Raw genomic sequence first — 47,883 nt, 5'->3', positions numbered from 1 at the left:
AAAGACGCTCGAAATGCGCCGCTTGCATCACCGCCAGCACGCCGCATAATCAAACCAACCAGATGAGCCAAACTCTCTCTTAGCTTGAGCCGCATTTGGTGCCAAAAAACCCGACGATGGACACTCTTGGTAAAAAGCATAGGCATCGGCGCCCCCGAATATCGTGGTTCTAGTCTCTCCAAGGACAGCGCATGGGGGCGCGTCTCATCATTATGAGCTGGTAAGACTGCTCAAGACAATCAAGCGCCTGCCATCAATCCGATGGTTTGCCATGGGCTTTGACCCTAATTCGGTACACGGGCAGCTTTCCGCATCAAGAATTCGGCAAACTCGAAATCCAGTTCGGAATTGACATCGACCTCTTCACCCTCTGGTGTGAGGAACCCAAAAATCCGGCTGCCTGAGATCGAGTTTTGTTGCAAAACAGTCTCTACGCTGGTGATTTCAAGGCTCGCATTCTGGTAGAATACTGGCGGTAGTTTTGCGGTCTGGTTGCTGTGCCAAGGAACACCGTCATCGGTCGCAAAGGGTGCGATCGGTGTAATTATGCCATCAGGTTGCCGTGTCCACATCTTTCCAGGATGGACATCAGCCTTTGAAATCGACCTCAGGGAGTCGTATCGGGGCCATAGATCTTGGAAAGTTTGCATCGCCAAAGCGATGGTGGCCGCCGACCGGAAAGGAGATGTTGCGCGCACGATGGCGACGAACTCAGCCCCATTGTGAAACCCATTTTCCAGAAACCACTGCAGCCACAAAATATCGGGGCTTTGGGCCTGGGCCGTCTCAGCTGGACGCAGAGCCTTACACGAGGCTCCTGCCTGACGACCAATTTCGGCATATTCCTCGCTGTCTGTGACAAGACAAACGTCTGAAAAAGCTCCGGAGTGTTGCGCCGCATTGATGCTGTGCAAAAGCAAAGGCACCCCCCCAAGAGGGCGGATATTTTTGTCTTTGACCCTGACCGACCCAGCCCGGCAAGGGATCACGGCAACACAGGTCATACTGCGATTTCTTCACCCGGTTTGGTGCTTGGCAACCCCTGACCAGCGACAAGACCAAACAGCTCTTCAACCCGGACACGGTCGTTGATGAAAGGGCTGGAAGCTTCGATAATCACACAGTCCGTGACCGCTTCTTCCTGATGGACCACACCGGGTGAGAAATGAAACACGTCGCCTGCTTGGACGAGACGCTCTTCGATTTGATGATCATTGGAGATAGTACGCACGATCATTTCGCCCGACAGAACGATGCCGCATTCGTCCTTTTTCCGGTGATACTGAAGCCCCCCCTTTTGACCGGCGTTCAATTCAAGCTTTTTGAAGGTCAAAACTCCGGGGATCGTACACAACATGGTTTCTACCCCCCAAGCGCGCAGGCCCATGTCTTCTGGTTTTGGGAATGTGGCTTCGAGATCGGCGATCATATCCTCAGTGATCATCATCTAGGTCTCCTGTATGATGGCATGAACCAAAGCGCTCAGCCGTTCTGCGTATGGGGTGTCGGTAAATGAAACGATGTGCTGCAAAGCAGGATCGTCCAAACGCGGGCATGTCGTGAGAGCTTTTGTGATGTCCTGGCGGAGGGCTGTTAAATCACGACACACTGTGACGCCTTCGATACGTTCAGTCCCGTCGAAGTGTTCGTAGAGCGCCTCGACAAGATGAGGGCTGAGTTGACTGCCTTCTTCTTCATGGGCTAAGGCGAGGACCGGTTTCTTGCAAAGCAAAGCTTCGATCATCATGCTTGTGTAGCCACTGACCACGAGAGCAGCCCCCGCCAGGACCTTGGGGTACTGATCAAGTTCGGGAAATTGCCGCGTGCTGGTCCGGCCCGTCCATTCACGCTCGCCCAGACTATCATCGAACTGGACATGAGCCAATTTGGTCACATCCGGCGCGGCTTTCATCCGTCGAAACGGATGCGGGCGATAAATGATCTTTTCCACATTGGCCGGGAAAACGCCCTCAGCGAAGAGCTGATCGAGGCATTCAAGTACACTGATCTCGTCAGAGCCGATCGCAGTTCCAAGGAAAAGCACGTAGCTTTGCTCAATTTCGGGCATATCACGATACACCTCGAACCGAGGTGTTCCAAGGGCATGTACGTTCTTTGCGATGCCTTGGATGCGATGGACATGCTCAACCGATTGTGAGCCCCAGCATCCCAAATGAGTTGGGCGCGCCCAGAAAATACTCTTGCTTGAGGCATTGTCCCAGTTGTCGACCAACAGCAAAGACGGGATCGCCATTTCATTAGCCGCGTTGATAGCGTCCAAAATTTCGGGATCGTAGGCCGAACTTGGGCAAATGATCAGGTCCGGCTTCTCTTCGGCCAGATGTGCGCCAACGGGATTGTCACGTCGCAACGTTTTTTTGCGCGCAGAGACCCACGTCTTGAACCGGGAAATGAAACGCAGCCGAGCCGTGCGCCACCGCTTTCTTCGAGATCGTTTGGGTTGCTTATACCGCTGGCTGCGGATCGCATCTGATACGAGTTGTCCGGCTTTTCCATCCTGGGACAAGAAGAGGTTCACGCCCAGGTTACGTAGCACGCGATACTTGAACGACGTTGACAGATCGGCATGGTGGAACATTAGAATGTCGAGCAGATCTTTATGCTGTTGCAGCCGGATTGGATCAAAATTCAACACTCTGACATTATGTCCAGATGAGCAAACAGCCTGCTCTAGCTCCGCGCGCCGCATTTCGAAAAGTTCTGGGCTGACAATAAAGGTGACATCAAAATTGTCAGTCAAAGGCGTAAGAACACCGGTTGTCACGTAGTTCCGATAGAACATGTCGCTGCACAAGAAGACCGCAATTTTCTGTCTACGGCGCATAGGAGTAGACCTTGTTTCGGATCGTGCTGCCCTTCGCAGCCCGTCGCTTGGTCGAATGGGTCGACAGCGAGTTGACAGCGTCATCTGGGACGTATCCGAGGGGCAAAAAGGTCTCGTCGACCTGGCACTCCTGATCGGCGTTGTCGAATTCGATGAGTAAGCTTTCGATCTGGCCTGAGACGAGCGCCTTTTGCGCCCCTTTTATGACGTCGCTCTCGCGCCCATCGATATCGATCTTTAAAATCATCGGAGTGCGTGCAGGGTACAACGCCAAGAAATCATCCAAAGAGATCACAGGGATTGTATTAAGCTCTGAGTCTGACGAAATAGGATCAGAGATCTGCGCCCCAGAGTTACCAATACGGCTGTCCGGCACAGATAAATGAACTTCACCACTTTGTGCGCCCACCCCGAAAGGCAGCGCCCAGGCCATTTCGGAATTCAGGCTGAGATTGGTTACGAGAGCTCGAAAATTCTTGGGCTCAGGCTCAAAAGCAATGGTGCGTCCCCGGGGGGATTTGGCCGCAAAGTAGCAAGCATAAATCCCTATATTCGCCCCGACATCCAAGAATGTGTATTCGCGATCAGTATATCTGTTGAGCCAGTAGATTGTCTCTGGTTCTTTGGTCAGCAGGCTGTTCACACGGTAGGTTTCCAGATCACCACTGGTCTGAAACTTGACCCCATCATTTGTGAGGATCTGCATGGTCTGCCTACCCATTCCGTAGAACGTTGTCTGGGATCACCTCAAAAGCTCTAACACTTTCTCTCAGCACCGCGCCAATCACGCGGGCGCTGTCACGCACAGGAATTCCGACACCTGGCGCATCAATGCGACCACTTAGATCGTTCAACGTCAGCCTGTGGCCGGCAGGCAGATCCGATTTGGCTACAAGCACTTTGCCCAACTTCTGAAAGACGGGCTCTTTGCCAAGCTCGTCATGGGTGCCACTGGTCATCGATCGCACCCGCCGTATATCGCGACAAAAGTTCTCAAACCCTCGCGGCTCTAAAGCGAAAGAATGATCGGTACCCTTTTGAGACCGATCAAACGTGACATGTTTTTCGAACACACGCGCGCCGAGTTGATAGCTGACAGGTCCCGAAAGCGTCCCATTAAAATGATCCGACAGGCCGATGGCCACATCCGGAAACCGCGAAATCAGCTCAGGGATGCGCTGCAAATTAAGCTCGTTGAAGGCCGTGGGATACTTTGACACGCAATGCAGCACAGCAATGTTGGAGGTAATGGAATGCACGAAGTCGATCGTTTCAATGGATTGCTCAAGGCTCCCGCCTCCGCAGCTAAGAACCACGGGTTTGCCTGCCGTAGCAATCCGATAGAGAAATGGCAAATTTCCCAAATCAAATGACGCGACTTTTAAAATTTCGACATCAAGATCAATGAGAAAATCCAAGCTCGGCTCATCAAAAGGTGTCACCATGAACAACGCACCAACGGCCTTGGCATGATCTCGGATTTCTTTGAACTGGTCGTCAGAAAATTCCAGAGCCTCGCGGTGCGCGCCATAGGTATCGGCGAAAGAGTTTTCACTGTCGTAAGGGGCGTCGAACCGCTCTTGTGAAAATAGATAGCGGTTGTCGCGCTTCTGGAATTTCACAACGTCCGCACCTAAGTCGGCAAATCGGCTGATATAATTTTTGGCTTGTTCAAGGTCGCCTTGGTGATTTTGGCCAATCTCGGCGATGATCATCGTCTCATGATCTTGGAGCCATTCTTGAATTCGGACGATCATGCGGTCACAAGCTTTTCTCGCTTTGAACGGCCCCCTTGGGCCGCACGGTCAAAAATTATGATCGTTGTCGCCTACTCAAGATAAGAGTGCAAGCATGTGCGCGCGACCAGAGACGTTTGCTGGATACACCTGTTTGAACAGCTCACGTCACACCACAGGAAAGGTCATCGATGCCCGAGCGCACCAGACACCTTTCCGCACCGCTCTATTGCGCCAGCGCTTAGATCGCAACGCGCCTCACCTGATTTCAGGATTAGGCTGCTTACTGGGTCATGCTGACGAAATGGGTTCACCCTGTGTCGCAGGCATGCGTCAAGCTGGTATCTGCGATGGAGACCGGCTTGGCACGAGATTTGATGACGGACGACGAATGGGCGTTCTTTGAACACGTCATCCTTCCTGCACGTGCCCGGAACGGGCGCAAACCCTCCAATCATCGCAGTGTTCTGGACCGGATATTCTGGATTGCGCGCACCGGATCGCCTTGGTGGGACCTGCCCGAAGAGTTCGGCAAATGGTCAAGCGTTTACAGGCCGTTCCGGCGCTAGACGCTGGCGGGGCTGTGGGAGGACATTCTCGAAGCCCTGAACCATGGCGGAGCTGTTCCGGACGTCCTGCAAATCATCGACAGTCCCGTCATCCGCGCCCACCACCAGGCAGCGGGCGCTAAAGGGGGACGCCGCGACAGGGTTTGGACCGCTCGAGAGGTGGGTTCACGACCAAGGCCCACCTCCGGGTCTGTGCGTCGCCAGACTACCTTGATGCCCATGGAACGCCCAAGGCACACGATGATCTACTATCGGGACGGGCGCAGATCATGCTCAAACTGCGCGTATTCATCGACTTCGCCGTCGCGCAACTTCGTGCAGTCAAAGCATGACGCCTCAGCAAGATCACACCTTCGCTGCCTCACAGTGTGAGCTTCGACCTCTTCACCCGCTTTCCTTGGGATCTGCACGAATAGCGGCTTGGCCGTCTGGACCGCCGAGAACAGACGCAACAAGCCGACAAATGGGCAGGGCGCGACAGACAGAAAATAGGAAAGTTTTTGTCGCTAGGGGCAGAAATATGCGTCGTCTCACAGACAGCATAAGCAACGAGACAGCAAAACGATTGTCCTATCCACCACTTGTTAACTGAAAATTTACGAGTTCAAGTAAATATTTAGCTAAATTTGACCTTTTGATCGGCGAGGGATCCACGGGGTTAGACAGGTATGGCCGGTTGAGACCGCTGGCCCACCCGTTGGAAGGGAAGTGCGGTGGGATCAGAAAAAGATTACGTTCAATTGGGGCCATCCGTGCTGATCCATGACGCCTTGGATACCGTTTGCATGGACATGATGTCCATCGTGATCGAGGTCTGTCAGGCCAAGTCGGTGGCGATCTGTCTGAATGGTATGATGCCGGGAAGCCATACGCTGGCCCAAAGCTCAACAGGCGAAGGGGGCGATCCCGAACAGGACCTGCGGGCATTCCTTGAAAAACGAACCAGCGCCAATGGCGGGCGTCAGATCAGTGGAATTGCCCATTGCGATGATCCTGCGGGGCGGGAATTTGTGTTCCTTATGCTGCCGCTTGAGGCAGCATCGCAACGCTTGGGCACCATCGCCATGGCGATACCCACCAACCGCTGGGCCAGAGAATCCTGTTTCGAGATGTGTAAACAGATCGCCTCTCTCGTTGCGATGAACCTGGCCAATAGCAGCTCGAAATACCAGTTGGAGCTAGACCTGGCCGAGATGAACCGCCGGGCCCAAAGGCTGTCCCGCAAGGCCGAACTTGACGCGCTCACCCAGGTCGAGAACAAGGCGGCATTCGAACGGAAAGTCCGTCAGCGGATGGCGGACCGGAAACGCCCGGCGGCGTTGCTGGCGCTGGATCTGGACTACTTCAAACAGGTCAATGACATCTATGGCCATCAATTCGGTGACGTCTATCTGCTGACCCTCGCTGAAACCCTGCGAACAAACCTGCCAGAGAAGGCCATCATCGGGCGGACCGGCGGGGATGAATTTTGCGTTCTGCTCGATATGCCGGAGACCGGGCGCAATTACCTCAACACGATCCTGTTGGGTCTGCGCACGGCCATTCAGCGCAACGTGGCCGTCCTGGGCAAACCGGATCTGGGGCGGGTCAGCATCGGGGTCAGCCTCTTTCCCCAGCAGGCGACACGGTATGATCAACTTTTGGAACAGGCCGATATCGCGCTCTATTCGTCAAAAGGGGTCGAGCGAAACACCACGACAATCTTCAGCAGCGAACTCAGCAATCTGGTCTATTCGCGGGACAGTCGCTCTGTCGCGCCTGCAGCGTTGGATTTCCAGAAGATCACGCCGCATTTCCAGCCGATCATCGATTTCTCAAACGGGACCTGCGACGGGATCGAGGTTTTGGCCAGGTGGGAAGACCCTGATCACGGGGTGATGGGGCCGGAGCAGTTCTATTGGATGTTCCGCGATCATCGCTTGGCCTCCAAACTGACGCTTCACATCGTGGAACGCGCCTTTCAGCAATTGGCGGAAGCCCAAAAGACCGGGTGGAACGGCGCGCCCGACCTGTGGATCAATGTCACGAGCCATGACCTTCTGGCCCCGGAATTTGTGTTCGACCTGCAGACCATCCTGACGGAGTTTGGCGTCAGTTGGGACTCCATCGTGGTCGAGGTCAGCGAGGGCAGCATGCTGGGTGAGCGCAGTGGACAATTGTCGCGGTCGCTGGAGGAAATGCGCCGTCGGGGCGCCCGTGTGGCCCTGGATGATTTCGGAACCGGCTATGCGGGATTGACCCATATTCGCGATTGGCCCGTCGATATTATCAAGATCGACCGCACGTTTGTTGAACAGATCGCAGACGACGAAAGCGCGCAAGTGGTCGTACAGGCCGTTATCATGATCGCCAAAACCATGAGCCAGCGCGTGGTCGCCGAAGGGATCGAAACCCATGCACAACTGTCGACGGTGCTGGAGCTTGGTTGCAATTTCGGTCAGGGTTTTCTGTTGTCGCCTGCCCTCTCCGCAGAAGACCTGAGCGTTTGTCCACAGATGTTTGACCTGGATAACCTGCCAGGTCTGATCGGCGATGACATCTAACCTGGCCGATCCTGCCGCGGTGGCGATAATCGGATTGCATTCCGAAGCGCTGGAAGATGCACGGGCTTGCGCAGGACCAGAGCGGAGAGAGCGCCGGGTAGGCTGGCCTGCACATCCGGCGATCCGGTCACGATAATCACCCGCATGTCCGGATGCCCCCGGGCCACGCGGTTTGACAGTTCGGTAAAGCCCACATCCCCCGGAAGGGTCGGGGTGGTGATCATGACGTCCGGCTCAGCCTCGTGCGTCAGAGTGTAAAGCGCTTCATCCCCATTCTGCGCGGTGGCGACATTGGCGCCGGATTGCCGCAGCACCTCTGTCATCATCGTGCGTAGATGCCCGTCGGTTTCGACCAGAAGGATGCGGTATCCGATCAGACAATCCTGCATCGCGGCCTCTGTCCCCGCGGGGACAGTTTCGGGATGATCAGCTTGGGGCAGGCTGAGCGTCCCCTGCAATCCGCCATCGCTGTGGTGGTGAAACTGAAGCTGACCGCCGGCGCGGCGGGCAAATGCCTCTGCAGCGACAAGACCAAGGCCGGTTCCAGACATGGCGCGCTGCCGGTTGAAATAGGTATCGCGCAGATCCGGAGAGATATGCCCATTCTCTATCCTGGCGACGATCTCCAACATGCCTGAACGAATATGAAGTCCCAACGTGATGGCACCCGCGGCACCGGGACCATCGAGGATGGTTTTGCGCATGTGACTGAGAACCTGCAGGATCGCGGCCTCAAGTTCCCCCCTTTCACAGCGCGCCAGATAGCTGCCGTCGGGCAAGTCGAGCGCAAGTGTGACGGTCTTTGGCAGAATACGCCCGAGCAAGGTGGCGGTTGACGTCAGGATGGCGGGCACGTCCACCACGGCCTGCACACGCTGCCCGGTGACAGCCGGGTCGAGCAGCCCATCCATCAACGCGCTGCCGCGGTCGCAGGCATCAAGAATGTCCTGCACCTTGCCGCGCGCCGCCTCTGGTAGGTCAAAACCGGCAAGACCTTGAGCCGCCAGCTGCGCAATACCGAACACGTTGCCCAGATCATGGGTGACATGAAACAGATTGGCCGCTTGGTCCGGTGCATCGGCGATCTGTGCCAGGCTCTCTCCCAGCATCCAGTCATCGGTGCGATCCCGAACCGACACAATCCAAAGGCGACCAGGTTCAACTGGTATCACGCGAAATTCGAAGGCGTGCTCCGCCCCGGCTTGATCCAGCCACCCTGCTTGTAGTGATGTGGTATTATTTAACCCCATCAACAATGTGAGTGGCGACGTATCTCCGCATAATATCCGCTTGTCGGCCAGGCTGTGAAAATGCGCGCCACGCAACCATGCATCCGCCTCGACCGTATTGCCCGCAAGCCGTTGCGCGACACGATTGTGAAGGCAGACACGGTGCTCATGGTCAAGAATAAACAGCGCACAGGCATCGATCAGGTCGATAATCAAGCGCAGCTGGTCGATATCCAAGCCCGCCTGCACTGTCTTTTCCAACGGTGTCATGGCGATAACATATCCCGTTCAGGATCAGAGCAACCTGCCAGCGCGCATATGCGTTGTGAAACCAGAGTCGCAGCTCCTAATTCAAAAGGGATTTAATCACTTTATCAATTTCCGACAGAGGCGCGATCTTTTCAATCTTTGCGCTGGCTTCGAGCATACCTTCAACAAAAAGCGGTGAAGTCGCGATTTCACGGCGCCCGGTTATGACGATCACGGGCATCTTGGAGTTTCTGGATCGGACCTCATGCAGGAAAGACAGCGCGCCCCCCCCGGTCATGATCATATCGCAGATCGCAATATCGAAGGGATCTCTGTCAATGATCTCAAGCGCCTCATGCCCTGAAGACGCCGTGGCGACAGTATGGTTGAGTGAGCGTAAGCCTTTGGCCAACTCATCCAAATAGATAAGATCATCATCCATAACAAGAATACGGGCCATGAGAAGTGTGTACCTGAGATAGAATGCAAGGTAGCGTGTCCTATAATGCTTAATGGTGATGATGTAGAAAGGCCAGTAGGTCGATGTCGAATGAACCCGAAGACACAAGACCTGATGATGTGGCCCTGGTGGCGATTGGAGCATCCGCCGGCGGATTAGAACCGTTGGAGAAGTTTTTTGAAGCCGTGGCCGATACGTCGGGTGTGGCCTATGTCGTCGTTCAGCATCTTTCACCCGATTACCGATCGATGATGAATGAACTGCTGGCGCGTAAATCCAACCTGCCGATTCTTCATATCGAGGATGGCATGCGGGTCTGTGCCAATACGGTCTATCTGAACCGGCCGAACATGTATGTCGAACTGGATGGCGCGGTATTCCGCACCTCATCCTATCGGGAAGGTCAGGGTCTGCCGCATCTGCCCATCGACCGCTTTTTCACATCGCTGTCGTCGCGGGACTGGAACAGGACGGTCGCAATTGTCCTGTCAGGGTCCGGTTCCGACGGGGCCCATGGCGCCCAGATCCTGCACGAGGCCGGGGCCGCCGTCCTTGTGCAATCGATGCAGGAAGCGTCATTTACGTCGATGCCGCGGGCAGTGCTGCTGTCAGGTTCCGTGGACCGTGTTCTGGATGCAGCGGACATGCCTGCGGCGATCCAGGATATCTTTACCTATGGCAAGAAAAGCACCAGCCCCGCACCGCAAGCCTATGGCCAGGGGATCCAGAGCATTTTGGGAAAGCTGGAAGCCCGTCACAAGGTCGATTTCAGCAGCTACAAACCGACCAATGTGAACCGCCGCATCGTCCGGCGTCTTCATCTGCGCGGCTTTGCCTCCCTTGAGGAATATAACGAAATTCTGGCCCAAAGCGACGAGGCCTTGAACGAGCTATTCCAAGATATGCTGATCGGTGTGACAGAGTTTTATCGTGACACGGAGGCGATCAAGACCCTGCGCACAAAGGTGCTGGATGTGCTGGCCGCCCAGGAACCGACCGGTGCTCCGCTCAAGATATGGGTGCCCGCCTGTGCCAGCGGGGAGGAGGTTTACACGATCGCAATCGAACTGAGCGAGGCGCTCCGCATCGCGGAAAGTGACCGTCGGTTCCGGATCATCGGGACGGACATCCACGCGAATTCGATCGAAATAGCCTCCCGCGGTGTCTACTCCGAAGAAAAGATCAAGAACGTACCGGAGCATCTGCGCGAACGGTATCTGGTGGCGACAAATGGCCAGTACATGATCAACCCGATATTGCGGCAGAAAATCATCTTTTCGGTACATAACCTGATCAACGATCCGCCGTTCATGAACCTTGATCTGGTATCGTGCCGCAATCTGATGATCTATCTGAAGGAGGAACCCCAGGCGAGCGTCATTTCGATGTTCATCTTCGGACTTCAGCAGCAGGGTTACCTATTTCTGGGCGCGTCCGAAAGCATCGGGAAGTTCACATCGGTCTTTGACGTTATCAGCTCGCGCTGGCGGATCTTTCAGAAAGTGGAAAATGCGCCGGGCCTGCCACGATCCTTTTTGACAAACAATCAAAGCAGTCCCCGGCCACTTGATGTGATCAGCAACCTGTCAGCCGGTCAGGTGGTCCCGCGCAAACCCTTTTATGCAGAGGTGAACGAGGTCCGCTCCCGCGATACCCTGATCCGAAGCTATGACACGTTGCTCAAACGGTATGCGCCATCCTCGATCTTGATTACCGTGGACGGCAAGGTGCTGAATTGGTTTGGCACAGCAGACGCCTTTATCGACACCATGAACAACCTGGCTGACTGGACGGTACAAGAAATCGTGCACCCCGATCTGCATTTTGCGATCAATGTCGGGATAGAAAAGTTGCGCCAGGGGCATTTCACCACCCATAGCCGCCGGATCCGCGTCACCCTGCCGGATACCGGACCTCAAGATTGCCTGGTGGAGATCGAGGCGCTGGATGATGGCCCGGGCAATTGGCTTATCCTGGCCAAGGTGGAGGTTGAGGGTACGGATGCCGATGTTGATATCATCGACGCACCGACCCCGATCATCAGCACCGATGAAGACGGATCCATGTTGACGGGACGGATCCACCACCTGGAACGCGACCTGCGCCTGACCGAGGAAACCCTGCAGCATGTCACCGAGCGGCTTGAAGCCAGCGGGGAGGAGTTGCAGGCCTCCAATGAGGAATTACAAGCCTCCAACGAGGAATTACAGGCCTCGAATGAGGAGCTTCAAAGCTCGAACGAGGAACTGCATGCGGTCAACGAAGAACTGGTTTCCGTCAGCGCAGAACACGAGCGCAAGATCGAGCTGCTGTCGGAGCTGAATGGCAATACCGAGATTGTGTTGAAGATGCTGAATACCGGCGTCATCGTCCTGGACGAAAACGACTGCATCCGCCGGTTCAGCCAGTTGATCGAACGGGATTTCCTGCTGCAGGACCATGACGTGGAACGGTCGATCAAGACGGTTGGTCCACGCCTGGATTTCGTGGATCTGCAAGACCTGACAGATGCCCTGCGGGCCGATCCTGCGCAACAGTCACGCTCCGGGATACATTCCGGTCGGACCCTGCATGTGGAGGGGCGGCGGATCGCCCTGGGGCCCAAAGGGGCGGAGATACAGGGGACTATCCTGCTGTTTCGTTGGGATTAGCCCGCCCGCGCCCCTCATCCAGCAACTGGCGCAGGGTCGCATCCAGAACATCGGGCGGGCACGGTTTTTGCAGGAACACGGCGTCGATACCGTCGCGTTCCTCGCTGGAATAACCCGCATAGCCCGAAAGCAGGATGGTCGACATACCCGGTCTGAGCGCCTGGGTGCGGCGGGTCAATTCAAACCCACCCAACCCGCCCGGCATCACGACGTCGGAAATCAGCGCGTCAAATTCCAGCCCGTCCTCGATCAGTTGCCAGGCGGCCAGACCGGTACTGACCGGCACAACCTGATAACCCATATCCTCCAACTGCTCCGCCATCATGCCCAGAAGGATGACCTCATCCTCAGCCAGCAGAATGGTTTCTCCCAGCCCGCTTGGTTCGTCCCGCGGGGGATCTGCAGCCGGTGGTTCGGGCTGCTCCCCGTCATCCACCGGCAGGATCAGAGAGACCGTGGCCCCCTCTCCCGGTTCGGATGCGATGCGCATCTTGCCCCTGGCCTGCAGCACGAAACCATAGACAATCGATAGACCCAGACCGGTCCCCGAATTGCTGCTTTTGGTGGAGAAAAACGGATCCGTCGCCCGGCGCCGCACTTCCTGATCCATGCCGGGGCCGTTATCCATGACTGTGATCCGGGCGTATCTGTTGGGCCGCAACGCGGGTTCTGCCCCGGCGGGTGCGCGCAAGGATGACAATTCCTCAGGGTCCACGACCTCCTCGGCCGTCAGATTGATCCTGTCCCCTTTGCCGGACCGCATGATCGCATCGCGACTGTTCAGAACCAGGTTCAAAAGGGCATTTTCCAGCATCGGTTGGTCGCAGAAAACGGCCAGACCGGCAACATCGACCTGGGCGTCGATCTTGATCTGTTCCTCAATGGTCGGGTTGACGAGTTTCAGGAACTCCGCAAACACGGTCTCCATCGACCGGTGGGTCGGCAGATCGGATTTATGTTTGGCAAAAGCCAGCAGACGGCCGGTCAGACTTCGCCCACGCTCGATCGTCTTGAGCGTCTCCTCCAGCAGGCCGTTGGCGCGGTCGCTTTGCACCTCCTTCTGGACCAGCGATAGCGCATAAAGGATCGTCGCGAGCAGGTTGTTGAAGTCATGCGCAATGCCACCGGTCAATTGTCCCAGGGCATCCAGACGTCCCTGTCGTTCGATCTGCTGGCGGTTCTTTTCCTGCTCAGAGACATCATCCAGTACGACGACAGTATGCACATCCGTATCCGCCTCGTGCACCAGCGCGCTTGAGATCCGCACATAGCGCGCCTCTGACGTATCCCTGCCCCGGGTCATAAGATGCACTTCGCCGCCCAGATGCGCACCCGCCAACGCCCGGTTGATAGGATCCGCGGAGGCATCAAGCGGTTTCAAATCAGCGCTATCCAGAAATTTGATGATGTCCGGCCAATCAAATGGCGTTTCCTGAACCACGGCCCCCAAGATATGCCGCGCGGGGGGATTGAGCGTCACCACCTTGCGATGGACATCCAGGCCAATGATTCCGCTATGGGCGGCATTGAATATCGCGGTCAGGCGCGCATTCAGCTTGCCGGTCGTCTGTTCGCGTTGCTCGGTTTCCTGAACGAACGACGTCAGATCCGTATGGGCGCCCAGCATCCGAATGGCCTGACCCGCATCATCCCGGACCGCCAACCCGCGACACCGCACCCAGACCATGTGTCCCATCGCGTGGCGGTATCGCACGATCTGATCATAGGGATGCCCAGGATCAGCCAGGTGTTTGTGAAAGTTCTCAAGCGCCTTTTGCTTGTCATCGGGGTGAATGATGTCTTGCCAACTGTCGGGGGAATGGGCTTTCGTCGCGGGGTCATAACCGAACAATTGCCAGAATTCGGGGCTGATCCATTCGTTTTCCGGTTGCTTCAGGTCCCAGTACCACATTCCGTCGAGGCAGGATTTCTGAAGGAAATCCCAAATCTCGCTATCTGTTTGGAGCTTGTGTTGGATTTCCTCAAGCAGATAGTGCGTCATTCCAGTGCCCCACGCATCCTGATCATGGCAAAACCCTAAAGTTATCGGAAAGCGATGACTAGAACGAACACGAAACGGGATAGGAAATCAGCGCGACATTCAAAAACAAAGGCCCACCAATAAAATCGGGGATCATTGCTTTCCAAACGCGCGGGGTATGGCACGGGGGTCTGCGGGGTGTGGCGCGGTGTCTTCGGCTGCGGGCGTCACGCCGTCGTCGCGAGCCCCAGATCGATGGCGCCCAATGTCTCTGTCACCTTGGCGGCGATATGGCGGGCGGTCAGACCGGCCTCTTCATACATGGCCGCAGGGCTTGCCTGGTCGATGAACCTGTCCGGTAGGGTCATCGTGCGAATACGCAGACCGCGGTCCAGCGCGCCCGCATCCGCCAGCATATGCAGGACCTGCGCCCCAAAACCGCCCGTTGCCCCGGTTTCAACCGTCACAAGCGCGCCGTGGTGACGGGCCAGTCGCCGGATCAGGTCGTGGTCCAGCGGTTTGGCAAAGCGGGCATCGGCGACCGTGGTTGAGATCCCGCGCGCCTCCAGCATCTCTGCCGCGGCCAAGGTCTCCGACAGGTGGCCACCAAACGATAACAGCGCCGCCGTTTCCCCCTCTCGCAAGATGCGTCCCTTGCCGATCTGCAGCGCCGTCCCCCGCTCTGGCAGATCGACGCCTGCGCCTTCACCGCGGGGATATCGGAAGGCGATCGGCCCCGCGTCGTAATCCGCCGCCGTGGCGACCATGTGCATCAACTCAGCCTCGTCCCCGACGGCCATGACCACAAAACCCGGCAGGTTCGACAGATAGCCGATGTCAAACGCGCCCGCATGGGTCGCGCCATCGGCACCGACCAACCCGGCCCGGTCAATGGCGAACCGCACCGGTAGCCGTTGCAAGGCCACATCATGGACAATCTGGTCATAACCGCGCTGCAGGAAGGTCGAATAGATCGCGCAAAACGGCTTGAGCCCGCCAGCCGCCAGACCGGCGGCAAAGGTCACGCCATGTTGCTCAGCGATCCCCACGTCAAAGACCCGCTCCGGGAACCGATCTTGCAGGATGTTTATGCCGGTGCCCGATGGCATGGCCGCCGTGATGCCTACGATACGCGGATCGTCGGCGGCCTCTTGGGTCAGCGCCTTACCAAAGACCGAGGTATAGGAGGGCGCGTTGCCTTTGGATTTCTTCTGGGTGCCAGAGACGACATCGAACTTTGAAACGCCGTGATATTTGTCCACCGACGTCTCCGCCGGTTGATATCCCTTGCCCTTGACCGTCAGCGCATGGATCAACACTGGCCCGGTGGCGCGGGCCTTGGCGGCGCGCAACACGGCCAGCAACTGACCCATATCATGGCCATCGACAGGGCCGACATAGCTGAACCCCAGCTCTTCGAACAGCGTTCCGCCAGTGCCAGCCGCGCCGGTGACCAATTGGCGGGCGCGCCGGGCGCCATCGCGCAAGGGTCCGGGCAAGGCCGCCTCGAACCCTTCGGCCATCTGCACCAAGGGCGTGTTGGCATAAAGACCCGACAGATAGGCGGACATCGCGCCAACCGGCGGGGCGATGCTCATCTCGTTATCGTTCAGGATCACGAACATGCGGCGCCCTTCATGGCCCGCATTGTTCAGCGCCTCATAGGCCATGCCAGCGCTGATCGCACCGTCGCCGATCACGGCAATCGCATCACCGGTGGGCTGGCCCATGTCGCGCGCCACCGTAAAGCCCAGGGCCGCACTGATCGAGGTGGAGCTGTGGGCCGCGCCGAACGGATCATAATCGGACTCGGATCGTTTGGTGAACCCGCTCAGACCCCCGCCCTGACGCAATGTGCGGATGCGCGACCGGCGGCCTGTCAGAAGCTTGTGCGGATAACACTGATGGCCCACATCCCAGACCAGCTTGTCACGGGGCGTGTCAAAGATGGCGTGCAACGCCACGCTCAATTCGACCACACCCAGGGACGAGCCGAGATGCCCCCCGGTTTCGGACACGGCAGAGATCACTTCGGCACGAACCTCATCGGCCAGTCGCGCCAGATCGCGGTCGGAAAAGGCCTTCAGGTCAGCCGGACCGGCGACACGGTCCAGGTGCGGGGTCTTTGGTCGGGACATTTCAGCGCTCCTCCAAGTTGAACGGACAAGTTGAACGGAAAACGCCGTGCGGGATTGCGGTCCCGCACGGCGCCAGTTTCCTGTAGCCAACAGGAAAGGGAACCGGGGTGGACACCCCGACATCCGACCCCCGGGACAGGGATCGAATGGGCAGAGAGGCGGGCGCGGGCCACCAGGGCCGCGCCCGCCCCGATCAGACGTGCCTGTTTGCCGGCACTTCAGATTCGATCAGGAAAGACAGCGGCGTCGGATCCGGCGCCTCCTTGCTTTCCGGCGGCAAAAGCCAGGAAAAGGCGATCATGCCGTAAATCAGGAACAGGACCGCGGCAAAGACAGCTGCCGCATATCCCGCGCCCTGCAGCATCAGGAACATGCCTTGATAGGCGAGACGCTCCCGATCAGTGGGCTCATATTCAGCCCCGAAGATTGGCTTTTCTTCACTCATGTCTCAGTGCTCCTTTTCGTTCACTGGTCCATCGGGGCATAGCCATGGACCTGCGCCCAGGCATACCAGTCATCGACCACGGTGCCGGTCAGCAGGATGCCGATCCCGCCGGTCAGCGTTGTCAGCACCGCAAACCACCAGGCCCAGCGGTGAATGCCCTCCATCGTGGCGTTAAAGCCCATGGTCCAGCGCCAGAACAATGCGGCGCGTTCCGAGGCCGTGCCGCGATCCACGATTTGCTCCAGTTCCCGGTCACCGCCGAAACGGGCCACCGCCAGGATCGTTGCGCCATGCATGGCAAATAGCAGAGTCGAGCCATACAAGAACACGATCGAAAGCGCGTGGAATGGATTATAGAACAGGTTGCCGTAGGTCAGGCTGAAGTTATTGGTCCAGTCCAGGTGGCTGAAGATGCCGTAGGGCACGGCCTCGGACCAGCTGCCCATCATCAGGGGCCGGATCAGACCCAGCACCAGGAACAACCAGATGGCCGACGCAAAGGCGTAGCAGATATGCTTGCCCATCCCCAACTGGTGGGCCAGCATCCAGGAGCGCATCCACCATGTGATCACGCTGACGAGCAGGAAGAACGATGCAATCAACCAGCCCAACCCCTCGCCCAAGGGCGGAATGCCCAGGCCATATTCGGGCGCAGGCGGCTCAAGCGAGAAATAGAACAGATCCCGCATGAACACGGCCGGGTTGTAACCCGCCTGGTCCCAAAAGCTGATCCCGCAGATAAAGAACCAGATCAGACCGCATGCGATTGAGGCCACACCGTAACCGCCCAGGTAGAAAGGCCCTAGCTGCGCGTTGCCGACCCATCCCAGCAAACCGGAAAAGCCGGGTTTGCCGATGCGTTCCTTCAGGTCGACATCGCCTGCCATCCCGTATTCAGGTGCGCCGCGCACCTGAACCTGGGTAAAGATGTTCTGATACTCAGCCATTTACGCCTCCCGGAATGTCTGCCCAGAACGGCAGGAATACGTACCAGTCCCACCAGGCGATCCATTGATCGAACCAGATGGTGCCCGAAATCAGGATACAGATCGCGCTCCAGAACCCGGCATTCAGCGCCAGCAGCAGACCCACCCGGTGGATCCCCAGCGTGCCGACCGAATAGCCGATGAAGTCGCGGAAATAGGTATCCTCATGATCCGGCGTCTTCATCTCGGTGCCCTTTTCAGGGTTCGCCGCCGACAGGATCAGGCCACCATGCAGCGCCAGCGCCAGCGTCGTCGTGAAGAAGAACGTGATGGCGATCATATGCGCGGGATTGTAGTGGAAGTTGCCGTATAGGTAGCCCACATTGCTGACCCAATCGAGGTGCGTCCAGATCCCATAGGGGAAGCCATGCCCCCAGGCGCCCATAAAGATCGGGCGGATCACGACCAGCGTCGTATAGGCAAAGATCGCGACACCAAAGGCGAAGGGGACGTGATAGCCCATGCCCAGCTTGTTGCAGATCTCAACCTCGCGCAGAGCCCAACTGATGAACGCGCCATGGGCACACATCGTGATGATCTGCCACAGCCCGCCTTCCATCAGCGGCGCGGGCCCCAGCCCGTATTCAAGCGCCGGTGGATCTATTGAGATCAACCAGGGGTTCCATACCCCTTCTGCGGCGGTGCCCCAAAAGATCAGGATCGTGCCGAGCGCGGCAAAGAAAAAAGTCGTGACGCCGAAAAAGCCCACGTAAAACGGCCCGACCCAGAAATCGAACAGATCGCCGCCGATGAGCGTGCCCCCTGGCACGCGATATTTTCGTTCGAAGCTGAGCAGTGCCATCTTCTTACTCCGTTGCTGGCGGCGCGGCGCACTGGCCTTGGCCGTCGTTCAAATCGCGATAGCTGCGGGCAAAAGGGCATCCTGCCCGCAGCGTTTTCTATGGTGGTACCGGTTACTCAGCAGCCGCAGCAGCACGCTGCTCCGCCTTGATTTCGAACCAGTTATATCCATCTGCACCCGTGCTCAGCAGGACGAGATGAATCATCGCTGCCAGCAGGAACAGGAACACGCCCTGCGCCACGAAAACGCGGCGTGGGTCGAAGATCAGCCAGATTTTGTAGAATTGTGCCATTCTTCAGTGCCCCCTTAGAACCACGGACGCCAGATGAACGTCGCCAAATGAGCAACAACGGCGACGGCCGAGAACAGCCAAAGCCCGCTCATATAGACGGAGTGCAACTCTTGCGCCTGCTCGTCGGTAAGACCTGTGAAGGACAGGTCGGTATTATCAGCCATTAACTTTCCTCCGGAACGCTACGCTGACGCCGCATGCCCCGCGGCCGGGGTGTTTGGGGCGATACCCCAAACAATCCATCCCGCCGCGATAGCGGGGTGAATGTCGCATCGCGCACCATTCAGGCGGCGAAAATCATCGGTGTGATGACCCGGGCCTGGCTCCAGGCCCGGGCGATGGGGCCCTTGGCGGGCAAGCGAAACTGGCGCAACGCTGTCAGCGCCCAGGTCAGGATCGCCAGCGGCAAGGTGGCCAGGAATATGATGGTGAAATAGGCGTAGAACTCCCGCTTCAGCGGTGCTGCCCGGTTCCGCTCACGCGGCATCATCAGATCGGTGGTCTGGTCCGTCATGTCAGTTCTCCCTGTTTTTCACGTGTTTTCGGCAGGGGCCCAAGCCCGCGCACCGTGTTGATCTGAACGCGCTCTGCTCCCGCAGCCAGCGCGGCTTTCTCGGCCGCATCCCTCAGGGATTTGGCCGCCGAAATTCGGGTCAAAATCGGATGGGTCGCGACGATCTCGTCCAGCAGCGTCTGCGCATCGTCGTCCCACGGGAAGTCCCGGCGCAGTGTGGCAGGCGTGGCCTCTGCCGCATCCATCTCGGTGCCCAGGGGCAGGATATGGAACAGCGCATCGAACAACCCGTTGCACACTTCCTGCAATAGATAGGTGGCGCCTGCGTAACCCATGAACGGCGTGCCAGTGGCCCGCCGGATGGCAGCACCTGGGAAACTGGCGGGAATGAAAGCAGGGCTCGGCCCGTGCCCGGCCTTCAACTCCGCCAGGTACATCTTTTCATTGATGGATCCCAAAACGACCAAAGGCCGCTTCGTCCCCATCATCTCGCGCACCGCGTCATTGTCGGTCTTCTTGCCCGCCAGCCGCGACACGGCAAACGCGCAGGGAAAGCCCAGATCATCTTCCAGAAACGCCCGAATGCCCCGTGTGTAGGTCTCGTTTGCCACAACAGCGAACTCGGCGGTGGCAAAGAAATCCTGCGTGACCGACCGCCACAAATCCCAAACCGGCTTCAGGGTCGAATGTTTCTCCCGTTCGATAAACGGCTCGGGGTCCAGCCCCAGCATCTCGCCCAGCTTGCGCAAGAACAGCGTCGTGCTTTCTACACCGATGGGCGCCTGCAGGTAAGGCTTGCCCAAAACCTCCGCAAGGCCACGGCCAAATTCGCGATACATGACGACATTGGCATCGGCATTCACCAGGTTCCGCATCTCGGCCAGATGCGCGCCCATGGGCATCACCATGTTGACCTCGGCGCCGATCCCTTCGACCAACCGCCGGATCTCCGCCAGGTCCGACGCCATGTTGAACGTGCCGTACATCGGACCCAGGATATTGATGCGAGGCTTCGCGTCCTCCTCTCGCTTGGCCTCGCGCGGCATTCGACCCTTGGTCATGCCGTATTCGGTAAAGATCCAGGTCATCGCCCGGTCCGCGCATTCCCACTGGTCCTCATCAATGGTGCGCGGCAGGAACCGCTGAATATTCGTCCCCTGAGGCGTGACCCCACCGCCGATCATCTCGGCAATCGAACCGGTCACAACGACAGCAGGCAAAGCCGGATCAAGTGTCCCCCAGGCGCGCTTCATCGCGCCCTCGGTCCCGTCCCGGCCCAGCTCTTCCTCCCCCAAACCGGTCGTCACAATCGGCAATTCATGGGGCGGCAAGGCATCGGTGTAATGCAGCACGCTGGTCACCGGCAGGTTTTCGCACCCCACCGGCCCGTCGATCACAACCTGCAAGCCTTTGACGGCGCAAAAGGCGTAAACGGCCCCCCAATAGCCACCGGCGCGGTCATGGTCCTGCACTAACATGGCCCCGCCCCTTTCTTATTGTCGAAAATACTCCGGGGGAGGCCACAGGCCGGGGGCAGCGCCCCCAAAACGCAATATCGCCAAGGCATGCCCATCAAATCATATCCTGCGCTTTGGCGGCGCGGGCCTGCTTGTCCAGCTTCTTCTGGTGCGCCGCGCGGAAATCGGGCCTTAGGTTCGGCTCCCCTTCCCAAACGCCCGCCGTATCACCGGCACCAACGCCATCGAAAAAGGCCTTCATCTTGCCCATGCGGTCCTTGTTGCCCATGGCGGCATTCATGACCTGGGCCAGGCTTCCGGCTCCAGCGGGTCCCATCAGGGGCCGCGCAGACACAAGGTTGGTATAATACAGGCCCGGCACGCCCAGTTCCTTGGCCTTCTGGACAACAGGCGTCGTGCCAATGGCCAGATCGGGGCGAATGGCCTCCATGGCTGCCGTGTCATCCTCCAGCGACGCGCGGTACTTGACCGTGACGCCCCGCGCCTCCAGCCAGTCGCGGTCGCAATCCGATTGCGGGGTCCGAGCGCAGGCTGTCCCTACGTAAGGCACATCGGCACCGCTCTCGATCAGCAACCGGGCGACCAGCAACTCACTGCCTTCATAGCCCGACAGCGTGATCGTCCCTTTGATCGGGGCCGCAGCCAAGGCCCCCTTGATCGCTGGCAAGAATGCATTCTGGGACGCTGCAACCTTGTCGACGGGCAAGCCAAAGGCCTCGCCCAAACCGCGCAGCCATTCCGCCGTGCCATCATGGCCCACGGGGGCAGAGCCCACGATCGGGCGCCCGGCGGTGGTAAATTCCCGCATCGCTGCGGTGTAGAACGGGTGGATCGCCGCCGCGACACCACAATCCAGCGCGGCATAAAGCTCGCGCCACTCGCGGCATGGCACAACGGGCCCGGCAGCCAGGCCCATGGGCGCCAACATCTGGCCAATGATCATGGGGTCCGCCGGGAACATTTCTCCCAACAGCGCAACAGTTGGGCGGTCATGCTTGCCGCCCACGGGCGCCTGGACCGGGCCAGCCTCAATTTCCTTGCGCGCGTAAGAAAGCATCGCACCGGCCAAGACATCCTTGGCCTCCGCATGGGTCGGGATGCCAAATCCGGGCACGTCAATGCCCACGATCCGCACGCCATTGATCTCATCCGGAAGCAGCCGCAGCGGCACACCACTGGCCGTGGGCACACAGAGGTTGGTCACGACGATGGCATCGTATTTCTCGGGGTCCGCCATCTCATGGACACTGTCGCGGATATCCTCGAACAGCTTGCCCGTCACCAATGTCTCGGAATTAAACGGCACATAGCCGACCGACCGCCGCGCCCCGTAGAAATGGCTCACGAATGTCAGCCCGTAGACACAGCAGGCCGAACCCGACAGAACCGTCGCCACACGCCGCATCCGCAACCCCACCCGCAATGATCCAAAGGCGGGGCACATCGATTGCGGCTTGTCATGGGGACCGGTCGGATAGTCAGCGGCGTAGCGATCCAATACCTCGGACTTGCCCGCGATGCGCGCAGCATGGTCCATCTCGGACGCGCCGCCATGGCAGCCCATCCCATCGGCGGGCAGGCCATCCTTGGGTGTCAGATCACCGTCCATGACCACCCTGCCGGATCCGGCGACCCTCAAGACGCTTCAACGCCTGCTCAAGACGGTCCAAAAGCTCCAGGTCAAACATGACGCGCCTCGCCACCAACCTGTCCAGCCTTTTGGCACTGCGATCTGTCAGCAACATTACAGTCCAGCGGGCATCTCTCGCGGAGCAACTGAGCCTCACGCAAAAGATCTTCGGTACGGCCCGTCAACTCTCGGCTCTTCTCCCGCACATACCTGGCGGTCTCAAACAGATCAGACATCGTCATAGATCACCTCCAGGCTGGCCTTGGGTGTGCCCAACTTGCCGCGCATATCGGCATCAGTTGCGGGCTCCAGCACAAAGTCGGCACCGGTTTCCTTGGCACTGAACAGGCCCAACAAACCGTCCTGGCTCAGCGGCTCGGGATGGCCCGGCGGTGCCGCGGCCACGTTATCCCCAAGGGCCGCAAACAGGTCGCCCCATTGGCCCTCTTTGGTACCAACAATCTGATAATTGGCGGATTTCCGACGCAGATCCTCGTCCTGCGGGATCGCCGCCAGGACCGGAATGTTCACCGCCTCGGCAAAGGCCGCGGCCTCGCCTGTCCCGTCATCCTTGTTGATGACCAGACCGGCCACGCCGACATTGCCACCCAGCTTGCGGAAATACTGCACGGCGGAACAGACATTGTTGGCAACATACAGCGATTGCAGGTCGTTCGACGCAACCAGGATCACCTTCTGCGCCATGTCCCGCGCGATGGGCAGGCCAAAGCCGCCGCAGACCACGTCGCCCAGGAAATCCAGCAAGACGTAGTCGAAATCCCAATCGTGGAAGCCCAGCTTTTCCAGCAGCTCAAAACCGTGGATGATCCCGCGGCCACCGCAGCCGCGCCCGACCTCTGGCCCGCCCAGTTCCATGGCAAAGACGCCGCCACGCTTGAAGCAGACATCGCCGATCTTCACCTCTTCACCCGCCAGTTTCTTTTGGGTCGAGGTCTCGATGATCGTCGGGCAGGCCTTACCACCAAACAGCAGGCTTGTCGTGTCAGATTTCGGATCACAGCCGATCAGCAGCACGCGCTTGCCCTGTTCGGCCATCATGTGGCTCAGATTGGCCAGCGTGAACGACTTGCCGATGCCGCCCTTGCCATAGATCGCAATGATTTGCGTTTTCTTGGTCGGCTCGCCCTGGGGCACCTCCAATGTCGGCTCCGCCGCCTCGTCGCGCAGCCGGTCGTCAAAGGCCTTCAGGTTGGGCACGTCCAAAGTCATCAGGCATTCCAGTCCAGGATCATTTTCAGGCAATCCGCGTCGCCAAACGCGGTCTCGTAGGCGGCGGGCGCATCGGTGGCGCGGCTCCGATGGGTGATCAGGTCGGCCAGCGACAGCGCCCCGCATTCCACCAGCGCACGGGTGGCGGCCAGGTCATCGGGCGTCCATTCCGCCGCGATGCGCAACCGCGCCTCCTTCATGAAGGCGGGCGGGAAGGCGAATTGCAGCGGCTGGGTATAGAACCCCGCCAGGACGATCTCACCCCCCTTGGCGATGCGTCCGATCAACGTGTTCAACAGATCGCCATTGCCCGACGCGTCATAGATGGAGGTGTAATCGCGTCGCTCATCCGCATCCGGGTGCAGCACGTCATAGCCCGTGGCACCACCTTGGCGCGCCGGGTCAATCTCCCAAACGGTGGGCGCGGGGGATCCCGCCGCGATGGTCAGACGCGCCAACAGACGCCCCAAAACACCGTGGCCCACGATCAGGTCGGGGACATCCTTGTTCAGACCGGCCATGGCATGGCGCGCGGTGGCGGCCAGCGCCAGCAAGGCCCCTTCGGCACCAAGACCGGCATCAACCCGGGTCACCCGGGACACATCGCTGACCAGCAGCCGCGCCGCACCGCCAAACAGGCCCTTGACGTCACCGCCATAGCAGTTGGCCCCGGGCACAAAGACACGCTCGCCTGCCCGAAAGCCGGTTGCGGGGGCAGCCTCAACCACCTCACCCACGCTTTCATAGCCTGGCACCAACGGATAGCCCATGCCCGGGAAGGGCGGCATCTTACCCGTGTAAAAGAGTTTTTCGGTCCCGGTCGAAATCCCGGAATGCCGGATTTCGACCACCAGATCGGTCTCTCCGGGATCGCTCAGCGGGACGGTGTCAACCGACAAGGCTTGCGGGCCTTCCAATATGACGGCGCTCGTCTCCACGCTGATCTCCCCCTTTTCGGCGACTCGTTTTTGCCCCAGAGCCGCCCTCTTTGATGCATCTAAGTGTACCGCCGCAGGCCATAGTGTCAACTTGTTTAGACAGTTAACTGTCCAATACAAGTTACAGTTGACGGAAGGCCGTCACAGTTGATGTGACAAAGGGGCGATGGGTCGGGCGATGGGCGACATCCACAAACCCGGCCTGCCCAAGCAGCCCGGCAATCTCGCCGGGTGATCGCGCGCGCCCCGTCTGCATCGCCATGCAATAAAAGGCGAAATAGGCATCGCCAGCCCGGTGCGGGGTCGCGCCGCCGGTCATCGGCTCCGACACGACCACCTGCCCACCGGGCGGCAGCGCGCCATGCACGGCTCGCAGCAAAGTGGCAACAGTGTCATCCGCATGGTCATAAAGCACGCGCACAAGGCTGATCGCATCCGCACCCTCGGGCAACGGATCATCGCGAAAACTGCCGGCATGGATGCTGACGCGGTCCGCAAGGCCAGCACTGGCAAAACGCTGCTCTGCCCCGGCGACAACCGCGGGCAGATCAAACAATGTCAGGTCAAGACCCGGCACAGCCCGTCCCACAGCCGCCAGAAACGCGCCCGTGCCGCCGCCCACATCCATCAGGTGGCGCATCTTGTCAAAGGACACGGCGCGCAGGGTTTCCTCGGCGACCAAGGCCTGGCTCTCCGCCATCAAGGCCGAATAGCGGGCAACCGTGTCGGGATCAGACGCCCCCGTCGCGCCAAAGACATAGGGCCAGAATCGGGCCAGCGCGGTCTGGCCTTCACCGCGCAGCAGGGCCAGCGGATCGGTCAGATCGCGGTAGAGCACATCGTGGTGGCGGATCATCCCGGCCAGACCGGGCACGCCCAGGGCCGCCGCTCCCAACCGCGCCGTCTGGTATCCATCACCGACCCGTTCCAACAGGCCCAGCGCGACACCGGCTTGCAACAGGGCTGTCATCCGCTGCGAATCCACACCGTGGCGTAGGGCCAAGGCATCGGCCTTGACGGGTGTGTCCTGCAGGGCCGCCAGCAGGTCCAACTCCACCAGGGCAAACAACACCTGCGAATGCACGAAGCCAGCCACCAGGTCGAACAATTGCGCGCCATCCCGCCGCGCCACACCGCGCGTCAGGGCAAAACCGCTCGCCCAGGATTGAAAGGCCGGATCGGCCACCTTGCGGTTCCGCCAGCGCCGCCAGCGCGCCCGCCATCCCGGGCCGTAGGGCGGGGTTAACCCCGCCTTACCCGCCGTATCGGTCATTCCGCCGCGTGGGGTGTCGGCGCAACGGGCGTCAGACGCTCAGCCTGTTTGCGCACCATTTCCGCCAGCATCGCCTCCCCCGGGCAGGACGGGATGGAGGCGATGGCACCCCCCAGAATATCCTTCAACCGCCGGATCGCCCCTTGCACACCTAACTGCGCAACGGCATTGGGCCGGTCGTGGATCTCATCCTGACCGCCCGGCTTGCCGAGTGTTTCGGCGTCATACAAGGCGTCACGCAAGTCATCGGCCACTTGGAACGCTTCGCCAATGCGCGCGCCCAGCTCTTCCCACGGCTCGGGCTCCTGCCCGGCCGCGATGGCACCCATCTGGGTGGCCGCGACAAACAAGGCGCCGGTCTTGGCCCGGTGATAGGCCCCCAGATCAACCTTTGCCTCACTCTCCCACCCCTGTCCGGCGCAGATACCGCCCGGCATGCCCGTGCGTTGCGCCAGGGTCAGCACCAATTGCGCCGCGCGCATCGGATCATCCGCGGCACGGCGTGCCAGCACCTCAAATGCCAGAACGATCAGGCTATCGCCGGTCAGCAGCGCCAGCGGCTCCCCATAGGCCCGGTGAACAGAGGGCTTGCCGCGCCGAATATCCGCATCGTCAAAGCACGGCATGTCATCATGGACCAGGCTGGCGCAATGGATCAGCTCCAGCGCCGAAATGGCGGCATCCGTCAGCGCCGGCTTGTCGTCCCCACACGCCAACGCGACGCTCAGGGCAATGGTCGGGCGGATCCGCGCCCCACCGGGCGTAACCGCATAATCCAGCGCACTTGCCAGCTGTGGCGGCGCCTTGCCGCCCCGGCTCATGGCAATCGCGCGGCCCATCGCAGCCTCGATCCGTTTTGAAAGAGTCATGGCCCTGTCCTTCGCTGGTTGTTGTGTAAACAATAGTTGACAGTAGACATGTAACGAATAGTGGACATACTGAGACAGCGAGTCAACGGAAAGGCAGCATGGCTGACAAAAACGAGCCTGTGGTGATCATCGGTGCAGGCCTGGGCGGCCTGGCAACCGCGTTGCGGCTGGCCCATGCCGGTCTGTCGGTCACTGTTTTGGAACGCGCCGGTGCGCCGGGCGGCAAGATGCGCACCCTGCCTTCGGCTGCCGGTCCGGTCGATGCGGGGCCAACCGTTCTGACGATGCGCCATGTCTTTGACCAGCTATTCGCCGATGTGGGCGAAACCCTAGACAGCCATGTCACGCTGGAGGCCGAAACCCTGCTCGCCCGCCATTTCTGGCGCGATGGCAGCACGCTTGATCTCCATGCCGACCCGGACCAATCGGCCCAGGCCATGCGCGACTTTGGCGGGCCCGATGCAGAACAGGACTATCGCCGGTTCGCGGCCCGCGCCAAACGCCTTTACGATGGTTTCAAAGCCCCGATGATGGAAACGGCGGCACCCTCGCAACTGGCGCTGACCGCCCATGTCCTACGCCATCCCGCACTGATCCCCGACATGGCCCCCCATCGCACCCTGATGTCCAGCCTGCGCGCCCAGTTCCGCGACCCGCGCCTGGCCCAGCTTTTCGGCCGCTACGCCACCTATGTCGGCGGGTCCCCTTATAAATCTCCCGCGATCCTCAGCCTCATTGCCCATGCAGAGGCGGCAGGCGTCTGGCGGGTCAAAGGTGGCATGCACCGGTTGGCCCAGGCCATGGCAGACCTCGCCACCGCCAAGGGCGCGACCTTCCACTACGACACCCATATCCACCGGATCGAGGTTCGGGGGGGCAGCGCGACCGCTGTGATCGACGCGCAAGGCACCCGCCACCCGGCCAAACACATCGTGTTCAACGGCGATCCAGCCGCCCTGATCCAGGGCCTGTTGGGCGAGGCCCCGCGCCACGCCGTGAAGGACACCCACACAACTCCGCGCAGCCTGTCCGCCTATGTCTGGGCCTTCGCCAGCACCCCCAAGGGACCGGACCTTGCCTATCACAACGTCTTTTTCGGCGCCGACCCCCGGACCGAATTCGACCCCCTGCACCATGGTCAGCCGCCTGTCGATCCGACGTTGTATATCTGCGCCGAAGATCGCGGCGGCGGCCACCGTCCCACGGGCCTTGAACGGTTCGAGATCATCATGAACGGCCCTCCCGTGCCCGCGCACGGGGACAGCGACAAGGAGCCAGCCCCATGTCAGACACCGATATTGACGACGCTGAACCACTTCGGTTTGACCTTCAATCCGACCCCGAACCCCGCGACCCTGACAACACCGCGCGGCTTTCAAACATTGTTTCCCGGGTCGGCCGGCTCCCTTTACGGGCGGAGCCCACATGGGATGATGGCGGCCTTCCACCGGCCAACAGCCCGGACCGCCCTTCCGGGCTTGATCCTCGCCGGCGGCGGGACCCATCCGGGGGCGGGGATCCCGATGGCCACCCTCTCCGGCAAGCACGCGGCCGAAACGATCTTGACCGACCGTGCTTTGACCTCGCCATCCCGCCCGACGGCTATGCCTGGTGGTATGTCGACGGGATCAGCGACGATGCCGGGCGCGCGATCTCCATCATCGGTTTCATAGGGTCGGTCTTTTCGCCCTGGTACCGCTGGTCCGGCCGCCGCAACCCGGCCAATCACTGTTGCATCAACGTGGCCACCTACGGCCCCGGGGGCCGCTGGACCATGACCGACCGGGGCGAAGACGCCCTGACCCTCAGCCATGACAAGCTGCAGGTCGGCCCCAGTTCCATGCGGTGGGAAAATGACAAGCTGATCATCGCCATCGATGAAATGACCTGGCCCCATATGGGCCGCCTCCAAGGGGAAATCATCGTGGAGCCCGAAGCGCTCACGACCGTCGAACTGCCGCTAAAGCAGGACGGCTCCCATGTCTGGCGCCCCTTCGCGCCGCTCTCCCGGATCAAGGTCAACCTCAACCGCAAGGGCTGGCAATGGGACGGCCACGGCTATTTCGACGCTAATTTCGGCACATCCGCCTTGGAGGCCGATTTCAGCTACTGGACCTGGGGCCGGTATCCCTGTCGCGAAGGCTCGGTCTGTTTCTACGATGCGACGCGACGCGATGGCTCTGACCTGTCCGTGGGCGTGATCTTTGATCCCAAGGGCGAGGCCAAGGTCATCAAGGCGCCGCCAAAGGCCCCGTTCAAACGCTCCCTCTGGGCCGTCAAACGCGAAACCCGCGCCGATGCGGGCACGACACCCCGCCAGGTCAAACAGATGCTCGACGCGCCATTCTACTGCCGCTCCGCGGTCGAGATCCAGTTTGCCGGCGAAAACACAGTCGGCGTCCACGAAGCGCTGGATCTCAACCGCTTCGCCTCCCCACTTCTCAAACCGATGCTCGCCGTGAAAGTCCCCCGCCGCCGCGGCTGGCCCGCCTGACACAGTGTCCGGGGGCAACCCGACCCGTTCAAGCGGCTTACTCTTGTCCTCCCCCCCCAAACATTGTAATTTCGGTCTGCCCACACCATTTCGATACCAGTGGAAAATGGAACCCGCTGACATGGATTACGCACGCACAAGCTGACACCGCACCGGTTTTCACTTTCGCGAGCGCTACTCATGACTTCGATTTCTATCGCCCATTTAAGCTGGCATACCCCAACCAATGATGCCGTCTTTACCGATCTCAACCTGACATTCGGGCAAGGGCGGACTGGCCTCATCGGGCGAAATGGCACCGGAAAAACGACTTTGCTGCGCCTGATTGCGGGTGAACTCTCGCCCGCGAACGGGACAATCAGCCAATCCTCGTCCCTTGGCTTTCTCAGGCAAAACCCGGAGCGGCGGCCAGATGCCACTCTTGCAGATCTCTTTGGCGTAACCGACCAGCTGCATCTCCTTGATCGGGCTGAACATGGAAAGGCAACGGCAGAGGATTTGGCGGTTGCCGACTGGACCTTGGAGACACGGCTTCACACAGCTCTCGGCAACCTCGGCCTGGACCTCGCGCCGGATACATGGCTCAGCACTTTGTCTGGGGGCCAAAGAACACGCGCCAGCATCGCCGCCCTCATGTTTGCCAATCATGACACGCTGCTCCTGGACGAACCGACGAACCATCTTGATCGCGCGGGCCGGGATTACGTCATCAACGCCATACGTTCGTCGCAAGGCTGCGTGATCGTCGCGAGCCACGACCGCACCCTACTTGAAGAGATGGACACGATCGTGGAACTGACCAGCCTTGGTGCCAAAAGCTACGGCGGTCCTTACAGCGAATACCGGTCCGCGAAAGATGCCGAGTTGGCGGGCGCCAAAGACGACCTGGCACGTGCGGAACGCAGCGTCATTGCAACACAGGCCCGCGCGCAGCGTGCGGCCGAGCGAAAGGCGCGCACCGATCGGCAAGGCAAACAGCTTCGGGCGTCGGGAAGTCAGTCAAAGCTCTTGCTTGACGCTGCAAAGGAGCGAAGCGAGGGGTCGGGCAGGTCTGCCGCGCGTCGAAGGGACCGGCAAACGAAAGAGGCTGAATCCACGCTGAGCGCCGCTCGTGAAGCCGTCGAAGTGCTTGAACCGCTCATCATGGAAATTCCACCCTCGGGCTTGGTCAGCACCCGGCAGGTCCTACAGGTTGAAGGGCTGGGGTTCGGATACGACACGGACGCACGCATCTTCAACGCTCTATCCTTCTCGATCCGGGGGCCCGAGCGTATCGCCATAAAAGGCGCGAACGGGGCCGGAAAATCGACACTGCTTGCCTGCATTCAAGGACGACTTCGGCCCCAAGTCGGCTCTGTTTCTGTCGAGGTTCCGGCCGCGCTGATCGATCAGGACATCAGTTTCCTTGATCCGGAGGAAACGGTGCGCGCGGCCTTCGCCAGACTGGATCCTGTGGCGACCGAAAACGACCGCCGCGCCGTTCTGGCCCATTTTCTGTTTCGTGGCACGGACGCAGATCAAAAGGTTGGATCGCTCAGCGGCGGGCAAAAGATGCGGGCCGGTTTGGCCTGCATGTTGGGGCACAGTCAGCCTCGCCAACTTCTGCTGCTGGACGAGCCGAACAACCACCTTGATATCGAAGCCATTGAAACACTGGAAGCCGCGCTGCTGGCCTACGATGGCGCGATCCTCGTCGTCAGTCACGATCAGGCATTTTTGGACCGGATCGGGGTCGAGCGTCGGATCCGTCTCTGACCCGAATGCCGCCAGTCAAGCAATCCGCAGCATCGGTGGGTCTGGGCTGATTGCGTTGGAAAAACTCTTTGATTTTGGCATGTCTGTTTAAGCTATCGCTTTGATTTCATTTAGATGCCAAAGGCCTGTCCGTCACTCCAGCCTGCGGCGGGCGCGCCAACTCGGAGCATTCCCCTTTGGATCGCCGTAGCTGCGCCACCTGTGCCGCATCTCCTTGCCACCCGAACAGACGTCGCAGCCATTCTCATGTCCACGATGCCCATTGACCACGGCCGGCATGGGCGTAGCGTAGGCCCGTTAAGTCGAGGTTTCCATGCGCCACCGCCGCTTCATCCAATGCGATGTCTTCACCGCCACGCCGACCCGCGGCAATGGCCTGGCCGTTGTGGTGGAGGCGGACGGGATGACCGACGCTCAGATGCAGGATTTCGCCGCCTGGACCAACCTGGCCGAAACCACGTTCCTGCTGCCTCCGACTGACCCGGCAGCCGATTACCGCGTCCGGATCTTCACACCCAAGCGAGAGATGCTGTTCGCCGGCCATCCGACCCTGGGCAGCTGTGCTGCGTGGCTCCATGCCGGGGGCCGGCCTGCCAACCCGCACACCGTCCTGCAGGAATGCGCCATCGGCCTTGTTGCCATCGACCAAACCGGCCCGGTTCCGGCCTTTGTCGCACCGCCAACCAAGATTGCGCCCCTGCCGCAAGATGACCATGACCGCATCGTCGCAACCCTCGGCATCGATCCGGCCACCATTACCGCCTCGGCACAGCTGGAGAACGGCCCCGTCTGGAAAGCGTTCGCGCTGCGCCATGCCGATGACGTGCTGACCCTTGATGCCGCCCGGCTGCGCTACCCCGATTTCCGCGCCGTGGGCCTGATCGGTCCCCATGATCCTGGCCATGGTGCCGATTACGAGGTGCGCAACATCGCCCCCTCCTCCGGCATGGTGGAGGATCCGATCACCGGTTCCCTCAACGCGGCCCTCGCCTGCTGGATGAAACGTCGCGGCACCCTGCCCGCCCAGGCCACGGTCGCCCAGGGCACCCGGATCAACCGCCAGGGCCGGGTCCATATCTCGACCCGCGATGATGACATCCTGATCGGCGGCCAAACCCATATCCTGATCGACGGCACGGTGGACATTTAGGCGCCAAATCTGCGTAAATTCTCATCGCATGTTTCGCAGATCTGCCCGCTGGCGCCCGCACCTATCGCCAAGCGCGCCCCCGCCGCGTACCTTTCAATCAAATGGGGGACAGAACATGACCAAGACACTGACCATTCTCGCCGCACTCACCATCGCTGTGATGCCACACCTGCTCCATGCCCAGGACGCCCTGCAGGAGCGGGACCGCATCCGCGCGGATATCGCCGATCAACTGGGCCTCGACTTTGTCGACACCATCCCGGCAGCGGCCAATATCGGCCTGCTCGCGGTGGACGTCCAACGCTCCTTCACCGATCCCGACGCAGCCCTTTACGTGCCCGGCTCCGAAACCGACATCGCCATGGTCGACAGTTTCGTCCGCACCAATATGGGCCGTGTCACCAATGCCTGGTACACGATGGACACCCATCCGCGCTACTATGTCGGCTCAGAATTGTACCTGGTGGATGGCGATGGCAAACCCGCGCCAATGTTCGTCGATATCGACCCGGCCCAGGTGCTCGACGGGACGTACACGGCTGCCAATTCCCACCACCAGGACGACGCCACCGCCTATGCCGAATGCCTGCAAGCCAACGGCCTGATGTGGAATGTCTGGCCCGATCACGGCGAACAGGGCACCCATGAATGGTCTCTGCACCCGGTGATGGAGACCCTGTTCGATGACTACACCACCCATTGGTCCACCCGGACCGAACGCGCGCCCGACCCGATGATCGTCTACAAGGCATCGAACCCCCATACGGAGGCTTTCGGCGCCGTCGCCGCCCTATGCCCCAGTGAAGATCCTGCCACGCAGACCCAAAACCTCTGGCTCGACGAAATCCGCGCCCATGTGGCAGCCGGTGGGGTGGTCGTGGCCTTTGGCGAGGCGATCAATTTCTGCGTCTCCGGCACCCTCATTCCCCTGGCAGAGGCGGGCATCCCGGCAGAGGCGCTGATCCTCGCCTATGACGCGTCCTCCCCGATCCCCGCCTTTGCCGACCGCACTGTGGCGGCGCTGGAACGGGCCCGCGAACTGGGCATCCGGTTTACGCAGCTTGAAACCCTCGCGGTTGAGGGTGCGTGGCGCGAAACCTCCATCGGCCAGCCCCTGGTCAATTACAGCCTGCACCACGAGCACTAGCCCGGCGGGCGGCTTTTCGCCGATCCCGCCGCCCTGGCGAACGTGCCTGCTGAACCAGGATCGAAAACGGGTCTGCCCTGGCCATATACCGGTATCATGACCTGTTTTCGTATCCTCCTGCTGTTCTGTTTCATCGGCCTGCCGCTCGCCGCATCGGCCACCCCCATGGAGCAGGTCGTGGCCTCCCTGCGCGCGCTCCAGATCGAGGTGCCGGCCCCCGCCGAACGCCGCATCATCGAACAGATGACCCCGCTCCATGATGCCAATCCCGCGCTTTTTGCCGAACAGACCGCCCGGCTGCTCGACATGGCCAACCTGTCGCAAACCGCCCAACGCCAATCCGCCCGGGTCCGCCTGACGGAACTGCACCGCCAGATGCTCACCAGGATCGGCCCTGCCACCAGCATCGCCCTCGACATCGTCGACAAAACGGACCGCATGGTGCTCGAAATCGCGCCGGGCATCGGTTTGACGGAACGCGACCTCGGCTGGTCGATGATGCTGGTGGCGATGCAGCGCACGCCCAGCGCCAAAACCCCCAATGACATCAACCTCACAGCGTCCGAAGGCGACGCGCTGATGACAGAAACACTGGCAATCATCAAAGGTGCCTCTCCCGATCAACAGCGCGTCCTGGCCAGCACCGATGCCTGGGCGTTTGGCGCCCTGCCCATCTGGGGCAATTTCAGCGCGTCAGAACTGCGCGATGTTGTCTCTGTCGTGACCAACACCGCCCCACCTCCGGCAGGAGTGGTGGACAAGGTGCTTGGCGTCACCGATCGGGCGGCCTGGCTCGCCGGCCTCGATATCGGCCTTACACCGGCGGAACGTCAGCAATATCAGGCGCTTGATCGCTTTCTGGCCAGCGGAGCCATGGCCGGATCCCTGGCTGAGCCGTTGGGCCTTGCCACGCCCGACCCCTCCGGCGGCCTCACCGCATTGAACCTGTTGATGCAACGCAACTTGGGCGCCACCACAGCAAAAGACGGCTCCGGCGCCCGAAAATAACCCCGTGCCAGACGGTCACAGACCAGAACCACAAACCCGTGGGAAAACGGCCGCAGACGCGCCATCTGCACATCGCTCAACCGCAACAGGGCCAAGATACCTTCCGCTGGTTTTCAAACTGTAGCGCCCACCGACAGCCAAAATCGATCAGGCTTCACGACAGGCGCCGCCTGTTGCATCGGCACCGTTCGGTGCCTTCCGGGTTTGACAAGCTCTTTCGGGGACAAATTCGCCTGACTGCCACCTCAATTTCCGGACAAAGGCCCAGGCGCATGACCTCCGATCTCTCTGACCTCTCCCCGCCCGTTCCCACGATCCAGCGGATTGCGCTCCAGCGGATCGACACGACCAAACTGATCCGTGACCGGGCCGCTGGCGCGGATCCCGAACTTGATGAACTCATGTCCTCGATCCAGGCGGTTGGCTTGTCCAACCCCATCCAGATCGAACGAAAGGCTGGTGGCTATGAGTTGATCCAGGGGTTTCGTCGCTGGCAGGCCATGATGGATCTTTACATCGAAACCGAGGATCCGGCCTTTGCCACCATCCCCGCAATCGTCATTGAACCGGGGCAACCACTCGAAACGCTTTACCGCCGGATGGTCGATGAAAACCTGACGCGCAAGGATATCAGCTTTGGCGAAATGGCGGACCTCGCCTTGGACTATGTCGCGGCGACGGGCGCACCGGCCGAAGCGGTCGATATGGCGGTTGATCGCCTTTTTGCCTCGGCCAGTCGGCAAAAGCGCAGCTACATCAAGCATTTTGCCTACATGTTGGATCAACTTGACCGCATGCCGCTACATACAGCTATGATACCCCGTGCCTTGGGGCTGGATATCGCCCAGGCGCTACGGGATCAGCCCGGCTTCCGGGACACCGCGATCCAGGCCCTCCGCCAAAAGCCGGATCGCACCGCCCGACAAGAGGATGCTTTGCTCCGCCACGCGCTCAGGCACGGCACTGTCCCCGCGGGGACAACGGGCCGCGCCGGATCTGGCAAGGTTTGCTTTGACCTCCCCCTCAAGGCGGGGCAGGCGCGCTGCACCGCGACCGCGGGCAAGGTCGAGCTTCGCCTCGACCATGACTTTTCCAGGCTGGACCGCCGACATCTCGAAAGCGCGACAACCGCCTTTTTTAATGCCTTGCGCGGCGCCCTTGGGGAGGATGCAGCCGCGCCCTGACCAACCTTTGTCCCCGCGGGGACAAAGGTTCACGCGACCGTCTTCAGCCCGATATCGGCGACGAACGTATTGATGATCTCAGCGAAATCCGCAGGCGCTTCTTCATGGGCCAGATGTCCCAGCCTGGGCAGATGCATCACCTGGGCTTTCGGCATCCGCAGCGCCGCCTGGTCAGCCGTGGCAGGGGGCACCGCCTGGTCATTATCACCGACGATGAACAGGCTCGGCACGGCGATATGTGGCAGGCGCTGACGCAGACCGTCCAGCTTCCATTGGGCCATCATCGTCAGGGTTCCGTCCACATGGCGGGTCTCTCCGATGGCCGCGCGGTACAGTGCCAACCCCACCGGATCGAGCGTGCTGCCGGTGCTGGCGATCAGGTTTTCGGCACTGCCATTCCGGGTCATCCGGGCAAAGGCCGGGGCGACCAACGGGTTCAGCGCCAGGGCCTTGGCCATTGCCGGAAACAGCCACCCGGCCACCCCCTTGAAATTATCAAGCGCCGGGTTGATGCCGACCACAGCCTTTGGCGGATCCGGCAAAAGATCCAGCATTTGCAGGCCCAGCGCACACCCGGCGGAATGGCCGATGATGATGTCCGGCGTGACCTCCAGCTTGGTCAGCAACCCCGCAACGTCCCGCGCCATCAGCGGCAGGCTGGAGCGTTGCAGCGCCCCCAGCTTGGTAAAGGCATGGCCCGGCAGATCCGGCGCCACCACCCGCATCTTTTGCGCCAAAAGCGGCATCAGATCCCGCCAGCTATGGGTCGCACCGCCCGCCCCGTGCAACAGCAAAACGGTCGGCCCCTCCCCCATGGTCTGGACATGCCAGCGATGGGGCCGCGACGGCACGAATTGGGAAAAGCTGGCGTTTGGCCAAACCGCGGCATAGGCCTCCCAATCCATCGCCTACACCTCCAACGCGGCAGACACCGCAGCACCCAGGCGCGCGGCATCGGCCCGGGGCAAGGGCAGGTAGGGCGCGTCAAGCATCTTGGCCATGTCCCGCAACTGCGGCTGGGGTCGTGCCCCGGTATCGATGATCAGCGCCGGCACCCCCTGCCGGGCCAGCGCCCGGGCCAGCACCATGGCATCCGATTGCGCCGCGCGCCGGTCGGCGCTGCCATCCAGCGCGATGTTTGCCCGGCCATCGGTCAACAGCGCGACGGTCGGGGTCAGCCCGCGCCCCCTGGCCTGCAGGGCCAGATCGAGGGCGGCCTGCAATCCCGCGGCCATCGGGGTGCCACCCCCACCGGGCAAGGCGGCCAGCCGCCGTTTGGTCTGCACCAGGGACCGGGTTGGCGGTAACAACAACTCGGCCCCCGTCCCGCGAAAAGCGATCAGCGCCACATGGTCCCGCCGTGCATAGGCCTGGACCAACAGCAGTTCGACCGCGCCCTTCGCCTCTGCCAGTCGGGCCATCGCGGCGGAGCCACTGGCGTCGACCACAAAGATCAGCAACCGGTCGGAGGTTTCCTGATATTGCTTCACCCGAATGTCCGCGGGGCGAATGTGCAAACGCTGTCCCCGCGGGGACAGGGACCGCCGCAAGGGTTGCCATGGGGCCGCGGCCCGCAAGGTGGCCACCAGATCGATCCGCGCATCGCCGCCCAACCTGCCGGGGCGGGACGGCAAGGGACGCCCGCGCCGGTTGCCGCGCTTTTTGGCCCCCGTCCCGGCACTACCGGTGGCGCGGGCGGCCTTCCCCGCGGCCAGGCGGGCCAACAGGTCAGCAGGCAGCATCGCGCGGACGGCCTTCAACAAGATCTCTTGTGGCAAGGCAGCGTCGTCGGGCGTGGTGTCGTCTTGGGCCTCGCCCTCGCTGGACGTGTCGGGCGGCGGTGGAGGCGGCTCGTGATCGGCCTCCGCATCCGGGATCTGCGTGGCGCGCGGGGCCAGGACCAGTTCGGTCGCGACCAGCAAGTCGGTCTGGTCCACCTCCACGCGGCCTTGGAACACCGCATGGGTCCGGGCGGCCGCCAAAGCCAAAAGCGGCGCGCGGAGGGAGGAGATCCCCAGCCGCACCGAGATGGCAGCTAGGTCCGTGATGGTGCCGGGCGGGACGGTGACGGGGACCAAAGGGGGAGGGGTGATCTGCGCAACCGCGGTATCATGAAACCCCAATTCGCTGAGGTCCAGATGGAGGGCCAACCGGTCCGCGAGGGCGGGCGGTAAGGCTTCCTCCGGCGTTGCGCCCTCGTCCAGCGCGACCAGGGCATGGCCCGTCTTTTGATCCAAGGCGATGCCAAGACGGGCAGCCAGACCCGGCGATGTTCGTTCTGCCATGGGCAGGATAAGGAGCGATGGATTCGCCATAAGCCCTTGCTGATAGATAACTTTATCGGAGGTTAAAGTGGCCGGAAGGTCCACTCCGCCATAAAGCTGTTCGTCTGAAATGGCCGGGTGCAGGCGGCGATGGGGCAGCGGCGCGGGCAAGGCTGCCAGGAACCTGTCGCGTACGGGCCCGGCCCGGCCGCGCAGCCAAATGCCGCCAAGCCCAACCGGATCAATCGCCAGCAAACGCAGCGCCAGCACGGCCCGGTCCCAGGCCGGATGGGTCACCCGGTGACCGCGGCGATGGTGGGTTCGTCAAAGACCTCGGCCAAGGTGCGAGCAACACGGGCGGAGGAGCCGGCCTCATCCAGGGGATCGCGCCGGAGACGATGGCGCAAGGCACTGGCCGCAATGGATTTTATGTGATCGAGCGTGACCGTCCCAGCCCCGTCGAACGCGGCGAGGGCGCGGGCCGCGCGGAGCAATGTCAACTCCCCCCGCAGGCCATCGGAGCCCAGCGCGATGCACAATTCGGCACAGGCGCGCAAGGTATCATCGGGGGTGACCTGACCGGACAGGGCGGCCTTTGCCGCAACGATCCGGGCGCGCAGGGTGTCCTGCTGGGGCTCCCACTGGGCGAGGAAGGTGTCGCGGTCGGTCTCGTAGGCATCGCGGCGGCGAATGACCTCGATCCGGGTATCGATATCGGTGGGGGAGGTCACCTCGACCGACAGACCAAACCGGTCAAGGAGTTGCGGGCGCAACTCGCCTTCCTCCGGATTGCCGGAGCCGACAAGAACAAAGCGGGCGGGGTGCCGGATGCTAAGCCCTTCACGCTCCACCACGTTCTCCCCGGATTGGGCGACGTCGAGCAGCAGGTCAACGATGTGATCTTCGAGCAGGTTGACCTCATCGATGTAAAGGTAGCCGCGATTGGCGCGGGCCAGGAGCCCGGGTTCAAACGCTTTTTCGCCGCGGGTCAGGGCCTTTTCGATATCGAGACTGCCGGTCACGCGATCTTCGGTCACGCCAAGGGGCAGGTCGACCACCGGTGTCGGCGCGGTGATCACGTCGCCCGCCGGCGCGGCCCAATCCGGTTGATCCTGCACCGTGGCGGCGTTGGTCGGGCTGCCGGTCACCATCTGGATCGGAGGCAACAAACCGGAGAGCGCACGCACGGCGGTGGATTTGCCCGTGCCGCGGTCGCCAAAGACCAGGACGCCGCCAATGGTCGGGTCGATAGCAGTCAGGATCATGGCCTGCTTCATCTCATCCTGGCCGACAATGGCGGTGAAGGGGAAGGCGGTCATGTCAGGCCTTTCAATCGGTCAAGGGGGCTGGCGCCGTGCCAACTGCCCGCATCGCCAAGGATGCGGAACCGGGCATAAAGCTCTTCGCGGAACCAATGGCCCTCGCGGACGGCATCAATCGCCTGGGCATGGGGGCCATCGGGGCGTCGGGCGAATTCGGCCATGGCGGCGGCGGAAGGCCAGATGGAAAAGGTGACCTGCTGCATCCAGGGCACCTCCCCGATGCCGATCTTGAAGGCAACATTGGGGTCGGCGCCGATCACTTTGGAAATGCTGGGCACCCGCTTCCAGAATTTCAGCGCGATGCGCGGTTTTACGGTGGCGCGGGTAAGCGCGGCCAGGGGTCCGGCGGGTGTGTCGGCTTGTGGCGGAAACGGATTGCGCCCCGACCACGCGCCCCGGGCAGAGGTGGTTTGCAGAAACACCGTCCAGCTTTCGGTCGCGCGGGCGCGCCAGCGGCGAAAGACCGGGGCATCGGCAATGCGGGTGCGGGCCGTCGCCTCATCGGGCCAGGTGGCCAGGATCGCCCAGACGGCGGTGTTGGGGACGGGGGTAAAACCCTCGCCCGTGCCCGAGCCGCAAAGCTTCCAGAACCCGATATCGGGCACGCGCGGCAAGATCAGGCGGGCCGCCCCCATCTGGCCCAGCACCCACAAGCGGGCCTGCCACGGCTGAAACCGGTAAAAACTGAGACTGACGGTGTGGATCGCGCGACTCCCTGACGCAAGGCTGTCAACTTTGAGTGACAGTTTACGCAGCCCCACGGCCAGAGCAAGGGGTGGTTTTGACACCGACCTGGATCTGGGGGATGGCGGTGGCACTGGTATTGCGCGGTCAGTCGGATTTGGAGGAATGCCCCCGCGTTTTGCGGTTGGCGACGGCCAGCGCCCCCAAGGCGGAGCCAAACAAAAGCAGGCTTGCGGGCAGCGGGATTGGCGCGACGAAGCCGCCGCGGCCATCCAGCGCGTAGGTGACCTGCGGATTGTCAGCGAAGGTGAAAAACTCAAAATCCAGGAAATAGAGCGTGGCGGTTTGATCCAAGGCGCCCAGGAAAGACAGCGCGATGGATGAACCGCTGCCGTTGCTGCCCTGCAGATCATCGAACGAGACGGAGAGGTTGACCGTGTCGATGCCTGCGCCACCATCGAATAGGCCATCAAAGGCACCGTCATAGAGGATGTTGCCGCCACCGGGCCCGTCGACGAAGCTGAGCATATCATCGCCCCCACCAAAGACGGACGCCCCGATGAGGCCGGGCCGCGCATCACAGGGCAGGGCCATCGCCGCCTTGGAGATCGTCAGATGCTGGGCGCCGTCACTCAGATCCAGGGCGGTGCCTTCCCGGCCTTCGATCAGGCCGGAACTGTTGATCGTGGTGGGGCCGTCAAAGTCAGATATGGCGATCCCCACGGCGCCCGACACGTGGCCCTGCACATCAATCGTCGCCTGCGGCGGGAATTGATTGCTATAGAAGTAATAGGTCGATCCGCGTCCTTCGATCCGAATGCCGGTGGTGGCGCCGGACACATCGGATACGGTAATGTCGATCTCGCTCGTCTCGAAACCGTCAATTGTGATCCCGTCGCCGGTTTTGCCGGTAATGGTCCCGGCCGTGGTGTCCAAGGTGCTGGTGACGTCGGAATTAGAGGAGGTGAGGCCGGATACCGTGATGCCATCCGTCTGACCGGTGACATCCGCCGTTGTTATTTGCACTTCGCCATAGAAGCCTGTGGCGATGCCGGCTCCGGTTTCGCCGGTAATGGTTCCGGCTGTCGTATCAAAGATCGTGGTCGCGAACGGGTTAGAGACCGTAATGCCGTCTGTGCCACCGGTGACATCAGCCGTGCTGATCTGGACCCGCGCGTATTCCGCAGTGACAGTCAGACCGGCACCTGTGGCCCCGGACACGGAGCCCGCCGTTGTGTCGATCACGGTTTCTATGTAGCGGCCCGCGGAAGTTTGGATACCGATGTCACCACCAGAGACATCGGCGGTTGTTATGTCGACGATCGCCTCGCCTCGCGAGCCGAGAAATCCCTCCTCCATGGTTGCCAGGATTCCGATGCCATCCATCCCCGAGACGGTCCCGGCTGTCGTATCGGTTTGCAGCCTTGAATTGGCGCTTGCCAGCGCGCTTATGCCGTTCTGGGACCCGGTCACATCGGCGGTGTCTATGAAGATGTACCCGCCATCGACGGTTATGCCATCACCATCCAATCCGGTGATGGTTCCGGATGTCGTGCCGATCCCCGCTATGCCGAACCGTTCAAGCAGGTAGTCACCGGGCGCCACACTGATACCGTGGGACGCCCCTGTGACATCGGCTGTGGTAATTTGGATGTCGCCGTCGGATGCCGTTATCCCGGCGCTTGTCGTTCCCCTGACGGTGCCAGCCGATGTATCGATCTGTGTGAAACTGTGTTCGAGCCCGTAATAGGTATTGTTGGTGACAATTCCGGTGGCGCCGGTGACATTGGACGTGGTGATTTCGATATAATCCTCATTGCCTGTGGCGCGTATACCAGCCGCGCTTTGGGAGGTGACTTGTCCCTGGGTCGTGGTGATCGTAACGCTGCCGAAATCTACACCATAGCCGCCATAGGGGCCGGTATATCTGCTACCCTGATAGCCTGCGCTGATCGCATCGGCGGCTGCACGGACATTGCCCGTGGTGATCGTGATATTGTCGGCCCCGTCGGTTTTATCCCCTGTCGCCACAATCCCGGGCCCGCCGGATTGCGTTGTGTCGAGGCCAAAGTCAGGCGCGCTGGTGATCGCGATGTCCTGGTCAACAGGCCCGAAGCTTTGCGTGACATCCGCAGCCGCATTGGCGGGACCGCTGCACAGATAGGTGCCCGGAATGCCTGACGGCGCCGCGCAGGTTCCGGCATAGGTGATGCGACCATATCCGCCCGCCAATGTGCCTGCGGCCACACCAAGGGCGAACCTCCCCAGGGCAGTGCGCGCCGTGAGGGAACCTTGAACGTTCAACGTGACGGCAGGCATGGGCAATCTCCTTGGGTCAAATCTTGGGTCGTCTATGTGCTGGCGTTACGTGATTTGGGTGCACCAGCGCGCGGCCGACTGGTCCGACCCTTGCCTGCTCTACCACGTTTGTGGGTGTGGCAGGTCAATTGTTGTCAGGAATTGAGACTGCCCGCCGTTGGCAGGTCCGAGCATGTGGCCATTAGAAAAGCCCAGATCGGTGGCACAGAAACAGGGGGTCAGACAGGATCAATGATGCCTTCGAGACCGATCTGATTTCGATGGTATGTTTTGCATCCGTCCTTCGCCGCGACATCGACGCGATACGCAAACCTATTGAACTGCCATGGAATAACGGACAAGCAGAAAGTCAGATCAATCGCCTAAAGACCTTCAAACGCGCAATGTACGGTCGCGCAGGACCAGCGTCACTAAAGGCCCGATTGTTATCCATGCACCACACCAAGCGAGGAAGAGCTGATTTAAGTGCCAAGTGACACGAGTATGAACTCGCATTGTATTGTCCATACTCAGTTCGATCAGTTTTCAGCATCTTTGGCAAAAGATTTTGCGGCAAAAGCAAAGATATCGTCAACGAACTCCGTGGAAAATTACTCAAATGTAGTGATCCTAAATCTCTATTTTTCCAAATATGCGTCAGGCCCAAGACTGGATTCCGATTGACAAAAATCGTCAGCAAGCGAGATGCATGGTTTTCTGAAAAGCTATAAGACGTATTTGAAATATCATGATCCCCGCATTCTGCATTTTCGCCCAAATGCGAAAAATGTCGGGAAGCGAAATGCAACTTGCGAAATTGCCGGCCAGGACGGCTGCAGAGAAACTGCAACCGGTTGCTTTGACACACACAATCGGAATCATCTGGATTGGTTGGAACGTGTTTGCGGGGTCTGCAGTTGCACAACAGGAGGTCATTCCTGCGGTTGATGTCGCGACACCCATAACGCAGGAAGTCACAGATTTCGACATTTACACCGGTCGATTTCAGGCCGCTCGAGGCCTCGATTTGCGGGCTGAAACGTCAGGTACCATCACTTCTATTGAGTTTATCGAAGGGGCGATTGTCGAAGAGGGCGATGTTCTCTTTGTGTTGGATGATCGCCGCGCCCGTGCCGAAGTCGCGCGCCTGGAGGCGAGTATGGCAGAAGCAACGGCAACACGGGACTTGGCCCGCGTTGAATTTGACCGGGCCGCAGAGCTTGCGGAGCGTCAAGCGGGTGCGCAGCGCGATGTGGATCAAAGACGTGCACAGCTTGCTGCTGCGCAAGCCGTGCTGGAAGCAACGATTGCGCAGTTGAGTATGGCACAAATTGAACTCGAAGATACGGTCGTGCGGGCGCCATTCTCGGGCCGGATCGGGGCAGCCCGCGTGGATCAAGGTGAAATCGTAGACGGCGGTACCGGTCAGGGAACCGTCCTGACCTCGCTGCTATCCGTCGATCCGATCGAGATCGTTTTCGACGCATCCGAAAGTGATTATCTCGCCTATGTCAGGCTGGACTTGGCCGAACAGGCAGGATCGTCACGCCAGGACCCGGCACAGGTTCGGCTAAAGGTCGCGGACGAGATGGAATGGAGCCATGACGGCCAAATCGATTTTATCGACAATCGCCTCGATGATAGGACCGGCACCATCCGCGTCAGAGCAAAAGTTCCCAATCCGGGTGATTTGTTCACCCCGGGCCTCTTTGCTGAGGTCCGCGTCCCCCGCTTTGGTCCCTACGACGCGGTTATGATCCCCGACGCAGCCATCCTAAGCGATCAGGCCGGACGTATCGTTTACACACTTGGTGAAGGGGACATAGTACATGCGACGCCGATTCAAATCGGTCAACTTGTCGGGGCTTTGCGGGTTATCAGATCGGGTCTTTCCACGGAGGATCGGATCGTGGTCGACGGGTTGATGTCAGTGCAACCCGGTGCCCAAGTTGAGCCCAGACCTGTCAACCTGTCCGAGACGGCAGCGGCGAGCGAGGTCGGACAATGAGCGCGTTCCGTTTCTTTGTTGACCGGCCGATCTTTGCATCTGTTCTATCCATCATTCTCGTGATCGCAGGGGCGATCAGCTATTTCAACTTGCCAGTCGCCGAATATCCCGCCATCGCACCGCCTACCGTCAATGTTTCGGCGACCTATCCAGGCGCGTCGGCGGAGACTGTCGCGGAGACAGTTGCGGCGCCGCTTGAGCAGGAGATCAACGGCATTGAAGGCATGTCCTATATGCTGTCTCAGTCGACCGGCGATGGAGCGGTCGGCATCACAGTGACATTTGCGCCTGGCACGGATCTGGATGCGGCAAACGTCTTGGTTCAAAACCGTGTGGCACGGGCGGAGTCGCGCCTGCCAGAAGAAGTTCGCCGGCTCGGCGTGAGTGTCGAAAAAGCCTCTGACGATATTCTCACGATCATCAATCTCGTGTCTTCCGACGGCTCACGCGATCTGCTTTATCTGTCAAACTACGCACGAACGCAGATCGTGGATCGCCTCTTGCGGATTGATGGCGTTGGACAAGCGAATGTATTCGCGGAACGTGCTTTCTCAATGCGGGTCTGGCTCAATCCCGAACGGATTGCGGCCCGCAATCTCACTCCGTCCGACGTTGTAACGGCCCTAGCGGACAACAACGCGCAAATTGCGTCCGGCATACTAAACCAGTTGCCCTCAACAAGCTCAAGCGCCTTTCAATTCTCGGTCGAGACACGCGGCCGCCTCCAGAATCCCGAGGAATTCGCCAATATCATCGTCAGCCGTGGGGAGGACGGCAGGATCGTGCGGCTTTCAGACGTGGCGCGTGTTGAGCTAGGTGCGCAAAGCTATGCCGTTGCCGGATACCGATCGTTGGATGCGTCCATTCCGATCGCGATTTACCAAAGCCCAGAAGCAAATGCGTTAGATGTCGCTTCAGCGGTCATCGCAGAGATGGAGCAACTGGCCGAAGGGTTTCCGGACGGCATGGCGTTCGACATCGTCTACAATCCAACTGAGTTCATCTCTGACTCTGTGGATGCCGTCTTCACCACGATCTTTCAGGCGGTTGCTCTCGTGGTGCTGGTCATTCTGATTTTTTTGCATAACTGGCGTGTTGCGATTATTCCCATAATCTCGATTCCAATTTCACTAATTGGAACCTTTTTGGTTCTTTCGGCTTTCGGCTTTTCCATAAACACCCTGACTCTCTTGGGCCTTATGCTGGCAGTGGGCATCGTGGTCGATGATGCGATTGTCGTTGTTGAAAACGCCGAACGATATCTGCGTAAGGGTCTGCCGGCAAAAGAAGCGGCGCGCAAAACAATGGATGATGTCAGCGGCGCGCTCATAGCCATCGGTTTGGTTTTGCTTGCAGTCTTTGTGCCGGTCAGCTTCGCCACAGGTGTCACTGGGATCTTCTTCCAGCAGTTTGCCCTGACAATCGCGACGGCCACGGTGATTTCGGTATCCGTCTCGCTCACGCTGTCAGCCGCTTTGGCAGGTGTGTTGATGCGGAAGAAAGACGATGTATCTGCGCGCGGGCTTGCGCGCCTGGCGACACTCTTTGATGCGGGCTTCGATCATATCGCCCGCGGCTATGGGCACTTGACGCGCGTTCTAATTCGCATACGGCTTTGGGTTTTATTGATTTACGCTGGCCTCATTGCCACCACCGTCTGGCTCTTTGTGGATACACCAACGGGGTTTATCCCTGATCAGGACAAGGGATACTTCATTGCGGCGATTCAGCTTCCGCCAGGATCTTCGTTGACCCGGACACAGGCGGTTGTCGAGGAGTTGACCGAGGTTGTCGTCGCGCATCCAGCTGTCGAGGCGACCTCGGGGTTTGCAGGTTTTGATGGTGCCACCTTCACGGCCGCGACCAACGGCGGGGCAATCTTCGCGATCCTTTCGCCGTTTAATGAAAGGGTCGCTGAGGGACACACTGTTTCGAGCGTTATCGCGGATCTCCGACCGCAAGTCGCCCGGATCGGTGCCGCTTTCACGATCCTGCTTCAGCCGCCGCCGGTCCAAGGGCTTGGAAGTGCTGGCGGATGGGAACTATACGTCCAGGATCGGGAAGGCCGCGGCGTTGCCATGCTGGAGCAGCAGTTGGGCGCCTTCCTTCAAGCCGCCAATCAAAACTCATCTGTTGCGGGTGCCTTCTCGTTCTTCAACACCGGGACACCGCGGGTCTTTGCAGACATAGACCGTGCGCGGGCTGAAATCCTGGGTGTGAGCCCTGATGCCTTGAATCAGACCTTGGAAGTCTATCTTGGCTCATCATACGTCAATGATTTCACATTTCTCGGGCGAAACTTTCAGGTCACCGCACAAGCGGACAGTCCCTTTCGAGACGATTTGGCCGATATAGCTCGCTATCGGGCAAGATCGGATAATGGGACGATGGTGCCTATCGGAACGGTGGCCGATTTCTCCTACACGACCGGTCCCAATCGAGTGCCGCGATACAATCTCTACCCGGCCGCCGAAGCTCAGGGAGGTGCCGCGCCCGGCGTTTCGTCCGGTGCGGTTCTGGCAACACTAGAACAAATCGCGGATGAAACCCTTTCGCCTGGTTTTGAGATCGAATGGACTGGCCTGTCGTTCCAGCAACAGCAAGCAGGCAACACCAGTATAATCCTTTTCGGTTTATCGGTACTCTTCGTATTTCTGGTTTTGGCAGCGCTTTATGAGAGCTGGGTGCTTCCGTTGGCGGTCATTCTCATTGTGCCAATGTGCATCCTGTCGGCCATGGTCGGGGTTAATTTTCGCGGGATGGACAACAACATTCTGACTCAAGTGGGATTGATCGTGCTCATCGCCTTGGCGTCCAAGAACGCCATTCTCATCGTTGAATTCGCACGACAGGCTGAGGCGAAAGGCGCCGAAACTGTCGCGGCATCGGTAGAGGCCGCCCGCCTGCGGTTACGACCGATCCTTATGACATCTTTGGCGTTTATCGTCGGTGTGGTCCCCTTGGTGGTCGCGACGGGTGCGGGCGCGGAGTTGCGGCAGGCCATTGGAACGGCCGTTTTTGCAGGAATGATCGGTGTGACCAGCTTTGGTTTGCTGTTCACCCCGGCCTTTTATGTGATGGCGCGTGATCTCAGCCGTTTTTTTACCGCGCGCCGATCGGATCGTGACGGCATCGGAACAACCCAATGAAACCTTTTATCGCCGTTCTTTGAGTTGCAATGCCTGGCGCTTGCACAACGGTTGGGCCATATTTCCAGTCCCCCACTCAGGACACTGGTACTGACGTCGATTTACCGTTCGCAAGATGACCCGGAAGCTCCGGCAGGAGTTCGGTGTTCACGGTGCCAAAAATCCGCTCGATCTGGCCGAGTTCAAAGATGGCGTTCGGGTCGCATGTGCCGTGAAACCCAAGAGAAGGTCGAGACGCTCAACTTCCGAGCCACGTTAGAGCCAAACGGCATGGGCCACGATCCCTGGAGGAAAGCGGTGGCGCTTATAGCTGATCTGGGTCGGGTCCATGGGCTGGTGCTCCTCAGCCGTTGGTGAAGGCGCAATCCGCAGAGCGTTAACGTGACAACACCGCACGCTCACACCCCGGCCCGCATCGAAAAATTTCCACCAATTCGACTGTTGCAACCAAGTAGAAATGTCACCCGGCGTGCAAAGCAGAAGTGTCACCAAAAACGCTGATGGTAGCAAAGCCTGACAGGGCGGAGACCTCACATATCGCAGCCCTGGCTGGCTTTGCGGA

37 protein-coding genes and 2 pseudogenes are annotated in these 47,883 nt (G+C 60.2%); 13 read left to right on the top strand and 26 right to left on the bottom strand.

Translation table 11 applies throughout. The annotated features are described in order from the left end of the window. Positions 1 to 284: 284 nt before the first annotated feature. The 5 genes from IU397_RS20950 to IU397_RS20930 are packed head-to-tail and all read right to left on the bottom strand — an operon-like array spanning position 285 to position 4,560. The gene (locus IU397_RS20950; RefSeq protein ID WP_204417402.1) at positions 285 to 1,004 is read right to left on the bottom strand and encodes a cytidylyltransferase domain-containing protein; all 720 of its coding nucleotides are present in this window, start codon (positions 1,002 to 1,004) and stop codon (positions 285 to 287) included. Then, positions 1,001 to 1,447 (bottom strand): cupin domain-containing protein, encoded by a 447-nt coding sequence (locus tag IU397_RS20945; protein WP_204417400.1) that lies wholly within the window; start codon positions 1,445 to 1,447, stop codon positions 1,001 to 1,003. Before IU397_RS20945 ends, IU397_RS20950 begins: the two co-directional genes overlap by 4 nt. Beyond that, positions 1,448 to 2,845, bottom strand: coding sequence for a hypothetical protein (locus IU397_RS20940; RefSeq protein ID WP_204417398.1), 1,398 nt, complete (start codon positions 2,843 to 2,845; stop codon positions 1,448 to 1,450). Beyond that, positions 2,835 to 3,551, bottom strand: coding sequence for an FkbM family methyltransferase (locus IU397_RS20935; protein ID WP_204417396.1), 717 nt, complete (start codon positions 3,549 to 3,551; stop codon positions 2,835 to 2,837). The genes IU397_RS20940 and IU397_RS20935 overlap by 11 nt, the downstream gene beginning before the upstream one ends. 7 nt (positions 3,552 to 3,558) lie before the next feature. Beyond that, the gene (locus IU397_RS20930) at positions 3,559 to 4,560 is read right to left on the bottom strand and encodes an N-acetylneuraminate synthase family protein (protein ID WP_204417394.1); all 1,002 of its coding nucleotides are present in this window, start codon (positions 4,558 to 4,560) and stop codon (positions 3,559 to 3,561) included. 371 nt (positions 4,561 to 4,931) lie between these two features. Here IU397_RS20930 and IU397_RS20925 point away from each other — a divergent pair. Both IU397_RS20925 and IU397_RS20920 read left to right on the top strand, forming a co-directional pair. Then, a pseudogene (locus tag IU397_RS20925) lies at positions 4,932 to 5,341 on the top strand (IS5 family transposase); the annotation flags it as partial. A gap of 522 nt (positions 5,342 to 5,863) precedes the next feature. Next, entirely contained in the window at positions 5,864 to 7,693 is a 1,830-nt protein-coding gene (locus IU397_RS20920) for a bifunctional diguanylate cyclase/phosphodiesterase (RefSeq protein WP_204417392.1), read from the top strand. Here IU397_RS20920 and IU397_RS20915 read toward each other — a convergent pair. Together IU397_RS20915 and IU397_RS20910 are read right to left on the bottom strand one after the other, a co-directional pair. Beyond that, on the bottom strand, positions 7,690 to 9,192 hold the full coding sequence (locus tag IU397_RS20915) for a response regulator (protein WP_204417390.1): 1,503 nt from the start codon (positions 9,190 to 9,192) through the stop codon (positions 7,690 to 7,692). The two genes, IU397_RS20920 and IU397_RS20915, sit on opposite strands and share 4 nt — an antisense overlap. 76 nt (positions 9,193 to 9,268) lie before the next feature. Continuing rightward, entirely contained in the window at positions 9,269 to 9,631 is a 363-nt protein-coding gene (locus tag IU397_RS20910; RefSeq protein WP_204417389.1) for a response regulator, read from the bottom strand. An 83-nt stretch (positions 9,632 to 9,714) separates the two neighbouring features. On the opposite strand from IU397_RS20910, the gene IU397_RS20905 reads away from it, so the two are divergent. Further along, complete coding sequence (locus IU397_RS20905; RefSeq protein WP_204417388.1) at positions 9,715 to 12,282, top strand: CheR family methyltransferase; 2,568 nt, start codon at positions 9,715 to 9,717, stop codon at positions 12,280 to 12,282. Here the strand turns inward: IU397_RS20905 and IU397_RS20900 are convergent. From IU397_RS20900 to IU397_RS20835, 14 genes are all read right to left on the bottom strand, one after another. After that, positions 12,257 to 14,284 (bottom strand): PAS domain-containing hybrid sensor histidine kinase/response regulator, encoded by a 2,028-nt coding sequence (locus tag IU397_RS20900; protein ID WP_204417387.1) that lies wholly within the window; start codon positions 14,282 to 14,284, stop codon positions 12,257 to 12,259. The genes IU397_RS20905 and IU397_RS20900 overlap by 26 nt on opposite strands. A 206-nt stretch (positions 14,285 to 14,490) precedes the next feature. Next, the gene (gene dxs / locus IU397_RS20895) at positions 14,491 to 16,401 is read right to left on the bottom strand and encodes a 1-deoxy-D-xylulose-5-phosphate synthase (protein WP_204417386.1); all 1,911 of its coding nucleotides are present in this window, start codon (positions 16,399 to 16,401) and stop codon (positions 14,491 to 14,493) included. 193 nt (positions 16,402 to 16,594) lie between these two features. Next, a complete protein-coding gene (gene pufX, locus IU397_RS20890) occupies positions 16,595 to 16,846 on the bottom strand; it encodes an RC-LH1 core complex protein PufX (RefSeq protein WP_204417385.1) in 252 nt (83 codons plus the stop codon). A 20-nt stretch (positions 16,847 to 16,866) separates the two neighbouring features. Beyond that, positions 16,867 to 17,793: a photosynthetic reaction center subunit M gene (pufM, locus tag IU397_RS20885; RefSeq protein WP_204417384.1), complete on the bottom strand. Its 927-nt coding sequence runs from the start codon at positions 17,791 to 17,793 to the stop codon at positions 16,867 to 16,869. Further along, positions 17,786 to 18,634, bottom strand: a complete 849-nt coding sequence (pufL, locus tag IU397_RS20880) for a photosynthetic reaction center subunit L (RefSeq protein ID WP_204417383.1) — start codon at positions 18,632 to 18,634, stop codon at positions 17,786 to 17,788. The genes pufM and pufL overlap by 8 nt, the downstream gene beginning before the upstream one ends. Positions 18,635 to 18,746: 112 nt before the next feature. Next, positions 18,747 to 18,926 (bottom strand): light-harvesting antenna LH1, alpha subunit, encoded by a 180-nt coding sequence (pufA, locus tag IU397_RS20875; protein WP_204417381.1) that lies wholly within the window; start codon positions 18,924 to 18,926, stop codon positions 18,747 to 18,749. Between the two features lie 14 nt (positions 18,927 to 18,940). Then, the gene (gene pufB, locus IU397_RS20870) at positions 18,941 to 19,090 is read right to left on the bottom strand and encodes a light-harvesting antenna LH1, beta subunit (RefSeq protein WP_072778079.1); all 150 of its coding nucleotides are present in this window, start codon (positions 19,088 to 19,090) and stop codon (positions 18,941 to 18,943) included. 119 nt (positions 19,091 to 19,209) lie between these two features. Then, on the bottom strand, positions 19,210 to 19,440 hold the full coding sequence (gene pufQ / locus IU397_RS20865) for a cytochrome PufQ (RefSeq protein WP_204417379.1): 231 nt from the start codon (positions 19,438 to 19,440) through the stop codon (positions 19,210 to 19,212). Next, positions 19,437 to 20,918, bottom strand: a complete 1,482-nt coding sequence (bchZ, locus tag IU397_RS20860; RefSeq protein ID WP_204417377.1) for a chlorophyllide a reductase subunit Z — start codon at positions 20,916 to 20,918, stop codon at positions 19,437 to 19,439. The genes pufQ and bchZ overlap by 4 nt, the downstream gene beginning before the upstream one ends. 94 nt (positions 20,919 to 21,012) lie before the next feature. Beyond that, a complete protein-coding gene (bchY, locus tag IU397_RS20855) occupies positions 21,013 to 22,527 on the bottom strand; it encodes a chlorophyllide a reductase subunit Y (protein ID WP_204417375.1) in 1,515 nt (504 codons plus the stop codon). 249 nt (positions 22,528 to 22,776) lie between these two features. Beyond that, the gene (locus IU397_RS20850) at positions 22,777 to 23,778 is read right to left on the bottom strand and encodes a chlorophyllide a reductase iron protein subunit X (RefSeq protein WP_204417373.1); all 1,002 of its coding nucleotides are present in this window, start codon (positions 23,776 to 23,778) and stop codon (positions 22,777 to 22,779) included. Next, positions 23,778 to 24,716: a chlorophyll synthesis pathway protein BchC gene (bchC, locus tag IU397_RS20845; protein ID WP_204417372.1), complete on the bottom strand. Its 939-nt coding sequence runs from the start codon at positions 24,714 to 24,716 to the stop codon at positions 23,778 to 23,780. The genes IU397_RS20850 and bchC overlap by 1 nt, the downstream gene beginning before the upstream one ends. Positions 24,717 to 24,837: 121 nt before the next feature. Next, on the bottom strand, positions 24,838 to 25,989 hold the full coding sequence (locus IU397_RS20840) for a methyltransferase (protein ID WP_204417371.1): 1,152 nt from the start codon (positions 25,987 to 25,989) through the stop codon (positions 24,838 to 24,840). Next, positions 25,986 to 26,858 (bottom strand): polyprenyl synthetase family protein, encoded by an 873-nt coding sequence (locus tag IU397_RS20835; RefSeq protein ID WP_204417370.1) that lies wholly within the window; start codon positions 26,856 to 26,858, stop codon positions 25,986 to 25,988. Before IU397_RS20835 ends, IU397_RS20840 begins: the two co-directional genes overlap by 4 nt. 98 nt (positions 26,859 to 26,956) lie before the next feature. Between IU397_RS20835 and crtD the strand changes: the two genes are divergently transcribed. The 7 genes from crtD (at position 26,957) to IU397_RS20800 (ending at position 35,596) form a co-directional block, all read left to right on the top strand. Then, complete coding sequence (gene crtD / locus IU397_RS20830; RefSeq protein WP_204417369.1) at positions 26,957 to 28,531, top strand: 1-hydroxycarotenoid 3,4-desaturase CrtD; 1,575 nt, start codon at positions 26,957 to 26,959, stop codon at positions 28,529 to 28,531. After that, positions 28,486 to 29,352 carry a carotenoid 1,2-hydratase gene (gene crtC / locus IU397_RS20825; protein ID WP_370541750.1) on the top strand — a complete coding sequence of 289 codons (867 nt, stop codon included), beginning with the start codon at positions 28,486 to 28,488 and terminating at the stop codon, positions 29,350 to 29,352. Before crtD ends, crtC begins: the two co-directional genes overlap by 46 nt. A 180-nt stretch (positions 29,353 to 29,532) precedes the next feature. Beyond that, complete coding sequence (locus IU397_RS20820) at positions 29,533 to 31,107, top strand: ABC-F family ATP-binding cassette domain-containing protein (RefSeq protein ID WP_204417368.1); 1,575 nt, start codon at positions 29,533 to 29,535, stop codon at positions 31,105 to 31,107. Positions 31,108 to 31,420: 313 nt separating this feature from the next. Continuing rightward, positions 31,421 to 32,257 carry a PhzF family phenazine biosynthesis protein gene (locus IU397_RS20815; protein ID WP_204417367.1) on the top strand — a complete coding sequence of 279 codons (837 nt, stop codon included), beginning with the start codon at positions 31,421 to 31,423 and terminating at the stop codon, positions 32,255 to 32,257. Between the two features lie 115 nt (positions 32,258 to 32,372). Continuing rightward, positions 32,373 to 33,404 carry a hypothetical protein gene (locus IU397_RS20810; RefSeq protein WP_204417365.1) on the top strand — a complete coding sequence of 344 codons (1,032 nt, stop codon included), beginning with the start codon at positions 32,373 to 32,375 and terminating at the stop codon, positions 33,402 to 33,404. A gap of 96 nt (positions 33,405 to 33,500) precedes the next feature. Then, a complete protein-coding gene (locus tag IU397_RS20805; RefSeq protein WP_204417363.1) occupies positions 33,501 to 34,412 on the top strand; it encodes a hypothetical protein in 912 nt (303 codons plus the stop codon). 272 nt (positions 34,413 to 34,684) lie between these two features. Continuing rightward, a complete protein-coding gene (locus IU397_RS20800) occupies positions 34,685 to 35,596 on the top strand; it encodes a ParB N-terminal domain-containing protein (RefSeq protein WP_204417361.1) in 912 nt (303 codons plus the stop codon). A 29-nt stretch (positions 35,597 to 35,625) separates the two neighbouring features. Here IU397_RS20800 and bchO read toward each other — a convergent pair whose 3' ends face one another. From bchO to IU397_RS20775, 5 genes are all read right to left on the bottom strand, one after another. Next, positions 35,626 to 36,501, bottom strand: coding sequence for an alpha/beta fold hydrolase BchO (gene bchO, locus IU397_RS20795; protein WP_204417359.1), 876 nt, complete (start codon positions 36,499 to 36,501; stop codon positions 35,626 to 35,628). A gap of 3 nt (positions 36,502 to 36,504) precedes the next feature. Then, the gene (locus tag IU397_RS20790) at positions 36,505 to 38,157 is read right to left on the bottom strand and encodes a magnesium chelatase subunit D (protein WP_204417358.1); all 1,653 of its coding nucleotides are present in this window, start codon (positions 38,155 to 38,157) and stop codon (positions 36,505 to 36,507) included. After that, positions 38,154 to 39,179, bottom strand: coding sequence for a magnesium chelatase ATPase subunit I (bchI, locus tag IU397_RS20785; RefSeq protein ID WP_239479959.1), 1,026 nt, complete (start codon positions 39,177 to 39,179; stop codon positions 38,154 to 38,156). The genes IU397_RS20790 and bchI overlap by 4 nt, the downstream gene beginning before the upstream one ends. After that, on the bottom strand, positions 39,176 to 39,886 hold the full coding sequence (crtA, locus tag IU397_RS20780; protein ID WP_204417406.1) for a spheroidene monooxygenase: 711 nt from the start codon (positions 39,884 to 39,886) through the stop codon (positions 39,176 to 39,178). The genes bchI and crtA overlap by 4 nt, the downstream gene beginning before the upstream one ends. Before the next feature lie 127 nt (positions 39,887 to 40,013). Continuing rightward, positions 40,014 to 42,185, bottom strand: a complete 2,172-nt coding sequence (locus tag IU397_RS20775) for a VPLPA-CTERM sorting domain-containing protein (RefSeq protein WP_204417357.1) — start codon at positions 42,183 to 42,185, stop codon at positions 40,014 to 40,016. Positions 42,186 to 42,454: 269 nt separating this feature from the next. On the opposite strand from IU397_RS20775, the pseudogene IU397_RS23470 reads away from it, so the two are divergent. From IU397_RS23470 to IU397_RS20765, 3 genes and pseudogenes are all read left to right on the top strand, one after another. Then, a pseudogene (locus IU397_RS23470) lies at positions 42,455 to 42,661 on the top strand (hypothetical protein); the annotation flags it as partial. A 401-nt stretch (positions 42,662 to 43,062) separates the two neighbouring features. Next, positions 43,063 to 44,172, top strand: coding sequence for an efflux RND transporter periplasmic adaptor subunit (locus IU397_RS20770; protein ID WP_204417356.1), 1,110 nt, complete (start codon positions 43,063 to 43,065; stop codon positions 44,170 to 44,172). Further along, positions 44,169 to 47,321 (top strand): efflux RND transporter permease subunit, encoded by a 3,153-nt coding sequence (locus IU397_RS20765; protein WP_204417355.1) that lies wholly within the window; start codon positions 44,169 to 44,171, stop codon positions 47,319 to 47,321. The genes IU397_RS20770 and IU397_RS20765 overlap by 4 nt, the downstream gene beginning before the upstream one ends. The last annotated feature ends 562 nt before the right edge of the window (positions 47,322 to 47,883 follow it).

This window comes from Actibacterium sp. 188UL27-1 (genome assembly GCF_016901225.1).
In the GTDB taxonomy this organism is placed as follows: domain Bacteria; phylum Pseudomonadota; class Alphaproteobacteria; order Rhodobacterales; family Rhodobacteraceae; genus 188UL27-1.
This window is presented reverse-complemented; position numbering and strand designations above follow the sequence as displayed.

Coding starts and splice junctions, on each gene's coding strand:
- IU397_RS20950 (WP_204417402.1), bottom strand. CDS start 1,004: ATGACCTGTGTTGCCGTGATCCCTTGCCGGGCTGGGTCGGTCAGGGTC.
- IU397_RS20945 (WP_204417400.1), bottom strand. CDS start 1,447: ATGATGATCACTGAGGATATGATCGCCGATCTCGAAGCCACATTCCCA.
- IU397_RS20940 (WP_204417398.1), bottom strand. CDS start 2,845: ATGCGCCGTAGACAGAAAATTGCGGTCTTCTTGTGCAGCGACATGTTC.
- IU397_RS20935 (WP_204417396.1), bottom strand. CDS start 3,551: ATGCAGATCCTCACAAATGATGGGGTCAAGTTTCAGACCAGTGGTGAT.
- IU397_RS20930 (WP_204417394.1), bottom strand. CDS start 4,560: ATGATCATCGCCGAGATTGGCCAAAATCACCAAGGCGACCTTGAACAA.
- IU397_RS20915 (WP_204417390.1), bottom strand. CDS start 9,192: ATGACACCGTTGGAAAAGACAGTGCAGGCGGGCTTGGATATCGACCAG.
- IU397_RS20910 (WP_204417389.1), bottom strand. CDS start 9,631: ATGGCCCGTATTCTTGTTATGGATGATGATCTTATCTATTTGGATGAG.
- IU397_RS20905 (WP_204417388.1), top strand. CDS start 9,715: ATGTCGAATGAACCCGAAGACACAAGACCTGATGATGTGGCCCTGGTG.
- IU397_RS20900 (WP_204417387.1), bottom strand. CDS start 14,284: ATGACGCACTATCTGCTTGAGGAAATCCAACACAAGCTCCAAACAGAT.
- dxs (WP_204417386.1), bottom strand. CDS start 16,401: ATGTCCCGACCAAAGACCCCGCACCTGGACCGTGTCGCCGGTCCGGCT.
- pufX (WP_204417385.1), bottom strand. CDS start 16,846: ATGAGTGAAGAAAAGCCAATCTTCGGGGCTGAATATGAGCCCACTGAT.
- pufM (WP_204417384.1), bottom strand. CDS start 17,793: ATGGCTGAGTATCAGAACATCTTTACCCAGGTTCAGGTGCGCGGCGCA.
- pufL (WP_204417383.1), bottom strand. CDS start 18,634: ATGGCACTGCTCAGCTTCGAACGAAAATATCGCGTGCCAGGGGGCACG.
- pufA (WP_204417381.1), bottom strand. CDS start 18,926: ATGGCACAATTCTACAAAATCTGGCTGATCTTCGACCCACGCCGCGTT.
- pufB (WP_072778079.1), bottom strand. CDS start 19,090: ATGGCTGATAATACCGACCTGTCCTTCACAGGTCTTACCGACGAGCAG.
- pufQ (WP_204417379.1), bottom strand. CDS start 19,440: ATGACGGACCAGACCACCGATCTGATGATGCCGCGTGAGCGGAACCGG.
- bchZ (WP_204417377.1), bottom strand. CDS start 20,918: ATGTTAGTGCAGGACCATGACCGCGCCGGTGGCTATTGGGGGGCCGTT.
- bchY (WP_204417375.1), bottom strand. CDS start 22,527: ATGGACGGTGATCTGACACCCAAGGATGGCCTGCCCGCCGATGGGATG.
- IU397_RS20850 (WP_204417373.1), bottom strand. CDS start 23,778: ATGACTTTGGACGTGCCCAACCTGAAGGCCTTTGACGACCGGCTGCGC.
- IU397_RS20840 (WP_204417371.1), bottom strand. CDS start 25,989: ATGACCGATACGGCGGGTAAGGCGGGGTTAACCCCGCCCTACGGCCCG.
- IU397_RS20835 (WP_204417370.1), bottom strand. CDS start 26,858: ATGACTCTTTCAAAACGGATCGAGGCTGCGATGGGCCGCGCGATTGCC.
- crtD (WP_204417369.1), top strand. CDS start 26,957: ATGGCTGACAAAAACGAGCCTGTGGTGATCATCGGTGCAGGCCTGGGC.
- IU397_RS20820 (WP_204417368.1), top strand. CDS start 29,533: ATGACTTCGATTTCTATCGCCCATTTAAGCTGGCATACCCCAACCAAT.
- IU397_RS20815 (WP_204417367.1), top strand. CDS start 31,421: ATGCGCCACCGCCGCTTCATCCAATGCGATGTCTTCACCGCCACGCCG.
- IU397_RS20810 (WP_204417365.1), top strand. CDS start 32,373: ATGACCAAGACACTGACCATTCTCGCCGCACTCACCATCGCTGTGATG.
- IU397_RS20805 (WP_204417363.1), top strand. CDS start 33,501: ATGACCTGTTTTCGTATCCTCCTGCTGTTCTGTTTCATCGGCCTGCCG.
- IU397_RS20800 (WP_204417361.1), top strand. CDS start 34,685: ATGACCTCCGATCTCTCTGACCTCTCCCCGCCCGTTCCCACGATCCAG.
- bchO (WP_204417359.1), bottom strand. CDS start 36,501: ATGGATTGGGAGGCCTATGCCGCGGTTTGGCCAAACGCCAGCTTTTCC.
- bchI (WP_239479959.1), bottom strand. CDS start 39,179: ATGACCGCCTTCCCCTTCACCGCCATTGTCGGCCAGGATGAGATGAAG.
- IU397_RS20775 (WP_204417357.1), bottom strand. CDS start 42,185: ATGCCTGCCGTCACGTTGAACGTTCAAGGTTCCCTCACGGCGCGCACT.
- IU397_RS20765 (WP_204417355.1), top strand. CDS start 44,169: ATGAGCGCGTTCCGTTTCTTTGTTGACCGGCCGATCTTTGCATCTGTT.